The sequence below is a fragment of the Dactylosporangium sp. NPDC050588 genome (assembly GCF_040654975.1).
In the GTDB taxonomy this organism is placed as follows: Bacteria; Actinomycetota; Actinomycetes; order Mycobacteriales; family Micromonosporaceae; genus Dactylosporangium; species Dactylosporangium maewongense.
In genome coordinates, this window is the sequence record NZ_JBFAJA010000038.1 from 57,672 (window position 1) to 109,494 (window position 51,823).

The 51,823-nt window shown below is 71.5% G+C and carries 51 protein-coding genes and 2 pseudogenes (1 of these 53 running past the window's edge); 29 read left to right on the top strand and 24 right to left on the bottom strand.

Translation table 11 applies throughout. The features are described 5' to 3' along the window. Nucleotides 1-677, top strand: partial view of a hypothetical protein gene (locus AB0I21_RS26100; RefSeq protein ID WP_360564916.1) — the 3' portion only. The gene continues 61 nt to the left of window position 1, outside the view; only the last 677 of its 738 coding nucleotides appear in the window; the start codon falls outside the window, past its left edge; the stop codon is at nt 675-677. A gap of 9 nt (nt 678-686) precedes the next feature. Here the strand turns inward: AB0I21_RS26100 and AB0I21_RS26105 are convergent, their stop codons facing one another. Beyond that, nucleotides 687-1,166: a peroxiredoxin gene (locus AB0I21_RS26105; RefSeq protein WP_360564918.1), complete on the bottom strand. Its 480-nt coding sequence runs from the start codon at nt 1,164-1,166 to the stop codon at nt 687-689. Nucleotides 1,167-1,285: 119 nt separating this feature from the next. Between AB0I21_RS26105 and AB0I21_RS26110 the strand changes: the two genes are divergently transcribed. Both AB0I21_RS26110 and AB0I21_RS26115 read left to right on the top strand, forming a co-directional pair. Then, on the top strand, nt 1,286-2,551 hold the full coding sequence (locus AB0I21_RS26110) for a hypothetical protein (RefSeq protein ID WP_360564920.1): 1,266 nt from the start codon (nt 1,286-1,288) through the stop codon (nt 2,549-2,551). 12 nt (nt 2,552-2,563) lie between these two features. Then, nucleotides 2,564-3,130, top strand: a complete 567-nt coding sequence (locus AB0I21_RS26115) for a hypothetical protein (RefSeq protein ID WP_360564922.1) — start codon at nt 2,564-2,566, stop codon at nt 3,128-3,130. 25 nt (nt 3,131-3,155) lie between these two features. Here the strand turns inward: AB0I21_RS26115 and AB0I21_RS26120 are convergent, their stop codons facing one another. Genes AB0I21_RS26120 through AB0I21_RS26150 form a run of 7 tightly spaced genes read right to left on the bottom strand, consistent with a single transcriptional unit; the run spans nt 3,156 to nt 10,129 of the window. Further along, on the bottom strand, nt 3,156-4,130 hold the full coding sequence (locus AB0I21_RS26120) for a zinc-binding dehydrogenase (protein ID WP_360564924.1): 975 nt from the start codon (nt 4,128-4,130) through the stop codon (nt 3,156-3,158). Nucleotides 4,131-4,148: 18 nt separating this feature from the next. After that, on the bottom strand, nt 4,149-4,517 hold the full coding sequence (locus AB0I21_RS26125; protein WP_360564925.1) for a MerR family transcriptional regulator: 369 nt from the start codon (nt 4,515-4,517) through the stop codon (nt 4,149-4,151). Next, on the bottom strand, nt 4,514-5,371 hold the full coding sequence (locus AB0I21_RS26130; protein ID WP_360564927.1) for a sugar phosphate isomerase/epimerase family protein: 858 nt from the start codon (nt 5,369-5,371) through the stop codon (nt 4,514-4,516). Before AB0I21_RS26130 ends, AB0I21_RS26125 begins: the two co-directional genes overlap by 4 nt. Before the next feature lie 12 nt (nt 5,372-5,383). Then, on the bottom strand, nt 5,384-6,580 hold the full coding sequence (locus AB0I21_RS26135; RefSeq protein WP_360564929.1) for an ABC transporter substrate-binding protein: 1,197 nt from the start codon (nt 6,578-6,580) through the stop codon (nt 5,384-5,386). Between the two features lie 35 nt (nt 6,581-6,615). Beyond that, on the bottom strand, nt 6,616-7,587 hold the full coding sequence (locus tag AB0I21_RS26140) for an ABC transporter permease (protein WP_360564931.1): 972 nt from the start codon (nt 7,585-7,587) through the stop codon (nt 6,616-6,618). After that, a complete protein-coding gene (locus AB0I21_RS26145; RefSeq protein WP_344509419.1) occupies nt 7,584-8,609 on the bottom strand; it encodes an ABC transporter permease in 1,026 nt (341 codons plus the stop codon). The genes AB0I21_RS26140 and AB0I21_RS26145 overlap by 4 nt, the downstream gene beginning before the upstream one ends. Then, nucleotides 8,606-10,129, bottom strand: a complete 1,524-nt coding sequence (locus AB0I21_RS26150; protein WP_360564934.1) for a sugar ABC transporter ATP-binding protein — start codon at nt 10,127-10,129, stop codon at nt 8,606-8,608. The genes AB0I21_RS26145 and AB0I21_RS26150 overlap by 4 nt, the downstream gene beginning before the upstream one ends. A gap of 515 nt (nt 10,130-10,644) precedes the next feature. Here AB0I21_RS26150 and AB0I21_RS26155 point away from each other — a divergent pair. After that, nucleotides 10,645-12,315 (top strand): sigma-70 family RNA polymerase sigma factor, encoded by a 1,671-nt coding sequence (locus tag AB0I21_RS26155; protein ID WP_360564936.1) that lies wholly within the window; start codon nt 10,645-10,647, stop codon nt 12,313-12,315. A gap of 18 nt (nt 12,316-12,333) precedes the next feature. Here the strand turns inward: AB0I21_RS26155 and AB0I21_RS26160 are convergent, their stop codons facing one another. Beyond that, nucleotides 12,334-13,596, bottom strand: a complete 1,263-nt coding sequence (locus tag AB0I21_RS26160; RefSeq protein WP_360564938.1) for an ABC transporter substrate-binding protein — start codon at nt 13,594-13,596, stop codon at nt 12,334-12,336. A 524-nt stretch (nt 13,597-14,120) separates the two neighbouring features. Between AB0I21_RS26160 and AB0I21_RS26165 the strand changes: the two genes are divergently transcribed. Further along, nucleotides 14,121-17,666, top strand: a complete 3,546-nt coding sequence (locus AB0I21_RS26165; RefSeq protein WP_360564940.1) for a ThuA domain-containing protein — start codon at nt 14,121-14,123, stop codon at nt 17,664-17,666. Between the two features lie 154 nt (nt 17,667-17,820). Then, nucleotides 17,821-18,252, top strand: a complete 432-nt coding sequence (locus tag AB0I21_RS26170) for a Rieske (2Fe-2S) protein (protein ID WP_344509748.1) — start codon at nt 17,821-17,823, stop codon at nt 18,250-18,252. A 57-nt stretch (nt 18,253-18,309) separates the two neighbouring features. Here the strand turns inward: AB0I21_RS26170 and AB0I21_RS26175 are convergent, their stop codons facing one another. Next, entirely contained in the window at nt 18,310-18,753 is a 444-nt protein-coding gene (locus AB0I21_RS26175) for a GNAT family N-acetyltransferase (RefSeq protein ID WP_360564941.1), read from the bottom strand. Between the two features lie 82 nt (nt 18,754-18,835). On the opposite strand from AB0I21_RS26175, the gene AB0I21_RS26180 reads away from it, so the two are divergent. The 3 genes from AB0I21_RS26180 (at nt 18,836) to AB0I21_RS26190 (ending at nt 21,659) form a co-directional block, all read left to right on the top strand. Then, the gene (locus AB0I21_RS26180) at nt 18,836-19,984 is read left to right on the top strand and encodes an MFS transporter (protein WP_360564943.1); all 1,149 of its coding nucleotides are present in this window, start codon (nt 18,836-18,838) and stop codon (nt 19,982-19,984) included. Between the two features lie 83 nt (nt 19,985-20,067). Then, nucleotides 20,068-20,592, top strand: coding sequence for a SigE family RNA polymerase sigma factor (locus tag AB0I21_RS26185; protein WP_344509406.1), 525 nt, complete (start codon nt 20,068-20,070; stop codon nt 20,590-20,592). Then, nucleotides 20,589-21,659, top strand: coding sequence for a hypothetical protein (locus AB0I21_RS26190; RefSeq protein WP_360564945.1), 1,071 nt, complete (start codon nt 20,589-20,591; stop codon nt 21,657-21,659). The genes AB0I21_RS26185 and AB0I21_RS26190 overlap by 4 nt, the downstream gene beginning before the upstream one ends. A 55-nt stretch (nt 21,660-21,714) precedes the next feature. Here AB0I21_RS26190 and AB0I21_RS26195 read toward each other — a convergent pair whose 3' ends face one another. From AB0I21_RS26195 to AB0I21_RS26215, 5 genes are all read right to left on the bottom strand, one after another. Further along, nucleotides 21,715-22,077: a hypothetical protein gene (locus AB0I21_RS26195; RefSeq protein WP_360564947.1), complete on the bottom strand. Its 363-nt coding sequence runs from the start codon at nt 22,075-22,077 to the stop codon at nt 21,715-21,717. 80 nt (nt 22,078-22,157) lie between these two features. After that, entirely contained in the window at nt 22,158-24,362 is a 2,205-nt protein-coding gene (locus tag AB0I21_RS26200; protein ID WP_360564949.1) for a hypothetical protein, read from the bottom strand. Between the two features lie 29 nt (nt 24,363-24,391). Then, nucleotides 24,392-24,814 carry a hypothetical protein gene (locus AB0I21_RS26205; protein ID WP_360564951.1) on the bottom strand — a complete coding sequence of 141 codons (423 nt, stop codon included), beginning with the start codon at nt 24,812-24,814 and terminating at the stop codon, nt 24,392-24,394. A 194-nt stretch (nt 24,815-25,008) separates the two neighbouring features. Continuing rightward, on the bottom strand, nt 25,009-25,371 hold the full coding sequence (locus tag AB0I21_RS26210; protein ID WP_360565003.1) for a VOC family protein: 363 nt from the start codon (nt 25,369-25,371) through the stop codon (nt 25,009-25,011). Nucleotides 25,372-25,466: 95 nt separating this feature from the next. Further along, complete coding sequence (locus AB0I21_RS26215) at nt 25,467-26,852, bottom strand: MFS transporter (RefSeq protein WP_360564953.1); 1,386 nt, start codon at nt 26,850-26,852, stop codon at nt 25,467-25,469. A gap of 98 nt (nt 26,853-26,950) precedes the next feature. Between AB0I21_RS26215 and AB0I21_RS26220 the strand changes: the two genes are divergently transcribed. Continuing rightward, on the top strand, nt 26,951-27,559 hold the full coding sequence (locus AB0I21_RS26220; protein WP_360564955.1) for a helix-turn-helix domain-containing protein: 609 nt from the start codon (nt 26,951-26,953) through the stop codon (nt 27,557-27,559). 65 nt (nt 27,560-27,624) lie between these two features. Here AB0I21_RS26220 and AB0I21_RS26225 read toward each other — a convergent pair whose 3' ends face one another. Next, nucleotides 27,625-28,038, bottom strand: coding sequence for a hypothetical protein (locus tag AB0I21_RS26225; protein ID WP_360565005.1), 414 nt, complete (start codon nt 28,036-28,038; stop codon nt 27,625-27,627). Nucleotides 28,039-28,194: 156 nt separating this feature from the next. Between AB0I21_RS26225 and AB0I21_RS26230 the strand changes: the two genes are divergently transcribed. Next, the gene (locus AB0I21_RS26230; RefSeq protein ID WP_360565007.1) at nt 28,195-28,326 is read left to right on the top strand and encodes a hypothetical protein; all 132 of its coding nucleotides are present in this window, start codon (nt 28,195-28,197) and stop codon (nt 28,324-28,326) included. Nucleotides 28,327-28,898: 572 nt separating this feature from the next. Here the strand turns inward: AB0I21_RS26230 and AB0I21_RS26235 are convergent. Next, a pseudogene (locus AB0I21_RS26235) lies at nt 28,899-29,285 on the bottom strand (histidine kinase dimerization/phosphoacceptor domain-containing protein); the annotation flags it as partial. A gap of 430 nt (nt 29,286-29,715) precedes the next feature. On the opposite strand from AB0I21_RS26235, the gene AB0I21_RS26240 reads away from it, so the two are divergent. Then, nucleotides 29,716-30,237 (top strand): MarR family transcriptional regulator, encoded by a 522-nt coding sequence (locus AB0I21_RS26240; protein WP_360564956.1) that lies wholly within the window; start codon nt 29,716-29,718, stop codon nt 30,235-30,237. After that, nucleotides 30,234-30,596 (top strand): hypothetical protein, encoded by a 363-nt coding sequence (locus AB0I21_RS26245; protein WP_360564958.1) that lies wholly within the window; start codon nt 30,234-30,236, stop codon nt 30,594-30,596. Before AB0I21_RS26240 ends, AB0I21_RS26245 begins: the two co-directional genes overlap by 4 nt. Here AB0I21_RS26245 and AB0I21_RS26250 read toward each other — a convergent pair whose 3' ends face one another. The 4 genes from AB0I21_RS26250 to AB0I21_RS26265 form a co-directional block, all read right to left on the bottom strand. Then, on the bottom strand, nt 30,597-31,835 hold the full coding sequence (locus tag AB0I21_RS26250) for a condensation domain-containing protein (RefSeq protein ID WP_360564960.1): 1,239 nt from the start codon (nt 31,833-31,835) through the stop codon (nt 30,597-30,599). It lies immediately after the preceding gene. A gap of 54 nt (nt 31,836-31,889) precedes the next feature. Beyond that, nucleotides 31,890-32,522 carry an acVLRF1 family peptidyl-tRNA hydrolase gene (locus AB0I21_RS26255; protein WP_360564961.1) on the bottom strand — a complete coding sequence of 211 codons (633 nt, stop codon included), beginning with the start codon at nt 32,520-32,522 and terminating at the stop codon, nt 31,890-31,892. 82 nt (nt 32,523-32,604) lie between these two features. Continuing rightward, entirely contained in the window at nt 32,605-32,928 is a 324-nt protein-coding gene (locus AB0I21_RS26260; protein WP_360564963.1) for a hypothetical protein, read from the bottom strand. Nucleotides 32,929-32,950: 22 nt separating this feature from the next. Further along, nucleotides 32,951-34,042: a histidine kinase gene (locus AB0I21_RS26265; protein ID WP_360564965.1), complete on the bottom strand. Its 1,092-nt coding sequence runs from the start codon at nt 34,040-34,042 to the stop codon at nt 32,951-32,953. 40 nt (nt 34,043-34,082) lie between these two features. Here AB0I21_RS26265 and AB0I21_RS26270 point away from each other — a divergent pair, with 40 nt between their 5' ends. From AB0I21_RS26270 to AB0I21_RS26285, 4 genes are all read left to right on the top strand, one after another. Further along, nucleotides 34,083-34,718: a response regulator transcription factor gene (locus tag AB0I21_RS26270; protein ID WP_360564967.1), complete on the top strand. Its 636-nt coding sequence runs from the start codon at nt 34,083-34,085 to the stop codon at nt 34,716-34,718. 71 nt (nt 34,719-34,789) lie between these two features. Then, on the top strand, nt 34,790-35,788 hold the full coding sequence (locus AB0I21_RS26275; RefSeq protein ID WP_360564968.1) for a glycerophosphodiester phosphodiesterase family protein: 999 nt from the start codon (nt 34,790-34,792) through the stop codon (nt 35,786-35,788). A gap of 296 nt (nt 35,789-36,084) precedes the next feature. After that, on the top strand, nt 36,085-36,984 hold the full coding sequence (locus tag AB0I21_RS26280; protein WP_360564970.1) for an AraC family transcriptional regulator: 900 nt from the start codon (nt 36,085-36,087) through the stop codon (nt 36,982-36,984). Between the two features lie 174 nt (nt 36,985-37,158). Next, the gene (locus tag AB0I21_RS26285; protein WP_360564972.1) at nt 37,159-39,921 is read left to right on the top strand and encodes an AAA family ATPase; all 2,763 of its coding nucleotides are present in this window, start codon (nt 37,159-37,161) and stop codon (nt 39,919-39,921) included. Here AB0I21_RS26285 and AB0I21_RS26290 read toward each other — a convergent pair. After that, the gene (locus AB0I21_RS26290; RefSeq protein WP_360564973.1) at nt 39,875-40,462 is read right to left on the bottom strand and encodes a ferritin-like domain-containing protein; all 588 of its coding nucleotides are present in this window, start codon (nt 40,460-40,462) and stop codon (nt 39,875-39,877) included. The two genes, AB0I21_RS26285 and AB0I21_RS26290, sit on opposite strands and share 47 nt — an antisense overlap. A 303-nt stretch (nt 40,463-40,765) precedes the next feature. Here AB0I21_RS26290 and AB0I21_RS26295 point away from each other — a divergent pair, with 303 nt between their 5' ends. From AB0I21_RS26295 to AB0I21_RS26335, 9 genes are all read left to right on the top strand, one after another. Further along, on the top strand, nt 40,766-41,071 hold the full coding sequence (locus AB0I21_RS26295) for an antibiotic biosynthesis monooxygenase (RefSeq protein WP_360564975.1): 306 nt from the start codon (nt 40,766-40,768) through the stop codon (nt 41,069-41,071). A gap of 45 nt (nt 41,072-41,116) precedes the next feature. Then, entirely contained in the window at nt 41,117-42,121 is a 1,005-nt protein-coding gene (locus tag AB0I21_RS26300) for an alpha/beta hydrolase (protein WP_360564977.1), read from the top strand. Then, nucleotides 42,118-42,741 carry an SAM-dependent methyltransferase gene (locus tag AB0I21_RS26305; protein WP_360564979.1) on the top strand — a complete coding sequence of 208 codons (624 nt, stop codon included), beginning with the start codon at nt 42,118-42,120 and terminating at the stop codon, nt 42,739-42,741. The genes AB0I21_RS26300 and AB0I21_RS26305 overlap by 4 nt, the downstream gene beginning before the upstream one ends. A gap of 138 nt (nt 42,742-42,879) precedes the next feature. After that, on the top strand, nt 42,880-43,422 hold the full coding sequence (locus AB0I21_RS26310) for a 2Fe-2S iron-sulfur cluster-binding protein (RefSeq protein ID WP_360564981.1): 543 nt from the start codon (nt 42,880-42,882) through the stop codon (nt 43,420-43,422). Beyond that, nucleotides 43,419-44,414, top strand: coding sequence for a xanthine dehydrogenase family protein subunit M (locus AB0I21_RS26315; RefSeq protein ID WP_360564983.1), 996 nt, complete (start codon nt 43,419-43,421; stop codon nt 44,412-44,414). Before AB0I21_RS26310 ends, AB0I21_RS26315 begins: the two co-directional genes overlap by 4 nt. Further along, complete coding sequence (locus AB0I21_RS26320; RefSeq protein ID WP_360564984.1) at nt 44,411-46,537, top strand: xanthine dehydrogenase family protein molybdopterin-binding subunit; 2,127 nt, start codon at nt 44,411-44,413, stop codon at nt 46,535-46,537. Before AB0I21_RS26315 ends, AB0I21_RS26320 begins: the two co-directional genes overlap by 4 nt. A 210-nt stretch (nt 46,538-46,747) precedes the next feature. Further along, a complete protein-coding gene (locus AB0I21_RS26325; protein ID WP_360564986.1) occupies nt 46,748-47,329 on the top strand; it encodes a GNAT family N-acetyltransferase in 582 nt (193 codons plus the stop codon). 182 nt (nt 47,330-47,511) lie between these two features. Continuing rightward, a complete protein-coding gene (locus AB0I21_RS26330) occupies nt 47,512-48,138 on the top strand; it encodes a hypothetical protein (protein ID WP_360564988.1) in 627 nt (208 codons plus the stop codon). Nucleotides 48,139-48,491: 353 nt separating this feature from the next. Further along, complete coding sequence (locus AB0I21_RS26335; RefSeq protein ID WP_360564990.1) at nt 48,492-48,731, top strand: CPCC family cysteine-rich protein; 240 nt, start codon at nt 48,492-48,494, stop codon at nt 48,729-48,731. 216 nt (nt 48,732-48,947) lie between these two features. On the opposite strand, the gene AB0I21_RS26340 is transcribed toward AB0I21_RS26335, so the two are convergent. Next, the gene (locus AB0I21_RS26340) at nt 48,948-49,145 is read right to left on the bottom strand and encodes a hypothetical protein (RefSeq protein ID WP_360564992.1); all 198 of its coding nucleotides are present in this window, start codon (nt 49,143-49,145) and stop codon (nt 48,948-48,950) included. A 14-nt stretch (nt 49,146-49,159) separates the two neighbouring features. Further along, nucleotides 49,160-49,468 (bottom strand): hypothetical protein, encoded by a 309-nt coding sequence (locus AB0I21_RS26345; protein WP_360564994.1) that lies wholly within the window; start codon nt 49,466-49,468, stop codon nt 49,160-49,162. Between the two features lie 238 nt (nt 49,469-49,706). Here AB0I21_RS26345 and AB0I21_RS26350 point away from each other — a divergent pair, with 238 nt between their 5' ends. From AB0I21_RS26350 to AB0I21_RS26360, 3 genes and pseudogenes are all read left to right on the top strand, one after another. Next, nucleotides 49,707-49,859 carry a hypothetical protein gene (locus AB0I21_RS26350; protein ID WP_360564996.1) on the top strand — a complete coding sequence of 51 codons (153 nt, stop codon included), beginning with the start codon at nt 49,707-49,709 and terminating at the stop codon, nt 49,857-49,859. Nucleotides 49,860-49,873: 14 nt separating this feature from the next. Beyond that, the gene (locus AB0I21_RS26355) at nt 49,874-50,263 is read left to right on the top strand and encodes a helix-turn-helix transcriptional regulator (RefSeq protein ID WP_360564997.1); all 390 of its coding nucleotides are present in this window, start codon (nt 49,874-49,876) and stop codon (nt 50,261-50,263) included. Nucleotides 50,264-50,996: 733 nt separating this feature from the next. Continuing rightward, a pseudogene (locus AB0I21_RS26360) lies at nt 50,997-51,329 on the top strand (ISNCY family transposase); the annotation flags it as partial. Between the last annotated feature and the right edge of the window lie 494 nt (nt 51,330-51,823).

Below are 51,823 nucleotides of genomic sequence, written 5' to 3' on the forward strand. Positions count from 1 at the left end.
CGAGCAGCGGCAGCGGCGCCAGCAGGCGCTCGGGCGGGGTGAGCCGGCCGCCGCCGGTGCGCGGCGGCGCGGGCGTCGGTCAGGTGCCGCAGCGCGACCGTGACCACCCACGCGCGCAGCCGGGCCGGCTCACGCGCCACCACCGGCCCCGCCGCCAGGCCGGTCATCGCGTCCCGGACGATGTCGTCGACGTCCAGGTCCCGGTCGGCGGCCCGGCCCACCACGCAGTACACCAGCGGCAGGAACCGTGCGGCCAGCTCCCGCATCGCAGCCCGGTCCCCGTCACGGGCCGCCGCCGCGAGCTCGTCGTCGTGTCGTGCCGCTGTGTCCACCGCCTGCTCCCGGTCCGTCGCGCGCTGCCACGGGCGCCCGCGGACGCCCCCTTCGCGGAGTTGGTGACGTTCGCCCACACGTACAACAGCTATGACCTGCACGGTGGCTCCGAAGGCCTGGCCGAGGTGGTCGCCCCGGCGCGCCGCGACTGGGAGCGCACCGGCGGCCTGCCCGGCGACCTCGACGTGCTGCGCGCGTGCCTGTTCTTCCAGCAGCGGTCGCACTACTGGGATGGCGGCTCGTGGGACTTCGGGACCGACCGGTTCGTCGTCGCGCTCCTCGCCCGCATCCGCGAGCTGTCCGGCGGCACCGTGCCGCACCGTTCCGTGAAAGACCCGGGCTGAGCGACGGCCTTACGCGGCCTGCCGCTTGCGGAGCGCGGCGACGGCCTTGTCGGCGTGCACGTCCATCCGGATCTCGCTCTTGATGACCTCGAGGATCGTGCGGTCGGTGTCGATGACGAAGGTGATGCGCTTCGTCGCGGTGAGGCCGAGCGGGCCGCGTCCGACGCCGAACAGGGCCCGCACGACGCCGTCGCGGTCCGACAGCAGCGGATAGCCGAGGCTGTGCTTCTTCGCGAACTCCGCCTGCCGCTCGACCTCGTCGCCGCTGATCCCGACCGGGTGCCCGCCGACGGCCTTGAGCTCGGTGTACACGTCGCGGAAGTGGCACGCCTCGGCGGTGCAGCCGGCGGTCAGCGCCGCCGGGTAGAAGAACAGCACCACCGGCCCGTCCGCGAGCAGGCCAGTGAGCGACCGGGTCACCCCCTGCTCGTCCGCGAGCTCGAAGTCCTCGACGACGTCCCCGACGTTCATGCCGACCATTCCCCTCATTCAAGATCCTCGCTCATCCTGTTCGCCGCGCGAGGCGGGCGCAACCGGCGGCTCCCGGAAAGATGCCACACCCGCGGCGGCGGGCCGGCGGGCGGCCACCGCGCGGCTACGGTCCGGACGTGACCCGATCCCAGTGGACGCGACGGATACGGCAGGCCGACCCGCGCCACGGCGCGCTGCTCGTCCTGTCCGTCGCCGCCGTGACCGCGTTCGCTGTGCTCATCACGTTACTGGTGCCGCCGGCGCCCACTGCGTACGGTGCCGGAATCGCCCTCACCGGGCCGGCCGTCCGGCCCGACGAGAACCCGCTGTTCGCGATCCAGGAGGTCCTGGCCCAGCAGTCGGCGGCGCTGCTGCGCGGCGACCGCGACGGCTACCTGCGGGCGATCGCCGCCGACGACGCGCCGCTTCGGGAGCAGGCCGGCCGGCGGTTCGACTCGCTCACGGCGCTGCGCGTGCGGCGCTGGACGATGGAGACCGCCGACCTGCCGTCCCGCAACGACGACACGTGGCGGGTGCCGGTCGACGTCGGCTACTGCTTCGCCGACGACGACTGCACGCCCGTGCGGCTGCGCGTCGCCACGAAGTGGTCGGTGGCGCACGGCCGGCTGCGGCTCTCCGGGTACGAGCAGACCCACCGCCCCTGGGACGCGACGGCCCTCGCAGTCAAGGAGGGCGGCCGGGTCACCGTCGCCGGACCGGCCGGCGACGCCGCGGGTGACCCGGTGGTGCTGGACCGGGTGCTGCGCGCGGCGGAGGCGGCCACCGTCACCGACGACCGCTTCGCCGCCTCGTTCGACGGCCCGCCGAAGCGGTATTTCGTCTACGTCGCGGGCGAGGAGCAGTGGAAGGACTGGTACGCGGGCGGCGCCGCCAACGCCGGTGCCTACACGATCCCGCTGCAGCCCGGCGCGGCCGACGTCGTCGTCGACCACAAGACGATGACCGACTCGTGGCTGCCCACCCTGATCACCCATGAGTTCGCCCATGTCGTGACCCTCGGCGGGACCGCACCGCCCGGCCCCGCGTGGTGGCTGACCGAGGGCGTCGCCGCGTACATCGCCAACGGTGAGGGCGGCGAGCTGCGCAACGACCTGCCGTCGGTCCGCCGGTACCTGGCGGACGGCAAGTGGGACGGCTCGCTGGTCCTCACCCGCCCGCCGGCGGACGCCACGTTCGACGAGACCGCCGCCCGCTACGGCATCGCCCTGCTCGCCGTCACCTACCTCGCCCAGCGCTATGGCGAGGCGAAGATGCTGGCCTTCTTCACGGAGGTCGTCCGCAAGCGCCGCACCGTCGACACCGCCGCCCAGTCGGTGTTCGGCACCCCCTGGCAGACCGTGTCCACCGACGCCACCGCCTCCGTCCGCGCCGCAGCGAACTGAAGGGACATCGCCATGCGACCCGTCGCACCCGCGCTCCTGCTCACCGTGACCGCGCTCGCCGCCTGCTCAGGCACCGCCACCCCCGCACCAGCCCCATCGCGGACGACCGCCGCCGCCACCTCCAGCGCGACGGCAGCGGCGGTGGCGTCGCCCGTCGCCGGCTGCGAGTTCTATCAGGCGGCCGACGCGAAGGCCGTGCTCGGCGACGAGCTCAAGCCCGCGCCGAAGTTCACCGACAACGAGCCCGGCAAGACCGACACGAAGTTCACGTCGTGCGTGTACTGGACGGCCGACGACCAGCGTTACGCCAACGTCGGCTACCGCCGCGCCCTCACGCCGACCGGCGCCGCCGACAACCGCTCCCAGTTCACCCGGCAGCGCACCGCCGACGCCGTCACCGTCGCGGGCGTCGGCGGCGACGCGTACTGGGACACCCCCAACGGCCAGATCCTCGTCCTGGCTGCCGGCGACGCCCTGCTCGTCATCTCCACCGGCGTCAAGGACGCACCGAAGGCCGGCCGGAGCCGGTCCGACACGGAGAAGCTCGCCAGGCTCGTCGTCGCCCACCTGCCCGGGTAGCTGTCAGGGGCCTGTCAGGGGCCTGTCAGGGGCACAGGGCGAGCTTCCCGGTCGTGGCGCGGGACTGGAGGGCCGCGAGGACCTCCGGGCCGTCGGCCAGCGGGTGCACGGCCGGGGTGCCGGGGGTCAGGACGCCTGCCGCGCGGAGTGCGGTGAGCTCGGTGAGCAGCGCCGCGTACAGGTCGGGTGCGGTGTCGATGAGGACGCCGAGGTGCAGGCCGATGACGTGGACGGGGTGGGTGAAGTTCAGCTCGCGGTTGCTGACCGTGGCGTCGCCGCCGGCCACGCCGTAGACGACGACCCGGCCGGTGACCCGGCGGGCCGCGGCGAGGGCGGCGCGGAACGACGCGCCGCCGGCCGACTCCAGCACCAGGTCGGCGCCGCGGCCGGCGGTGAGCCGCAGCGTGCCGGCGGCGACGTCGGCGGTCCGGGCGTCGAGGACGTGCGCCGCGCCCAGCCCCCGCACCAGGTCGTGCTTGCCGGCGGAGGCGGCGGCGATGACCGTCGCGCCGTAGTGGACGGCGAGACGCGTCGCTGCCTGGCCGACGGCGCCCGCGGCGGCCGTGATCAGCACGGTCTCGCCCGCGGTGACGCGGCCGAGGGGGCGCAGCGCGGCGAGGGCGGTGGCCCAGTTGAGCACGAGCCCGAGGGCCTGCTCGTCGGTCCAGCCGGCCGGCACGGGCGTCAGCGCGGCCGCGTTCAGCAGCATGTACTCGGCGAAGGCGCCGGCGCCCGTACCGGCGACGCGATCGCCGACATGGACGGCGGTGACGTGCGGTCCGACGGCGACGACCTCACCAGCCGCCTCGAGCCCGGCGACGAACGGTGCCGCCGGGCCGCCCTCGTAGGTGCCGTGGGACCGCATGACGTCGGCGTAGTTGACGCCCGCCGCGCCGACGCGGATCAGGACCTCGCCGGGGCCCGGGACGGGCACGGGGGCGTCGGTGACGAGCCGGAGGCCGGCCGGGCCGTGCAGGGAGGTCTGGAGAAGCGCTCGCATGGCGCGACCGTAGAACCCTCACGGTTGCGTGAGGGTCAAGCCCGCCCGCAGGTATGCGACGAGCGCGTCGTGGTTGCGGGTCAGGCTGTGGATGCGGCGTTCGAGCAGGTCGGCCTGCCGGGCGACCTCCTTCAGGAGGTACGCGCACGGGCGGGTGGGCATGGTCTCGGACGGCCCATCGAGGTAGGGCAGCACCTCGCGGATGATCCGCACCGGCAGGCCGCTGTCGATGAGCGCCCTGATCTGCAGCACGGCGTCGACGGCGTCCTCGGCGAAGTCGCGGTAGCCGTTGCTGCGGCGGTCGGGCCGCAGCAGGCCCTCGTCCTCGTAGTGCCGCAGCGCGCGGACGCTCACCCCGGTCCGCCGCGACAGCTCCCCGATCTTCATTCCTCGAACATAACGCTCCGCAGGTAGGCCAGGCCGTCGAGCGCCAGGCGGTCCTGGGTCTCGGCGAGGGGGCGCCAGATCGAGGCGGCGGTCGCGATCGTCGCGTTCTGCGCGGTGAACGACTCGATGCACAGCGCGCCTGTGTAGCCGGCCTTGTCCAGCGCCGCCAGGAAGCGCGGCCAGTCGAGGTGGTCGCTGCCCGGCGCGCCCCGGTCGGTGCCGCTGACCTGGACGTGCTTGATGTGCGGGCCGGCGACCGCCACGGCCGCATAGGGATCACGTTCTTCGATGTTCATGTGGTACGTGTCGAGCATGATCCCCACGTTGGCCGGCAGGCCTTCGATCAGCTCGACGGTCTGCTCCATCGTGTTGACGACGCTCGTCTCGTAGCGGTTCAGGGCCTCGACGCCGATGGTGACGCCGAGCTCCCCTGCGTGCTCGGCGACGGGCGCGAGTCCTTCCCGGAAGTCCCGGTAGCAGGCCTGCCGCTCCGGCGGGGTCATCCGCCAGGTGCGGCCGACGGCGGCGTAGACGGGCCCGCCGACGCAGGGCGCGCCGACGGCCGCCGCCGCGTCGACGCAGGCCCGCAGGTAGGCCCGGGTCGACGCGACGGTGGCGTCGTCGGTGCAGACCAGGTCGCGGCCGGGCGGCGTGACCGCGCAGACCCCGGCGGCGCGCAGGCCGTGCGCGGCGAGAAGGTCGCTCGTGCGCGCCGGGTCCCAGTCACCGACCTGCTCGATCGGCAGCTCGACCGCGTCGAAGCCCCATTCGGCGAGGCGTGGCACGAGCGCCGCGAGGGCGGCGTCGTCGACGGGCGAGGACCAGATCCAGGGGTTGGCACCGATGGCGCGCACGAGCGGCTCCTTCTACTTCCAGCGTTGGGGGTAGCCGGGCAGGTCGGTGCAGCCGCACATGGCGTAGTGCAGCGGCGGCATGTTGGCGTCGACGTACTTGTCGAGGTTGTCCTGCGTGATCGTCGGCTGCGGCAGCTTCCACGGGCTGGACACCTGCTCGCCGTTGAGAATCTTCAGTGCGGCGATGATCGGGGTGCGCCACTGGTAGGTCGGGTAGGTCGGCGCGATCGCGGTCAGCTTCTTGTCCTTCCACAGCTTCAGGAAGTCCAGCTGGTCCTCACCGTTGATCGGCGGGACGGGCTTACCGGCATCCTGGAACGCCTCGACCGCGGCGACAGCGGTCGCGCCGGCGTCCATCCAGATACCGTCGATCGTGCCGTACCGCTGAATGTAGTCGTTGACGATCTTCTTCGTCTTCGCCGGGTCACCATCGGTGAACTCCACACCGACCACGTTGACCTTCGCCTTGTCGAACTGCACCTTCGCCGCCGACCAGCGAGTCTCCAGGACATCGACACCAGGCAGGATCCGCAACGCGAGAACCTTACCGCCGGGCTTGACCTTCTCCGACAGGAACGACGCACCGACGTGACCGAACCCGTACCCGCCGATCGGGTTGATGAACGTGACCGGACACTTCGTGTCCACACCACGGTCGAACACGATGACCGGCAGACCCTTCGCGCACGCCGCCTCCACCGCCGGAGTCAGCGTCGCGGTGGTGTTCGGCGACACGATCAGCGCGTCACAGCCCTTGCCCAGCAGGTCGTTGATATCCGCGATCTGCTTGCTGTCCTTACCCTCCGCGTCGACGTGCACAAACTCCTTGATCAGGCTCTTCTGCTTCTCGACCTCGGCCTGCATCACCTTGAACCCGACCTGCCGCCACGGATTGTTCAACGCAGCATTGGAGAAGCACACCTTGTACGGGCCGGCCTTCTTGTACTTGGCCGTGTCGACCAGCTTCGGGTTCAGCACCTGCTCCCACGGCTTGTCAGCGGGGCCAGTCGCAGTCGCCTGCAACAACGACAACTCATTGTCATAGTCAGCCTGGACGAAGAACTTCGACTGCTCACCAGTCCCCGACCCGGCAGCCGCGGTCGACGACGCGGCGCCGGACGCGGACGTGGTGGGCTCGTCAGTGGCACAACCGGTCAGAATCAGCAACGCAGCGCTCATCGCCGCGACGACGGACGTGGATCGTCTCACGTGTTCTCCTATGGATGGGGTGTGGGGTGTGTGCCTCAGCGGCGGCGCAGTGATCCGACTGCGACGGCGATGAGGATGATCAGGCCCTGGACGGTTGACCTGAGGGCGCCGGAGACGCCGTAGAAGTTGAGCAGCGCGAAGAGCGTCTCGAGGGTCAGTGCGCCGAGCATGGCGCCGGTCACGGACCCGCGGCCGCCGCCGAGGACGACCCCGCCGAGGACGACGGCGGTGATCGCGCCGAACTCGAGGCCGGCGCCGGCCTGGAACGACACGCCGCTGTAGCCGCCGAGCAGGATCGCGGCGACGGTGGCGAAGACGCCGCTGAGCACGAACGCGATGGTCTTGGTGCGCCACACCCGGACGCCGGTGAGCTCGGCGGTGCGCGGGTTGCCGCCGACGGCGACGAGGGTGCGGCCGAAGTCGGAGCGGGTGACGGCGACCGCGACGGCGGCCACGCCGAGGAGGATGAGCAGCGCGTAGGGCACCCGGCCGAGCAGCGGCACGTCCTCGAACGCACGCCGGCCGAAGCGCCGGAACTCCTCGGACAGGCCGCCCTTGGGTGCGCCGTCGGACCACAGGTAGACGGCGCCGACGAGGATCAGGTACATGCCGAGGGTCGTGATGAACGACGGGACCTTCAGCAGCGTGGTGACGAGACCGTTGACGAGCCCGACCACGACGCCGAAGGCGAGCACGACGAGCACCACCGGCCACGTCCGGGACGGGTCGCTGTCGATGAGCCGGGCCGCGACGACGACCTGAGCGGTGACGAGCGAGCCGACGGACAGGTCGAACTCGCCGGAGACGATGACGAAGTACTGCCCGGCGGCGAGCAGGATGATGGGCGCGGACCGGCCGATGAACGACAGCAGCGACGCCGGGGCGAAGAAGTCGGGCTGCCGGATGGCGACGAGCACCAGCAGGATCGCGAGGATCCCGATGATCGGCGCGATCCCGCCGGGGCGCAGCAGGTTGGCCTTCTGCTTCTCCAACACGGTGGCCGTCATGCTGCCGCCTTCCGGGACGTGGTGCGGCGGCGGTGCATCCGCCGGGCGTAGACGGCCACCGCCGCGATGATGATCACGCCGCGGATGACCTGCTTGAAGAACGCGTCGACCTCGAGCTGGTTGAAGATGCTGTCGATGCTGGCCAGCAGCAGCACGCCGCCGACGGTGCCGAGGACCCCGCCGCGGCCGCCGGCGAGGGCGGTGCCGCCGAGCACGACGGCGGCGATCGACTCCAGGTCGTAGAGGCCCTCGACGCCGACGCGGGGCGCGCCGGAGCCGAGCCGACTGGCGAGGTAGATCCCGGCGAGGCCGGAGCACAGCGCGCACAGCACGTGGGCGACGATGAGGATGCGGTCGTTGCGGACGCCGGAGAGCCGGGCCACGTCGGGGTCGCCGCCGACGGCGATGAGGTGGTGGCCGAAGCGGGTGTTGCGCACCGCGAACCAGGCCGCGGCGGCGACGGCGAGCAGCAGCAGGAACGCGACCGGCACGGGCCCGATCCGCTGGTAGCCGAGGCTCTGCACGAACGCGGGCGCGGTCTTGCCCGCCGGGCCGTCGTAGCCGTTGTCGAGGTACCCCTTGAGCAGCAGCCCGACGCCGACGGTGGCGATGAACGCGTTGATCCGCAGCTTCGTCACCAGCAGCCCGTTGAGCAGCCCGATGGCGGCGGCGACGAGCAGCACGAGGCCGAGCGCCGGCAGGATGTTGCCGTCGCTTCCCGCCATCGTCTCGGCCGCGACGAGCGTGCTGATGCTGATCACGTACGCGACGGACAGGTCGAGCGAGCCGGCCAGGATCACGATGGTCTGGCCGACGGCGACGAGCCCGAGGCCGGTCGCGACGTGCAGCAGACTGACCACTGTGGACTGGTTGAACAGCGACCCGCCGTCGATCGCGACGACGATCCAGCCGATCACGAGCGTCAGCGCGAGGGCGATGTAGACCCCGCGGGCGGGGCCGGCGGCGGACACCTTGAGTTTGATCGTGGGGGCTTTCGCCGGTACCGGCGGAGCGACGGTCACGCAGTCACCTCTTCAACGGTCAACGCGCCGGTGGCGAGCCCGACGACGTCCTCTTCACTGGCGCCGGCGGGCAGCTCCCCGGCGATGGCGCCGTCGCGCATGACGACGATCCGGTCGCTCATGCCGAGCAGCTCGGGCAGCTCGGAGGAGATCATCAGCACGGCGGCGCCGTCGCGGGCGAGCTGGCGGACGAGATCGTGGATGGCGGACTTGGCACCGACGTCGATGCCGCGGGTCGGCTCGTCGAAGAGCAGGATCTTCGGCCCGAGCGCGAGCCAGCGGGCGAGGACGACCTTCTGCTGGTTGCCGCCGGACAGGAAGCGGATCTCCTGATCCTCGCCGGCGGCGTGGACCTCGACGGCGGCGAGCAGGTCGCGCACCTTGACGGTGCGGTCGGTCCGGCCGCGCCAGCTGGGGAAGACGGCGCGGCCGGCGAGCAGGGCGTTGTCGAGCACCGACTGGCCGGCGACGATGCCTTCGCCCTTGCGGTCCTCGGTCACGTACGCGATGCCGGCCCGGATCGCCGCGCGGGGCGAGCGCAGCTGGACCCGCGTGCCGTCGAGCTCGACGGTGCCGGCGGTGAACGGGTCGGCGCCGAAGATCGCGCGGGCGAGCGCGGACCGGCCGGAGCCCTGCAGCCCGCCGATGCCGAGGATCTCCCCCGCGCGCAGCTCGACGTCGACGCCGCGCAGCTTGTGGTTAGCTCCACTGTGGACGGCGAGACGGACCGCGCCGAGGTCGCCGGGCTCGGCCCGCGGCGGGTAGTAGCTGGCCAGGTCCCGGCCGACCATGTGCTTGACGAGCTGGTCGCCGGTCGTGTCGCGGGTGGCGAGGGTGGTGACCCGGCGGCCGTCCTTGAGGACGGTGATCCGGTCGGACAGGTCGAAGACCTCGGTGAGGCGGTGCGACACGTACAGCAGGCCGATGCCGCGCTCCTGCAGCCGGCGGACGAGGGCGTAGAGCAGCTCGACCTCGTGGTCGGCGAGGGCGGCGGTCGGCTCGTCCATGATGAGCAGGCGCGCGTCGAGGGCGAGCGCCTTGACGATCTCGACGACCTGCTGCTGGGCGACGCCGAGCCGGCCGACCTTCACGCCCGGGTCGAAGGACGTCTCGCCGGCGGCGGCGAGCAGCTCCGCGGTCCGCGCGTGCATGGCCTTGCGGTCGACCAGGCCCAACAGTCGACCAGGCCGGACCGGCTCGTGGCCGAGGAAGACGTTCTCGGCGACGGTGCGCTCGGGCAGCAGGTTGAACTCCTGGTGGATGATCCCGATGCCGGCGGCCTGCGCGTCGCGTGGCCCGCGGAAGGTCACGGCGCGGCCGTCGAGCTCGATCGTGCCGCCGTCGGGCGTGTACACCCCGGAGATGATCTTCATGAGGGTCGACTTGCCGGCGCCGTTCTCACCGACGACGGCGTGCACCTCGCCCGCGCGCACGTCGATGTCCACATCGGACAGCACGCGGACGCCGAGGAAGGACTTGCCGATCCCGCCGAGCCGGAGCAGCGGGGGACTTTCGGACATCGCAAACCCCTAACTGACCGTAACCATCGAAGACGGCCGTGATTGCGGTCGAGCATCGGTGGAGCACGTAGCGTGGGGACTTTCGCCTTTGAAGTCCAGAACTTTTGCTGGTTTCGACTAAAGGTCGCGAAGAGCAGACTAAATGTTTCGATGTTCGGCCGCAACGGCGCAACGCCACCGAAACAAACCCGTTGCCTCACCTCCACCGATCGACCGATGTCGGCCTGCCCAACGGAGGAGGGTGCAGAGAGCGCTTCCCCGCCCGCCGGCTCACGATACGGCGCTTGAGCTGCTGGTACGGGCCAAAATATCGGACTTCCGAGGATGACTCCAGCCCACTCGGTGTCGCAGCCACAGCTCGGGAACCCCCAGCGTGACTGTCCGTCGCGATGTCACCGAATCGCTGCCGGAAAACTTGTTATGCCCATTCGCGCAATGGACCGCTCTGCGACGGGATCTTGACACCATCGCCTTCCGTCGCCACTGTGATGGGCCGATGCACGATCTGCGCATTCATGACAGCGATTGTGGGACCTGACATGCACGGCGGACCGGCGCCCCGGCTGCGGAAGCCGTCATCTGTACCGCCCCTGACCTTCCGGGGCGACTATGCGCCGCTGGTCATCGCCGCGCAGGCCGGCAGCAGGGACGCGCGTGACGAGTTGATCTCGGCGTGCCTGCCGCTGCTGTACAACATCGTCGGCCGGGCCGTGAGCAGCCCCGCCGACGTGGACGATGTCGTGCAGGAGACATTGTTGCTGGTGCTGCGAGACCTGCCGGGCCTGCGCAGTCCTGAGAGCTTCCGGCCGTGGCTGGCCGCCGTGGCGATGCATCAGATCGGCCGGCACAGGGACCGCTGGCAGTCCGCGGCAGCGCGGACCACTGCGATCGAGGAGGCGGCCGACGTCGCGGACAGCGCGGCGGACATCGAGCGCACGACAGTGCTGCACATGCAGCTCGCCGAGCAGCGACGCCGGTTGTCCGAGGCGAGCCGATGGCTGGATCCGGACGACCGGACACTGCTGTCGTTGTGGTGGCAGGAGACGGCGGAACTCATGAGCCGCGCCGAGGTGGCCGAAGCCATGGGGGTGAACGTCGCGCACGCCGGTGTCCGTCTGCAGCGGATGCGCGAGCAGCTGGAGCGGTGCCGGGGAATCGTCAGCGCCCTGTCCGCCGAGCCTCGCTGCGCCCGCCTGGACACCGTCGTGTCCGAATGGGACGGGCAGCCGTCGACCGTCTGGCGCAAACGGATCGCCCGGCACATCCGCGACTGCGCCGTCTGCACCGCGACCACGGCAGACCTGATCAGGATCGACAAGATCATCACGGCCCTCGCCGTGCTTCCCGTCCCGGCCACGCTCATCGCCGCTCTCATGGCCAAAGGCCTGCTTCCGGCGGCCGCCACGGGCGCGGCGGGCTCGTTCGCGCACGCCGCCTCCGGCGCCGCGCACTTCTCACTGACCGGCAAGGTCGCGGCTGCCGTAGCGGCACATCCCATCGTCTCCCTCGTCGCGGGCACGGTCATCGTGGCCGGTGTCGTCATCACGCCGATCGCGGTGTCCACGCCACCGGCGGAACCCGCGCCCACCCGCGTCGCGGTGCCACCGCCCACACCGCCGCGACCACCGGCCACCACCGGATCCACGACCAAAGGACCGGCACCGGTCACCCGCGAGCCCACCGCATCCTCGACACCGGGGCCAAGCCCTTCGGGAACCACGCCGATCACCGGGCGGACGTGGACGCTGACCGCGGAGCACAGCGGCAAGCTCATGGACGTCGAGGCGCATTCCGACACCGATCGGACCCCGGTCATTCAATGGCCCGGGACCGGCGCCGACAACCAGCGGTGGCAGGTCATCGACGCCGGCGGTGGCACCGTCACGATCAAAGCCGTCCACTCCGGCAAGTGCCTGGACGTCGCCGCCCGCTCCACCACCGCAGGGGCGTACCTGCAGCAGTACCGGTGCAACGACGACGACAACCAGCGATTCACCATCACACCGGTGCCTGTCGCGACGCCGGCACCGTCCCCGACGGCGACCGCGGGCGTCTACATCATCAGGAACGTCCTGAGTGGACTGTGCGTCGACGTCTTCGGCAACGCGGCGACCGACGGCACGCGGCTGGTCCAATGGACCTGTCAGGGCAGCACCAACCAGCAGTGGCGATTCACGCAGGTGTGATCGGCGTCCCGGCTCCTTCTACTTCCAGCGCTGGGGGTAGCCGGGCAGGTCGGTGCAGCCGCACATGGCGTAGTGCAGCGGCGGCATGTTGGCGTCGACGTACTTGTCGAGGTTGTCCTGCGTGATCGTCGGCTGCGGCAGCTTCCACGGGCTGGACACCTGCTCGCCGTTGAGAATCTTCAGTGCGGCGATGATCGGGGTGCGCCACTGGTAGGTCGGGTAGGTCGGCGCGATCGCGGTCAGCTTCTTGTCCTTCCACAGCTTCAGGAAGTCCAGCTGGTCCTCACCGTTGATCGGCGGGACGGGCTTACCGGCATCCTGGAACGCCTCGACCGCGGCGACAGCGGTCGCGCCGGCGTCCATCCAGATACCGTCGATCGTGCCGTACCGCTGAATGTAGTCGTTGACGATCTTCTTCGTCTTCGCCGGGTCACCATCGGTGAACTCCACACCGACCACGTTGACCTTCGCCTTGTCGAACTGCACCTTCGCCGCCGACCAGCGAGTCTCCAGGACATCGACACCAGGCAGGATCCGCAACGCGAGAACCTTACCGCCGGGCTTGACCTTCTCCGACAGGAACGACGCACCGACGTGACCGAACCCGTACCCGCCGATCGGGTTGATGAACGTGACCGGACACTTCGTGTCCACACCACGGTCGAACACGATGACCGGCAGACCCTTCGCGCACGCCGCCTCCACCGCCGGAGTCAGCGTCGCGGTGGTGTTCGGCGACACGATCAGCGCGTCACAGCCCTTGCCCAGCAGGTCGTTGATATCCGCGATCTGCTTGCTGTCCTTACCCTCCGCGTCGACGTGCACAAACTCCTTGATCAGGCTCTTCTGCTTCTCGACCTCGGCCTGCATCACCTTGAACCCGACCTGCCGCCACGGATTGTTCAACGCAGCATTGGAGAAGCACACCTTGTACGGGCCGGCCTTCTTGTACTTGGCCGTGTCGACCAGCTTCGGGTTCAGCACCTGCTCCCACGGCTTGTCAGCGGGGCCAGTCGCAGTGGCCTGCAACAACGACAACTCATTGTCATAGTCAGCCTGGACGAAGAACTTCGACTGCTCACCAGTCCCCGACCCGGCAGCCGCGGTCGACGACGCGGCGCCGGACGCGGACGTGGTGGGCTCATCGGTGGCACAACCGGTCAGAATCAGCAACGCAGCGCTCATCGCCGCGACGACGGACGTGGATCGTCTCACGTGTTCTCCAATGGAATGGGGTGCCTCGACAACACTTCGGAGCGTGAGCAGCGAGGTCGATGCCATGGCGATTTCTCCTAACGGTGTGTCACCTTCGGGCGCGACCGCGCCGGCGATCGCAACCCGAGCAGCACTCAAAGTAGGCACCAGACTTCACATCGCTAGATCTTCCGATGCCACACGCAGCACTTCTGCTGAGCGAGACAAAAGATCGTGTCCGCCACGTTAAAGGTCGGGGCGGCGGCTGGCAATGACGTAACACGATCAAGATGAAACAGCTACAAAACCGTGCCCCGGGCGCCGAAACGATCTGCGGAAAAAGCGTTATGAGCTGCCCACTTGTTGTCCGTATTGACTTCAAAAGGCTCGCCAGAGCAGGCTTGGCGCCGCGAGCCATGACAGAAGAGCCCCATCGATGTGACTCCTCGTCACGGCAGCTGACGCGTCTCCATCCAGTCGATGTCACTCTCCGTCGCGGCGGACGGCAGCCGACTCGACCGGATCACTCACACGTCACTCAACCCTGTCCACGGGTGGTGCTGTCGTGCGCCCATGGCCCGCATCGCGTTGTCCCGCCGAGAGGAAACGGCATGCGAAGAAGCACGTTGATCCTGGGCACCATCGTCGGCATGCTGCTGTCGATGGCGCTCGTCCAGCCCGCGTCGGCGGCGCCCGCCTTCCGCGCGCTGGTGTTCACCAAGACCGTCGGGTATCGACACGACTCGATCCCGGCCGGCATCCAGATGATCCAGCAGCAGGCCGCCGCCAACAACTTCGAGGCGGTGTTCAGCGAGGACTCCGCCGTCTTCACCCCGGCCAACCTCGCCACCTACGACGTCCTCGTCATGCTGCAGACGTCGGGCATGGTGTTCACGACCACGGCCCAGCGCTCGGCCGTCGAGGGCTACCTGGCCAGCGGCAAGGGCATCGTCGCCATCCACAACGCCACCGACATGGGCATCGACACCGAGTACCCGTGGTGGGACCAGACGGTCAACGCGGGCGCGCACATGCCCGAGCACTCCCCCGGCGTCCTGGCCGGCCAGGCCATCGTCGCCGACAAGTTCCACCCGTCCACGGCGGGCCTGCCGGACCGGTGGAACCGCAGCGAGGAGTGGTACAACTTCGACAAGAACCCGCGCGGCGACGTCCACGTGCTCGTCACCGCCGACGAGCGCACGTACAACCCGGGCTCCCGCGCCATGGGCAGCGACCACCCGATCTCCTGGTGCCGCAACACCTCCGGCGGCCGGGTGTGGACCACCGCCATGGGCCACGCCATCGAGTCCTACAGCGAGACGTTCTTCCGCAACCACGTCCTGGGCGGGATCCGGTGGGCGGCGGGCAACCTCGCGGGCGACTGCGGCGGCACCGTCTGGGGCAACTTCGAGAAGCGCACCCTCGACGACAACACCGCCGACCCGATGGCGCTCGCCGTCGCGCCCGACGGGCGGGTGCTCTACATCCAGCGCGCCGGGCAGGTGAAGATCTTCAAGCCCAGCACCAACAGCACCGTCACCGCCGGCACGCTGAGCGTCTACACCGGCGGCGAGGACGGCCTCACCGGCCTGGCGCTCGACCCGAACTTCGCCACCAACGGCTACGTGTACCTGTACCACTCGCCGGCCAGCAGCACCACGGACATCAACCGGGTCTCGCGGTACACGCTGAGCGGGGACACGCTGAACATGTCCAGCGGGGTCACGATCATCGACATCCCGGCCTACCGGGACCGCACGTTCCCCGAGCCCGGCCACACCGGCGGTTACATCGCCTTCGGCCCCGACGGGAACCTGTACATCGGTACCGGCGACGACACCCCGCCGAACCTGGACCCCAACTGGCAGGGCTACGCCCCGCTGGACTGGCGGTCCGGCAAGGCCAACCTGGACGCGGCCCGCACCGCCGGCAACACCAACGACCTGCGCGGCAAGCTGCTGCGCATCCGGCCCGCGGCGGCCGGCGGCTACACGATCCCGTCGGGCAACCTCTACCCGCAGGGCACCGCCCAGACCCGGGCCGAGGTCTACGCGATGGGCTTCCGCAACCCGTTCCGGTTCTCGATCGACCCGGCCAACGGCTGGGTCTACCTGGCCGACTACGGACCGGACCGCAACCCGCCCACCACCAACCGCGGCCCGGAAGGCCTGGTCGAGCTCAACGTCATCAAGGCGGCCGGCAACTACGGCTGGCCGTTCTGCCACGGTGACAACCAGCCCTACGCGCCGTACAACCCCGACACCGGCGTCGTCGGCGCCAAGTTCAACTGCGCCGCGCCGGTCAACAACTCGCCCAACAACACCGGCCTGGTCAACCTGAAGCCGATCGTCGCACCGAACATGTGGTACGGCTACCCGGCCTCGACCAACTTCCCGGAGCTCGGTGCCGGCGGCTCGGCGCCGATGGGCGGACCGGTCTACCGGTACAACGCCTCGAACCCGTCCACGACGAAGTTCCCGCAGTACTACGACGGCGTCCACTTCTTCTACGAGTGGGCCCGCAACTTCGTCAAGGAGGTCCACTTCGACGGCAACACGGCCGTCACCCGGACCAACACGTTCCTGCCCGGCGGCAACTTCAACAAGCCGATGGACATGGAGTTCGGCCCCGACGGCTCGCTGTACCTGCTCGAGTGGGGCTCCAACTTCGGCGGCGGCAACAACGACTCCGGCCTGTACCGCATCGACTACGTCCAAGGTGGACGGTCGCCGATCGCCAAGGCCTCCGCCAACGTGACCAACGGCAATGCCCCGCTGAGCGTGCAGTTCTCCAGCGCCGGCTCGATCGACCCCGACCCGGGCAACACGATCAGCTACCTGTGGACGTTCGGTGACGGCACCACGTCGACGGCGGCGAACCCCGCCAAGACGTACACCGCCAACGGCAACTACACCGCGCAGCTGAAGGTCACCGACAACACCGGCAAGACCGGCTTCGCCAACGTGCAGATCACCGTCGGCAACACCGCGCCGACCGTCACGGTCAGCACCCCGGTGAACGGCGGCATGCTCAACTTCGGCGACCAGGTGGCCTACACGGTGACCGTCACCGACCCCGGCGGCGCGGCGATCGACTGCTCCAAGGTGTACGTCAACCCGGCCCTCGGCCACGACGACCACCTGCACGAGACCACCGAGTACCCGGGCTGCTCCGGGACCATCTCCACCGACCTGCTCGGCGGGCACCCCGACGGCGCGAACCTGTTCTACGCCCTCATCGCCAAGTACACCGACAACGGCGGCGCGGGCGGCGCGGCCCCGCTGACCGGCTACGGCCAGGCCATCCTGCAACCGAAGCACAAGCAGGCGGAGTACTTCACCGCACAGTCCGGCATCCGGGTCATCGACCAGGCCGGCGCGGAGAGCACGAAGCGCATCGGCGACATTTCCAACAACGACTGGATTTCGTTCAACCCGATGAGCCTGCAGGGCATCACCAACGTCACCTACCGGGTCTCCTCGCCGACCGGCGGCGGCTCCATCGAGCTGCGCGCCGACTCGCCGACCGGCACCCTGCTGGCGACGACGACGGTCCCGAACACCACCGGGTGGGACAACTACCAGAACACCGCGACGGTCAACACCGCCGCGCTGTCCGGCACCCACACGCTCTACATGGTGTTCAAGAACAGCGCGAACAACGGCTTCGACCTCGACTCGTTCACCTTCGGCGGGGCCGGCGTGGGCACGCCCGGCACCGGCGGCGTGGCCGGGAAGACGTGGACGATGACGGCTCAGCACAGCGGCAAGAACGTCGACGTCAACGGCGTCTCCACCGCCGACGAGGCCCAGATCATCCAGTGGGCCCCGACCGGCGGCAACAACCAGAAGTGGCAGGCGGTCGACGCCGGTGGCGGCGCCGTCTACCTCAAGGCGGTGCACAGCGGCAAGTGCCTCGACGTGGTCGGGGGCTCCACCGCCGCGGGCGCCTTCCTGCAGCAGTTCACCTGCAACAACAGCAACAACCAGAAGTTCATCGTGACCCCGACCGGCACCTCCGGCGTGTACACGGTGAAGAACGTCCAAAGTGGACTCTGTGTGGACGTGAACGGCAACTCCGTCGACGACGGCGCCCGCCTGCTCCAGTGGACCTGCCACGGCGCAACCAACCAGCAGTGGAGGTTCACCCTGGCCTGACCCCTTCCGGTCCCGGCGCCGGCCCCCGCGATGACGCGGGGGCCGGCGTCGTGCCTTAACGGGGCATGAAAGAACCATGCAATTTATTGCGGTCGATGAAGTTGATGCGTACCGTGCGGGATCGGTAACCCACGGAAGGAGCTCAACTGTGTCGATGCGATGGTGTGCGGGCCGCCGGGCGCTGCTCGCCGGGGCGGGCGCCACGGCCCTGCTCGCGGCCTGCGGCTCCGAGCCTGCTTCCTCAGGGGCGGCGGCCGCCCCGGCAACGTCCGCCCCTCCCGCCGAGAGCACGGCGCCCGCGCCCGCGGCCAGCCTGGCGAGCACCGCCGAGATCCCGGTCGGCGGCGGGGAGGTCGTCGGCGACGTCCTGATCGTCCAGCCGGTCGCCGGCACGTTCAAGGCGTACAACGCGGCCTGCCCGCACAAGGGCGTGAAGGTCACGGCGCCGAAGGACGGCGTCGCCACCTGCCCCGCGCACAACTCGACGTTCGCGATCGCCGACGGCGCCCGGATGAGCGGGCCGGCGACCACCGGACTGAAGGAGATCGCCATCAAGGTCGACGCCGGCCGGATCACCCAGGCCTGACCGGCGGGACCCCAGTGATGTCGTTCTGGTCGTCGTCGGCGCCGGCCAGCACGGCAGTTACAGGTCCCGTTTCATGCCCTCGTGGCTGGCGACGAAGCCGAGCCGCTCGTAGAACCGGCGCGCGTCGGTGCGCCGCTTGTCGGTGGTCAGCTGCACCAGCGCACAGCCACGCTCACCGGCCCGCGTCACGACCCACGTCATGAGCTCCGCACCGAGCCCCTGCCCCCGCCGGTCGGCGCGGACCCGGACCGACTCGACGAGCGCCCGCTCCGCACCGTGCCTGCCCAGCCCCGGGATGTACGTCACCTGCAGCGCCGCCACGATCTCGCCGCCGTCGTCGGCGACGACCAGCTCGTTGCGCGGGTCGTCGGTCACGGCCGCGAACGCCCGCTCGTACACCTCGTCGACCGCCGCCGCCTCCCGGTCCTTGCCCAACACGTCGTCGCCCAGCAGCGCGACGATGGCGGGCAGGTCGTCGTGGACGGCTTCGCGGAACTGCACCCCGAAATCCTAGACGGGCGCCGGTACGATCCGTGCGGCAGAATCGGCAAGATCCTCCCTTCTCGCCCGCTGGAGCGGCCCCGTGTCTTCCCTCCTCGTCCGGGCGCGGGTCGCGACCGCCCTGCTGTTCCTGCTCTTCGGCGTCACGCTCGGCGTGTGGACGGTCCGCATCCCGGCGATCAAGCGGGACCTGGGGCTGGACGACGGGGCGCTGAGCGTGGCGCTGCTCGCGTTCGCCGCGGGGGCCATCACCGGCATGCAGGCCACGGGGCGGCTGGTGGACCGGTTCGGCAGCCGGCGGGTGATGCTGCCGGTCGCGGTCGCCGAGGGCCTGGTGCTCATCCTCCCCGCGTACGCGCCGGGGCTGGTGACCCTCGCCGCCGCGCTGTTCGTGTTCGGGGCGGTGCACGGCACGCTGAACATCGCCATGAACGCCAACGCGATCGACGTGCAACGGGCCTGGGGCACACCCATCATGTCCTCGTTCCACGCCGTGTACAGCATCGGCGGCTTCATCGGCGCGAGCGCCGGCGGGCTCTTCGCCCACGCCGGCGTCGGGCCGCGGACGACGTTCACCGCCGTCGCGGGCGTGACGGTGGCCCTCGCCGCCTGGTCCGCGTGGTGGGCGCTGCCCGACGGTTCTTGGACCTCGTCCCGCAGTTCGCCGGAAGAGGCTCGCGGGCCGGTCCGGGGCGTGCTGTTCCTCGGCGTCCTCGTCTGCTGCGCACTCGTCGGTGAGGGCGCCGCCGCCGACTGGAGCGCCGTCTACCTCCGCGACGACCTGCGCAGCTCGGCCGGGTTCGCGGCGGCCGCCTTCGCCGCGTTCTCCGTCGCGATGACGCTCACCCGCCTCGTCGGCGACCGGCTCACCGCCCGCTTCGGCCCCGTCACCGTGGTCCGCGCCAGCGGGCTGCTCGCGGCGGTCGGGCTCGGCGCGGCGCTGCTGATCGCCGAGCCGGTCGCGGGCGTCGCCGGGTTCGCCTGTCTGGGAGCGGGGATGGCGCTCATCGCGCCGCAGGTGTACTCGGCCGCGGGCGACCGCAACCCCGACGCCGCCGGCCGTGCCCTGGCCCGGGTCGTGGGCCTTGGCTACCTCGGCTTCCTGCTCGGCCCGGTGCTCATCGGCGCGGCCAGCACCGTCACGGGCCTGCCGGGCGCGCTCGCGATCCCGGTCGTGCTGTCGCTCTTCGTCGCCGCCACCGCGACCGCCCTCCGCCCCGCCTCCCGCTGACCTTCCTGGCGTCGTCTGGCATCGCATCCGCCCACGGCGGTGTCTGAGTGGGTGAGGCACTGCCACGACGGAGAGGAAACTGGATGAGCCCGGAGGACGAGCGGGAATTCCGCGAGTTCGTGGCCACCCGGTCGGCCGCGCTGCTGCGCACGGCGTACCTGCTGACCGGCGACACCCATCTCGCGCAGGACCTGCTGCAGACGGCCCTGCTGGGCACCGTCCGGCGGTGGGCCGCGATCCGCCGGCGGGAGCATCCCGAGGCGTATGTGCGCACGGCGATGTACCGCCATCAGATCAACCGCTGGCGGCTGCGCTCCCGGCGGCCCGAGACGCTGGTGCCGGCCACGCCGGACCGCGCCGCGGGCGACGACCACGCCGCCGAGACCGTGGTCCGGCACGGCGTCTTCGACGCGCTGCGCACGCTGCCGGCGCGGCAACGGGCGGTCGTGGTGCTGCGGTACTACGAGGACCGCTCCGAGGCCGAGGTCGCCCAGCTGCTCGACATCTCCCTCGGCACCGTGCGCAGCCAGGCGTCCAAGGCCCTGGCGAAGCTGCGGGCCGCATACCCCGACCTCGCGACCACCCCGATGGTGAGGACCGCGCCATGATGCACCTGCGAGACGTTCCGTTCCCCGCCGACCTCGTGCCGCCGCCGGGCCTGGCGGACACCGTCCTCGACACCGACCGCCGGCGCCGCCGCACCCGCACCGTGGCGATCGCGGCCGCCGTCGCGGTCACCGCTGCCCTGGCGGTCCCCGCGCTGCTGCCGCGCGGGCCGGGCACGCGGATGGACCCCGGCGCACCCGCGCCCGCCGCGCCCGGCGGCGGCCCTCAGGTGGCGCACGTCTACACCCGCGAGGAGCGCTCCAGCATCCTCGACCCGGCCCTCGGCAAGTACCGCGAGCTGCCGTTCACCGTGGTCCTGTCCCCTGACCTGACCCGCGCGGCGGTGAACGACAACGGCCGGCTGGGCCTCGCCGACCGGGCCGCGTTGCTGGACCGCGGCCGCGATGCCGTCGAATGGGTCGACGTCCCCGCCGGCAACGGCCCGTCGTGGTCGCCGGACGGCACCGCGGTGCTGTGGACCTCGATCGAGAAGGACCCAACGGTGCACTTCACCGCCCACCGCGTCGACGTGGCCGACCGGCACGTCACGAACACCCCGGTCCCGCTGGACCTCCTCGGCGCGACGGTCGGCTGGGCCGCCGACTCGCGGCGCTACCTGGTCCTCGTGCGCGGCACGCAGACCGACAACACGGTCGAGCCGGGCCCGCTGCAGTACCTGTCGCCCGACGGCACCCCCGGCGCGCGCCTCGACGGCAACGGCGGGTCGGTCGAGGGCGCCACGTGCTATTCGCCGTCTCGCCGGTACGTGCTGACGGACGCCTCGACCATCATGTCGGCGCAGCCCCACGCGTCGCCGGTGTACGACGCGACGTCCGGGAAGGTCGTCGCGACCGTGCCGGCCCGCTCGACGCCCGTCGGCTGGTACGACGAGACCACCGTCGCCGTGCTCGGCCGCGGGGCGGACCGCAACGCCGTCATCGAACTGCTGGACATCACCACCGGCGCGGTCAGCCGCAGCGTGCGCCTGCCCGGCTCCGCCGACGTGACCGCCGTGCAGCTCGGCCCGTCGGCCGGCCTCACCGGCGCGGCGGCCGAACTCAGTTTCTGACGCCGCCGCGGGCCGGCCCGTGCTGCGGGCCGGCCCGTCCCGGACGGGGCGGACGTCATTGGACCCGGTAGCCGCCCGTGGTGGCGGCCGACTCGTTGAAGCCGGCGAACTCCTCGACCCAGTCACGCAGCTGCGTCGGCTGCTCGGAGTAGAAGAGGGCCATGTCGCCGATCAGGTCGGCGTCGAGGGCGGCCCGCAGCCGGCCGGCGATGAACGCGCACTGGCCCGGGGTCACCTGCCAGCCGCCCGGGGAGCTGAAGTGCGCGACCGGCAGCGACTCGGGCGACGGCGCGAACCGCTCGTTGCCGAACAACCGCTCCTGACCGCCGCCGGCGATCGCACCGGCTTCCAGCATGACCAGCCGGACAGATTCCATCTGCCAGTCGTCGAGCGCATAGCCGCCGAAGTCGTAGCCCACCACGCCACCCTAGTGGCACCTCGAGTCGGCGGGACGGCGAAGACGATGCTTCGAATTCCCGAGCGATGACGGTCGCCCGGCTAATCGATCGGGAGTCGGTGCGGCTGTCGGTCCTGCTGGCGGGCCAAGAGGTGGGCGGAGGTTGCCAGGACGAAGACGGCCAGCGTCAGGAAGCTCACGAACCGCACGGTCCACAGTGGACCATGTGCACTCCCGGCGAGCGGGTAGGCGGCGCCGGTGGTCAGTAGCGCGGCGGCGAGCCAGCCGAGGGCGGTGGTGGCCAGCGGGGCGCGGGCGTGGCGCAGCAGGGTCGCGGCGGCGGCGGCGAACACCGCCGCGGGGAGGCCGATGAGGGCGATGCCGGCGCTGTTGGCGTACAGGAGGGCGGTGTGTGACTTTGCGCGATAGTTGGCGGCGATTTTGCACGCTAGTTGGCGGAGATCTGTTGGTTGTCGATCGTGGTGGCGAGCTCGTTGAGGTGTGGCAGGAGGGCGGCGCGGAGTTCCCAGTAGTGGCTTCGGCCGCCGGGTAGGCCACGCGGTGACCGGGGTGCGGGCGGCGATCAGCTGCAGCAGTACTGGCAGCAGCTCAAGGTCGTCGCGGGGTTTCAACCCGCACCGGGCTGCCTCGCGCAGCAGGTCCTGGACCCGGGCGTCGGAGAACGCCGGGACCTCGCCGTCGGGTGGCAACCCGGTCCACCGCAGTCGATGCCACGTCATCGCGCTGGGACCGAACTGGCCGGGCTGGCCAGTTGGGTCGGACCGGTCGGTGGGTGCGGGGCCAGCGAAGTAGACGTGCCGGCAGTCGCGGGGGTCGCGGTGGATCGCCCAGGTGCCGCGGTGGCGGCCGCCGCGGCTGGACAGCGTCCCGCGGAAACCGTCGAGGCCGGGCCCGTCGTACCAGAGGCCGCGTATCTTCACGCCGCGCCGGCCGTGGATCTTCACATAGTGGACGGGCAGCAGCTGGTAGTACAACTGCGGGTCCGGGACCTGCAGCGCGAACCCGTGCTGGGCGAGGGACGCAGCGAACAGGGTGTTCGGGCTGTGCCTGCCGCCGGGGTCCCAGGCCGGGGCGTGCTCGCCGAGCTCGCGGCGCTGCCACACCCCGACGATCCACGTCGCGAGCAGGTGCTCCATCTCGTCCATCGTGTAGACGGCGTCGGCCTGCGGGTCGGCGCCGCGGTCGGCGACGTCGACGCCGGTGTAGCCGAGCAGCAGCTCCAGCAGCAGGCTGCGGATCGCGCCGAACGCCCGCTCGACGGTCTGCTTGTCGGTCGGGCGCAGCACCCGGGCGGGCAGGATGTTGCAGCCCAGCACCCGCTGCACCTCGACCAGATGAAGGTTCTTGTAGACCGCGCCGTGGTCGGTCGTCACCGTCTCCGGCGCGAAGAACGGCATGCCGGCCACCGGATACCCGGCCAGCTGCTCCACGACCTCCGCCGGGATCCCCGGGTAGGCCCAGCCGAGCTCCGGGCCCCAGACGGGACGCATCGGGGTCGGGGTCATCACCTCCTGCAGCAGCATCGCCACGTCCATGCCGGTGTCGCTGACCAGCGTGAGCCGGAACCCGACCAACGACCGGGTGTAGACGTCCATGGCGAGGGTCAGGTGCACCGATACCGGATCACCGAACACGCCGTCACGGACCTGCACCGGCAGCACCGTCGTATCGAGGGCCACCACCTGGCCCGGCCGGTGCATCACCACCCGCGCCACAGCAGGGTCGGTGACGGCGGCGGAGCGGACATACCGCTGCCGGGCGCGGCCGGCACCGAACCAGTCGAACCACACCTGCCGCAACGTCGTGTGATGCGGCACCGCAACGTCCGGACCGAACCGTTCCGTTACGTAGTGGCGGATCAGCCGCTCCCGCGTCGTCATCGAGATCCGGGACCGGTGCACGGTCTCGGCGTGCACCGCCCGGATCGCCTCCGCCACCCGCTCGTCGACGCTCGGGTGCCCGCCACTGACCCGGACCAGCCGCCGGTCGATCAACCCCGCGGTCCCGTCCCGGCGCCACGCCGCCGCCATCCGCTCCAGCGTCCGCTCGCTGACCTGCCCCAACCCGAGCAGCGCGACCTGCGCACCGAGCGCCCGCAGCTCCGCGACCTTTGCACGGCGCCGTTCGCCCAGCGTCGTGGCCGCCGGGTCATAGCCCGGCCGAGGCTCGCCCGGCCCAGCAACCAGCGAATTCCCGGCCCTGAAGCCGGTCTCGACCTCCAGCAGATGCGCCTCGCGCAGCCGCACCAGCTCCCGCTGCGCCGGGTCCAGATCCGCCAGGCTCACCGGCTGACGACCTGCCGCGCCCACCTGGCTCACCCGGTCGCCACAACAGGGCCGGTGGGCGCCGCGACCCGAACGAGTGTCGCATCGCCGAGTGGCCGGCTCAGATCGCACTCCAACCACCGGCGCCACAACAGATGCAGCACATGCGCACGGCCGATCGCCGGGACCGACGTCGCCGCCGCCAGCGCACCGAACGGCATCGACCCGCCCGCGGCGGCGGCGAGCAGCTGCGCCTGCACGCCGAGCGGATCGGCCAGCGGCCGCCGCTGCGCTGAGAACCCCTCCACCCCGGCCAGTACGTTCGGCCGCCAGCCGGTCACCACCGCATACCGCCACCCGACCTCAGCCGCGACCCGCGCCGCCGCCGCGAAACCGGCCAGATCCTTCTCCCGCACCCGGTCCGCAGGGCGCACGTCGAACAACCACACCCCCTGCCGGGTCACCGCGAGCACGTCCGGCACATGATCCCGGCGCTGCCCGCCCACGGTGAACCGCAGCCGGAACGGCAGAGCCCCGTAGCCAGCCCACGCTCACCGCCGACCCGCTGCGCTGATCAGCCGCCCCAGCCGGGCCACACCGCATGATGTCCGAGCGTCTGCCGCCCCGACGCTCGACTTCAGACGTGCCCCGCGGCGGACTCCAGCGGTCAGCCAGCGGTCAGGCAAAACGGGTGACCGGCCGGGTCCAGCAGCACCTGCCACCGGTCGCCGCCCGGCTGGTGGTCCGGCCTGACTGCGCCAAGCCTCAGAGCCAGTTTCTCCGCGGCGCCGAGGTCCTCCACCCGGAGGTCCAGGTGGAACTGCTGCGGCACCTCCTGACCGGGCCACTGCGGAGCCCGGTATCCGTGAACCCGCTGGAAGCCCAGGTCGTAGCCCGAACCGGCGGTCAGGGCGACGAACTCGTCGGCGTCGTAGCTCAACTCCATGCCTGTCAGCTCTTGGTAGAACCGAGCCAGAGCCCGGGGATCGGCGCAGTCCATAGTCACACCTCGCACCGTGGCGATCGGCATCGTCACACTCCGTCTCATTCAGGTCCGCGGGCCACACGGTGGCCGCAGGTAGTGATCCAACCGAACTGTCGTGGCCCGGCTCCGCTCGTCACCGGTCACGCCGCCGGAGTCGGGCGCCGGTGGACCAGCGCCAGCACGACGGCCGTGGCTGTGAAGGCGCTGGCGACCCAAAACGCTCGCGACATCCCGTCGATCGGCACGATCGCCGGCGTCGCGACGGTGACCAGCACGGCCAGCCCGAGTGCACCGCCCACCTGCTGCATCGCGTTGAGCAGGCTGGACGCCGCGCCGGACTCGGCCGGCTCGACCCCGGAAAGGATCGACATGGTCAGCGGCGTGAAGACGAGTCCCGCGCCAGCACCGAAGAGCAGTACCGGGCCGAGGATGCCTTCGGCGTATCCGGAGTCCGACGAGATCTGCGCGAGCCAGACCATGCCAGCGGTGACCACTACACCGCCCGCGGCCGCCAGCCTCGGAACACCGACACGGGGCAGGAGCCTGACCGCAACCGCGGATGAGGCGAGAAGCAGGATCGTCATCGGCAGGAATGCCAACCCGGTCCGCAGTGCGCCGTAGCCATGCGTCTGCTGCAGGAACTGGGTCAGGAAGAAGAACATGCCGAACATGGCCGCCGGGAAGAGCACCAGCGTCAGGAACGCGCTGGCGCGCGCCTTATCGGCGAACAGCCGCAGCGGGACGATCGGCTGCTGGACGCGGACCTCCGCAACGAGAAACAGCCCGAGCAGCGCGACCGCGCCCGCCAGAGCGGTCACGACGACCGGATCACCCCAGCCGTCGATGGCGGCACGGGTCAGCCCGTAGACCAGGGCGATCATGCCGGCGGTCGAGGCGAGCGCGCCCGCGATGTCGAAGTGACCGCTCCGGCGCGGCGTTTCCTGGACGACCATCGGTGCAATGACCACCACCGCGACCGCGATCGGCACGTTGATGAGAAGAATCCACCGCCACGATGCCCAGTCGCTCAGCACACCGCCGAGAATCAGCCCCAGCGCCGCCCCTGACGCGGCCACCGCCGTGTAGACCCCGACCGCCCGGGTACGGGCGGGGCCCTCCCCGAAGTTCGCCGGGATGAGGGCGAGCGCGCTGGGCGCGGCGAGCGCGGCGCCGACACCCTGCACCGTACGGGCGGCCAGCAGGGACCAGTCCGCGGTGGCGATGCCGCCAACGAGTGAGGCGAGGCCGAAGACGGCGATGCCGGTGACGAAGACTCGGCGCTGGCCGAGGATGTCGCCGGCCCGCCCGCCCAGGAGCAGCAGACCACCGAAGGCCAGCGTGTACGAGTTCACCACCCACGACAGGCCGCTTGCCGTGAAGCCGACGTCGGCCTGGATCTTCGGGAGCGCCACGTACACGACGGTGCTGTCCAGCACCATCATCAACTGGCAGGCGGCGATGATCGCCAGGACGGCACCGCGCCGGGATGCGGATGCGCCCGGCACCGGTGCCGCGCCGTCAGGCACGGTGGCCCTGCTCGACATGGCAGTCCCTTCACGGTCAGCTAAGCTGAGGCTGCCTCGACAATATATTGAGGCTACCTCGACTTAGCAAGAGGGTTACCGTGAACGCTGCGAACACGCCCCAACGCCGGATGCGTGCCGACGCCCGCCGCAACTACGAACGGCTGCTCGCCGAAGCGGAGGTCGCCTTCCGGGAACGGGGCACGGAGGCATCGCTGGAGGAGATCGCGCGACGCGCCGGGGTGTCGATCGGCACACTGTATGGGCACTTTCCAACCCGGCAGGCGCTGCTCGAAGCGACGCTCCACGAGAGCATCGACCGGCTCGTCGCCACCGCCGAGGAGCTGCTCACGCACCCGTCACCCGGCGAGGCACTTGCCCGGTGGGCCCGCGCGACCGCGGCGCACATGTCCGCCTATCGAGGACTGGCCACCTCACTACTGAACTCCTTAAAGGACGAGAACAATCCGCTGTACCGGGCGTGCCAGCAGATGACCGCCGCCGGTGAGCGGTTGCTCGATCGAGCGCGCCGTGTAGGTCTCGTGCGTACCGAGGCCAGCGCCGCGGATATGTTCGCGCTCATCAACGCGGCTGCCTGGGCCCGCGAGCAGGTCCCCGACGAGCAGGGCGACCGTCTGCTGGCGTTCATGATTGACGGACTGCGCCCAGTGCCAGCCGAGATTCGCAGTCCCGCCGCCCCCGGTCCGTGAGGTCAGGGGCAGCCCTCTAACCTCCGCCAACTAGCGTGCAAAGGGCCGCCATCTATCGCGCAAAGTCACACGGTGACCGTCGAATCGTCGAGGCGGGCGTCGCCGTGGGCCATCGCGACCGCGTCCAGGAACGAGGTGGCCGTGCCGCCGACCGTGACGAGGGCGGCGACGGCGCCGGTGGTGACGTATGAGCACAGTGGACGGTCGGGCAGGTGCAGGGCGCGGGGCAGGAGGGCGCCGCACGGCAGGAGGAGCAGCATGAAGGCGCAGCCCGCGACGTAGTCGCCGGCCAGGTAGCGGGTGCCGTGGGCGTGGAAGAAGGCGCGGACCTCGGCGACGGTGGCGCCGGCCGGGGGTGGCTCGCCCTGCAGGACGGCGGCGCCGAGCAGGAACAGGACGAACCAGCCGATGCCGAGCAGACCGACCCAGCGGCCGTTGTTGAGCAGGCCGGCCCAGCGGCCGTTGGCGAGACGATGCATGCGACCCATGCTGGAGGCCGGGACCGTCGGGCGCGTCGTGCCGTGGTCCACACCGGACGGTCGTGCGCTGGTCGTACACCTGCCGCCGCCGACTCAATCGCGCGGTGGACGCGGCCGGTGACGGCTGCGACCGTGGTGGCAGCGGGTGGACGGTCCATGAGCACGACGTGCGGCACCAGCTCGGTGGCCTTCTCGACCGCGACCCGGCCGTCGCCCGCCTCCGCGACGACGTCGATGCCCCCGCCGTCCTGCAGCAGCGCCCGGAGCCCGGCCCGCATCAACGCCTGATCGTCGGCGAGCACCACCCTGATCACGCGGTCCCCCGAACAGACCGGCGTCTCAAGGCGGGACGGGAGCCGTGCCCATGTACAGCGCTTCGCCGTCCGGCCCGGGTCATGACGGCGTCCGGTACGGCAGCTCGGCGTACACGCGGAAACCACCGCTCGGCGTCGGGCCGGACTCGAACGTGCCGGCGAGGCCCACGGCGCGCTCGCGCATGCCGGTGATGCCGTCGCCGTCGGGGTTGGGCAGGGTGGCGGCGGGCCGTGGTCGTGGACGGTGACCGTCACGGCGTCGGCGGTGAACGCGATCCGCAGCGTCGCGGCGCCGGCGGCGCTGTGCCGGCGGACGTTGGTCACGGCCTCCTGGACGATGCGGAACGCCGCCAGGTCCACCGCCGTCGCCAGGTGCCGCGGCTCGCCCTCGACGGTCTTCGTGACGCGCAGGCCCGCCTCGCCGGAGCGGGCCAGCAGCTCGTCGACCTGGGAGAGGCCGGCGCCCGGCCGGCGCGGCGCGTCGGTGTCGCGGCGCAGGACGGCGAGGGCGGCCCGCAGGTCGTCGAGGGTCTCCCGGCTGACCTCCTTGATCGCCGTGACCGACGCCCGCGCCTGTTCGGGGTCGCGGTCGAAGAGCCGCAGCGCCACGTTGGCCTGCATGTTGACCAGCGACACGTGGTGGGCGAGGACGTCGTGCAGGTCCCGCGCCACCCGCAGCCGCTCGTCGCTGACCCGCCGCCGCTGCTCGGCGACCCTGGCCCGCTCGGCGTCGGCCCGGCGCTCCCCCGCGACCCGGACGGCCTCGCCGACGGCGAGCACGAGTCCCAGCACGGCGGCGATCGCCACGACCGCGACCGGCCCCGGCGCGGCCTGCCGCCCGACGGCGGCGCTCACCAGCAGATACGTGGGTAACCCGGCCGCCGTCACCACCCACGCCGCGCGCCGCCGGCCGGTCGCGACGGCGACGACCATCGCGACCGCGAGGCTCAGCGCGGCCGGCCCGAAGCGGTAGCCGAGCGTGTAGTAGGCGGCGGTGGCCGCGAAGTTGCCGGCGAGGACGAGGACCGGCGCGGTGCCACAGCCACAGCAGCGCCGGCCCTACCGCGAGCAGCGCGATCGCGAGTGCGTCGACGGGCCGCCGCTCGGTGACCCGCTGTGCCGCCGCGACGGTCGTGGCGATCTGCAGGGCCCCGACCAGCACGGGCATCCTCGGCCGCCGGCACCACCGCTCCCACGCCGCGCTGCTCCCGCCCCCGTCCACGGCTCCACGCTATGGGCACCCAGCGGGCCGGTCGTCATCCTCGGGTCTTCTCGTCACCTACGACCCCAGGAGTACCAGGAGTCGCCCGGCTACGACTCAAGTCGCATTGCCTGCCGGACCTGATTCGTGTAGTACTTCATTATGCAGTACGGAACTGATGGCGACGGCCTACTGTACGACGAGGGCGCCCGGGCCGCACTCACCGCGTTCGCGGGCGAGGAGGCACTGCCGCTGCTCGAGGCGGCCGCGGCGGTGCGGTCGGCGGCGGGGGCGATCGAGCACCTCCGCTCGGCCGGGGCGGAGGGGCGCGGGCTCAGCGCCGGCGCGTTCGACCTGCTGGTGCGGCTGAGCCTGAGCGGCGAGGCCGGCCTGCCACTCGGCGAGCTGGCGCAGGCGCTCGGCGTCACCCCGCGCAACGTCACCGGCCTCGTCGACACCCTCGAACACAAGGGCCTGCTGCGGCGCGTGCCGGACCCGGCGGACCGGCGGTCGGTGCGGGCCGTCGCGACCGAGGACGGGCGGGCGTGGCTGGCGACGTTCCGGGCGCCGACGCGCATGGCGATGGAGGCCGTGTTCGCCGGGTTCAGCGCCGCCGAGGCCGATCAGTTGCGCGACCTGTGTCTCCGGCTCGTCCAAGGCGTTCGAAGGGTGCGATCACGATGAACACTGTCGATGTGGTGCGGGCGTATCACGAGGCCCGGTTCCGCGGGGACGTCGCGGCGGCCATCGCGCTGACCGGCACGCCGTTCCGGTTCGAGAGCCCGATGCTGCGGTTCGACGACCCCGCCGCGCACCTGGCCGGCCTGCCGGACTTCCTGCGGATCGTCACCGGCGTCGACCTGCTCAGCGAGCTGTACGGCGCGGACGAGGCCACCCTCGTCTACGACGTCCACACGGCGACGCCGGTCGGCACGCAGCGCACGGCCGAGCACTTCCGCCTCACCGGCGGCCGGATCACGTCGATCAGGCTGATCTTCGACGCGACCCCGTGGCAGGCGCTGCACGCGGCGGTCGCGGGATGATCATCCCGCGACGATGACCGACTCCATGGTGCGGGCGATCGCCTCCGCGTCCGCGCGGGACAGGAACGCGGTGTCCACGTCGACGGTGAGCACCAGCGCGCCCGGCTCGTCGTCGATGTGCAGGAACAGCGGCTCGGTCGGCCCGCTCGACGCGCCGACCCACTCCAGCACGCCGTCGGCGGTCGTCGCCTCCACTGTGGAGGCCCGCTGCATGCGGCGGTCGTTGTAGCAGACGGTGCGGGTGACGTCGGTGTCCGCGCCGGCGAGCACCTCGGCGAGCCGCATCGGGTCGTAGTAGGCGTGCTTGTGCGCGGCGAGCGACGCCCGCGCGACCCGGCCGAGGGCCTCGCCGAACGGCACGGACACGTCCGCGACGCACAGCCCCAGCTGCGCCAGCGGCGTGACGACCTCGGCCAGCCCCGAGCGGAACCGGTTGCCCACCAGGTGGCGCACCGCGACCTGGTCGGTGCCGGCGACCCGGCCGACGGCCATCATGAACGCGGTCGACAGGATCGTCGCCGGGTCGACCCCGGTGCGCGCGGCGACCAGCGGCAGCGCGGCCGCCATCGCCGGCGAGGTGAACCGCGCCTTCGGATACCGCACCGGCTCCGGCGTCCGTCCCTGCGGCAGCACCGTCACCGACGGCAGGTGCCGCTCCCAGTGGCGGACCGCGGCGGCGCTCTGCCGCACCCCGGACGGCGAGCGCTGCCACTCGGCCAGCTCGAGCGGCTGCGGGCCGGTGACGGGCGTGGCGACGCGGGCGCTCGCCTCGGCCACCATCACCCCGGCGCCGATCGCATCGGTCACCAGGTGCGGCATGATCGCGACGAGCCGCTCCGGCCGCCCGTCGCGGCACACGATCGCGGCGCGCAGCGGCCAGTCCGCCGCCAGGTCCGGCGCCGCGACCCGGTAGCCGTGCTCGACCTCGGCGGCGAGCCCGAGAGGGTCGGCCGTCTCGTACACCTCGACGGTCAGCATCCCCTCGGCGTGGACCTCCTGCAGGGTGCCCGCGCGCAGCCGCGTCCGGAAGGACTGGTAGCGCTCCAGGGAGTAGCGCAGCTCGTCGAGCACGTCCGCGACGGTCGCGCCGGGCGCCACCGGCTGGTGCCCGCCCATCGGCAGCCACGACCGCTCGCGGTCCATCGTCAGCAGCATCGACTGCTGGCCCCAGGTCAGCTCGGCCACGCCACTGCCCTCGCCGCGGAACGCGACGTCGACCCGATCCACCACGTCAACCATCGACGGATCCATTCTCGTCCGGCTCGCGACCACAGACAGCGTAGCGCCCCGCGCTCACGGCACCAGATGGATGCGGATCTTTCTCGCGGTGACCGCCGCGTCCTCCAGGACGTTGAGCCGCGGCTCCGGGACCTCCAGCAGGTGGGGGTGGCGCAGCGCGGCGACGGGCGCCAGCCGCGGATCCTCCAGGACGTGGTCGATCATCGCGCGGTCGCCGCCGCAGACGACCGAGGCGAGGCCCTCACCGCCGGACAGGACGCGCACCGCGATGTCCGCGGTCTCCTCGATCGCCGCGTCCGTCTGGTTGCCGCGGCGTCTGGCGTACCGCTGCTGCGACCATCCACCGGCGGCGGTGCGCCCCTGCACGTAGAACCGCTCGACCTTCGACGTCTCCAGCGTCGTGCCCTCGGCGACCCCGACGGCCGCGGCGCCCCTGCGCACGAGCAGCAGCCCGATCCTCGGCGGCCGGGCGATCCCCTGCAGCAGCGCGTCGATGTCGGCGACCCCGTCCAGGCCCGGCGGCGGGTGCAGCGTCGCGGTGTCGCCGTTGCTGGCGCCGGTCAGGGTGAGCGCGTCCTCGGTCGCGCCGTCGTGCCGGCCGTAGAACCCGTCCAGCCAGCCCTTGAGCCGCTCCGGGGAGATCTCGACCCAGCGTCCCCCGCCGGCGGCGGGCCTTGCCTTCACCATGTTCTCAGTTTGCCGTTGTGTCGCATGTACGAAACAGCAGCGGGCCGCCCCGGTCTGTCCCGCGCCTCTGGTGGCGGCGCTGTCAGGTGCCGTGCACGAACAGCAGCGGGACCAGCACGACGACGCTGACGATCGCGACGGAGGACAGCACGCCGCGCCAGGTGCGCAGGAACCGCCGGATCCGCCGCCGCAGGCCGCCCCGGCGTGGCCGTGGGCTGGGGTGGTCGCCGGTGACCGCGAAGATCTCCAGCCAGAGCCCGCCGAGCAGCGCGATCGGCGACGCGACCGCCACGACGGCCAGGCGGACCCCGGTCAGCGGCGGCATGTGGTTGACGGCGACGGCGGTCACCGCGGCGACCAGCACGGCGACGGCGAGCTGCGCGACGGCACGCAACCGTCCCTGCACCGCCACCTCCTCGTGTCGGTCCTCAGCCTAGGTCCTGCCGCTCCACGCGGGCAGGTGCTTCACCCGCCGGCGTGAACTCGGCCGTCACCCGCCAGCCGGTCGCGGTCGGGCCGTAGGTCAGCGTCCCGCCGGCGGCGCGGACGTCGGTGTCGAGGCTGCGCAGGCCGTACCCGCCGCCGCCCGCTTCCTCGGAGGGACCTGCTCCGGGTGGGCGCCGGGTCGTGACCCGCACGGCCGCCCCGTCGGCGGTGACGGTCAGCGTGGTGCCCGGACCGTCGTGGCGCAGCGCGTTGGTGGCGGCCTCCGCGACCAGCCGGGCGGCCACGTCGCGGACGGCGACCGGCAGGCGGGTCAGGCCGGCGGACGGGTCTCCCGGCACCGACAGGCCGGCCTCGCGCAGCGCGGCGAGCCGCCCGGTCAGCGTCGCCCCCTCAGCCTCCCCAGCCTCCTCCGCCAGGGCCTGCCGCACCTCGGCGAGGGCGTCCCGGCCCGCCTGCAGCACGGTGTCGAGGCGCCGCCGGTCGGCGGGGGCGAGCTCGGCGGTCGCCCGCAGCGCCTCGCCCTGCACCAGCATGACCGTCATCGTGTGGGCGAGGCTGTCGTGCAGCCGGCGGGCGAGCCGCTCCCGCGCGCGGGCCGTCTCCGCCGCCTGCTCGGCGAGGCGCCGCTCGCCGCGTTCGCGCAGGTGCTCGGCCCGCTCCCGCAGATGCTCGCCGCGCTCGACACCGGCCAGCCAGGTGACGGTCAGCGCGACGGCCGCGAGCAGCCCGCCCTCGACCGGGCCGCGCCGGGCCGCGCCGGCGACCGTGACGAGCACCGTGGCGGCGGCGCAGACGCCCCACCGCACCACCGGTGACCGTTGCGTCGCCGCCGTGTACATGGCGAGGGACACCGGCAGGTACCCGACGGCGCGCCCCATCCCGAGCAGCGAGTGCGCCGCCGTCGCCACGCTGATCACCGCGAGCACCGTCCCGGGTGCCCTGTTCCGCCACACGAGCGGCACCAGCTGCGCCACCGCGAGCGGCACCGAGATCACCGTGCCCGACAGGGCGTAAAGCACGATGAGGGTGGCGTACAGCGTCAGGTCGATCGCGATCCGCCAGTGCCGGCTCATCGGTGCCTCCCTGCCAGATCACTGGCATATCATCGGCCGGGTGATCCGGCTCGCCATCGTCGACGACCAGGCGCTCGTCCGCGAAGGGCTGGCCCTCATCCTCGGCGCCGAGCCCGGCATCGAGGTGGTCGCCGAGTTCCCGGACGGCGCGGCGCTGCTGCGCGACTTCGTCCCCGCCGACCTCATCCTGCTGGACCTGTACCTGCCGGGCGCCGACGGGGTCGCGACGATGCTGCGGCTGCGGGCCGAGCGGCCCTCGGTGAAGGTGCTGATGCTGACGACCGTCGGCAGCGCCGCGGACATCCAGCGCGCCCTGGCCGCCGGCGCCGACGGGTTCGTGCTCAAGGACGCCACCGGCGCCGAGCTGGCCGCGGCGGTGCGGGGCGCGCACGCCGGGGTGCGGCCGTTGAGCGCGTCGGCCGCCGACCTGCTGTGGCCGCGGGCCGCGCCGTCCCGTCCGTCGTCTCCGGCCGCCGCCGATCTCAGCTCGCTCACGCCGCGCGAGCGGGAGGTGCTGGAGCTGCTCGGCCAGGGCCTGGGCAACCGCGAGATCGCCGGCGCCCTCTCCCTCGCCGAGCGGACCGTCAAGGCCCACGTCAGCAACGTCCTGGCGAAGCTCGACGTGGCGAGCCGCACCCAGGCCGCGCTGCTGGCCCGGGGGCTGCGCGGGTCGTAGGACCAAAGTCGCGGTCGGACCACGTACTTTTGCCCGTTCCGGCCGGCGGTGGGGTGCGCGAGGCTGCTGTGGTGCTGACCGTTCCGCGCCGATGGCGTCGCCGCATCACCATCACCCTCGCGGTGCTGCTCGTCGTCGCCTGCGGCCTGTTCCTGCGCAACAGCTCGACGCTCGCCGGCCCGTCGAAGGGCGAGCGGCCGTTCCTGCTCGCCCACCGCGGGATCGCGCAGACCTTCGACCTCGCCGGCGTCACCGCCGACACCTGCACCGCGCGGATCATCCACCCGCCGCAGGTGCCGCTGCTGGAGAACACGCTGCCGTCGCTGCGGGCCGCGTTCGAGGCGGGCGCCGACCAGGCCGAGATCGACGTGCAGGTGACGCGCGACGGCCAGCTCGCGGTGTTCCACGACGCCACCCTCGACTGCCGCACCGACGGCCACGGCACCGTCGGCGAGCACACGCTGGCCGAGCTCCGGAAGTTGGACGTCGGGTATGGGTACACCGCCGACAACGGCACCACGTTCCCGCTGCGCGGCACCGGCGTCGGCCTGCTGCCCACGGTCCCGGAGGTGTTCGCCGCGCTGCCGGACCGCGCGTTCAAGCTCGACCTGAAGCGCGACGACCGGGCCGACGGCGACGCCCTCGCCGACTTCCTCGCCACGCTCCCCGCCACCCGCCTCGCCACGGTCACCGTCACCGGCGGCGACACCGCGGTCGCCGCCGTCGTGCGCCGCCTGCCCCAGGTGCGCGCCTCCTCCCGCGCCATCATCAAGGACTGCCTGCTCGACTACGCCGCCACCGGCTGGACCGGCCACGTCCCGGCCAGCTGCCACCACCGCGAGCTCCCCCTCCCCGCCCACTACGGCCAATGGTTATGGGGCTGGCCCCACCTCTTCGTCGCCCGCATGCGCTCCGCCGACACCCGCGTCGTCCTGGTCCGCTCGGTGGGCGACTGGTCCGCCGGCTTCGACACCCAGGCCGACCTCACCGACCTCCCCGACGACTGGTCCGGCGGCATCTGGACCAACCGCGCCGACGTCATCGCCCCACTCGTCACACCAGCCCGCTGACCGTCTCTCAAGCCCCCCGGCTCCGTGCCCACGCCGCACTCCCTGCTCACCCTCGTTCCGAACGCGACCCGGCTCGCCTAACGCGTTGATGAGGGCGGTGCTCCTCCGCGATGTCAGCGAACTCGGCCGTAAGGAGCCGACCGACGCTGGGGAGCAGGAGACCGAGGTCAGGCAGTAAACCGCAAGTACCAGGGACGCGGCCGCCACCGACCGACGCAGCACGGTCGATGGCTTCGGACGGACCGTGACCGGCTCCGCACCAGTGCCGGCCGCGATCGAGTGCTTCAATCGGGACCATGGCCCTCGACGAGTTGCGCGAACTCCTTGCCCGCCATGCTCGGACCGACCTGAGCACCCGTATCGGGGATGTCCGCATCTTCCGGGCGGACCGGCCGCACCCGCCGGTGCCGACCACGTACGGCAAGGTCGTGGCCCTCGTCGGTCAAGGCACGAAGCGCTTCGCGCTGGGCGACCGCGTGTACGACTACCACGCTGGGCAGTACCTTGTCGCATCGGTCGACATGCCCGTGACCGCCTACTTCGCGAAGGCCAGTCCGGAGCTGCCCGGGCTCGGTGTCGGGTTGGACCTGCACCCGTCCGCCATCGCCGAGCTGCTGTTGCAGGCAGCTCCGGGTGACCTGCCGGACCTGGGTCGCGGCGTCCCGTCCGGGCTGGCCGTCAGCACCGCCTCCGCCGAGCTGGTCGAGGCTTTCGTCCGGCTGCTGCGCCTGCTCGACCGGCCGCGCGACATCAGCGTGCTCGCACCCCTGATCAAGCGTGAGATCCTCTGGCGGCTGATCACCGGTGAACACGGCGCCATCGTGCGTCAGTTCGGCCTGCCCGACAGCAGCCTCAGCCACATCGCCCGGGCCGTACAGTGGATTCGCGACCACTATGCGCAACCCTTCCGGGTGGAGGAGGTGGCTCAGCAGGCGGGCATGAGCGTCTCCGCCTTCCACCGCAACTTCCATGCCGTCACCGCGATGAGCCCCATCCAGTTCCAGAAGCAGATCCGGCTGCAGCATGCCCGGCTGCTGCTGGTCGCGGGCCCCGGCGACATCGCTGCGATCAGCCGGCGCGTCGGTTACGAGAGCCCCGCACAGTTCAGCCGCGAGTACCGCCGGCAGTTCGGCGAGCCACCGAGCCGGGACGCCGCCCTGCTGCACTCGCCTTCCCGGACCGCCACACCTGCCTGACCGGACGACTGTTGATCAAAGCTCGCGAAGTCTTGCCTGATCCTGCCTGCGGCCCGACCGGAGTTTCCGGATCATCGACAGGCCGATATAGCGTGCCGGCACATGCTTGCGGTCGCCTGCGCAGCATGGGCCGGCCGATCGGGTAATCGACAACGACAGGCGCGTGAGGTGCGTGTGGCCACCATCGGACTCTTCGGACGCCATGCCGAACTCGAGCGGCTCGCCGGCTTCCTCGAAGGCGTACGGCAGCACGGCGACGCGCGCCTGATCTGCGGCGAACCGGGGGTCGGCAAGTCCGCACTGATGACCGCCGCGGCCGAGCTCGCCGCCGCCCGGGGGATGCGGGTGCTGCGCGCTTCCGGATCCGAGTTCGAGGCCGACGTCAGCTACGCCTGTCTCAACCAGTTGCTTCTGCCTGTGCACGCTGACCTCGAGCGCCTTCCGCTCGGTCCGCGGGAGGCGCTGTCGGTGGCGCTCGGCTTCGGCGCCGGCACGCCGCCGGACGTCCTGCTGGTCTGCAATGCCGCGCTGCTGCTCATCACCGAGTTGGCCGCCGACGTGCCGATCGTCCTGCTGGTCGACGACGTGCACTGGATCGACCGGGCGAGCGCCGTGGTCCTGGGCTTCATCACCCGGCGGCTGGAGGACCGTCGCGCCGGCCTGCTGGCGTCGGCCAGGGTGGGGACGGCGAGCTTCCTCGACCGGCGCGGCCTGTCCGAGCAGGTCGTCGAGCCACTGGACAGCCAGGCGGCCGGGCAGCTGGTCGCTGCCAACCATCCGGAGATGCCGGCGCGGGTTCGGCACCGGCTGCTGGACCTCGCGCAGGGTAACCCGCTCGCCCTGATCGAGCTACCCGCCACGTTGCTGGGCGCCGCGCGGCGCTCGGCGACGCAACCGGAGGTGATCCCGCTCAGTGACCGGCTTCAAGAAATCTTCGCCGCGCGCCTCGTGGGCCTGCCGGAACTCACCCGACAGCTGCTGCTCCTCGCCACCTTCGAGAGTACCGGCGACGTCCAGGTGCTCAGGGCCGCCCTACCCGACGGGGTAAGCCTGGCCGACCTGGCCCCGGCGGAACGGGAGCAGTTGGTTCGCGTGGACGACGCCACGGCGCGGATCGCGTTCCGGCATCCGCTGATCCGGTCGGCCATCGTGGCGGCGTCCACCCACGAGGAGCGCCGCAAGGCGCACGCCGCCCTCGCCGGTGCCCTGACCGACGACCAGGAACGCCGCGCGTGGCACCTGGCGGCGGCCGCTGCCGGCCCGGACGAGATGGTGGCGGAGCTGTTGGAGGACGCAGCGCACCGGGTGATGCTGCGCGGGGACGCGCTCGCCGCGATCACCGCCCTGATCCGCGCCGCGGAGCTGAGCACGACGAGCGTGGGACGGGGGCGGCGGCTCGGTGAGGCCGCGTACATCGGCGCGGAGGCCAGCGGCGCCGACGACGCCGAGTCGTTGCTCCGCAATGCCCGACGGGCGGCCCCGGACGCCGCCGGCTCCCTGCACGTGGCCAACGCGGCTGCCTTCCTCATGCTCAACGGCGACGGCGACGTCAACACCGCGCACCGGCTCCTGGTCGGGGCCATCGAGGCCGGCGACCACGGCTACCGGGCCGACGATCCGGCGCTGATCGAGGCCGTCCACACCCTGCTGCTGGTGAGCTGGTACGGCAGCACGACGGAGTACTGGGACTCCTACTTCCGGGTGCTGCGCAGACTGCGGCCTGGGCCGCCGGAGGTCCTCGCGCTGGTCAGCGAGACCTTCCCCGATCCGGTACGCACCGGTGCGGCGGCGCTGCCGCGGATCGACGCGATCCTGCGGTCGCTCGCCGACGAGGCCGATCCCACCCGGATCATGCGGATCGGCACGGCCTCGGTCTATCTGGACCGGCTGGGCGACTGCCGCGAGTCCTCCTGGCGCCTCGTCCGGCAGGGACGCGACGGTGGGCCGCCCCGCCGGCACCTCGGCGCCCTGATGCATCTGTGCCTGGACGACTTCCTGGTCGGCCGGTGGGACGAGGACGAGGAACTCGCCCTGGAAGGGCAACGGATCTGTGACACCAGCGGCTTCCCGTTCTTCGCGTGGTACTTCCGGTACAACCGGGCGCTCGTCGCCGCCGGCCGGGGCCGTTTCGACGAGGCGTACGCGCTCGCCGACGAGATCACTCACTGGGCGTTGCCTCGCGGCGTGTCCGCCGCGGCCCTGTTCGCTCATCAACCGCGCGCACTGGCCGCGCTGGGACAGGGAGACTACGAAGCCGCCTTCCGGCACGCCGTCGCCATGAGCCCGCCCGGCGTCCTGGCCGCGCACGTGCCGCACTGCACCTGGGTCATGTTCGACCTGGTCGAGGCGGCGGTGCGGACCGGGCGCACGGTTGAGGCCAGGGCACACGTCGAGGCGATGCGGGCCGCGGACGTGGGGGCGTTGTCGGGGCGGATGGCCCTGATCCAGGCGGGCGCCGAGGCACTGGTCCTCGACGGTGACGAGCCGATGAGCCGCCTGGAGGCGCTGCTGGCCGGGCCTGCCGCAGAGCGCTGGTTGTTCGACGTCTCCCGGGTCCGGCTGTCGTTCGGCGAGAGGCTGCGCCGCACCAGGTTGTCAGCGCAGGCTCGCCGACACCTGCTCGCCGCGCACGACGGCTTCGCCGCCATGGCGGCCGAGCCGTGGCTCGCGCGCACCCAGGCCGAGTTGCGCGCCGCCGGGCACCGGACGGCCCGGCAGCCGGCGGGTGAGCTGACCGCCCTGACGGCACAGGAGCGCCAGATCGCCCAGCTGGCGGCGGGCGGCCTGACCAACAAGCAGATCGCCGAACGGCTGTACCTCTCGCACCGCACGATCGGTGCCCACCTGTACCGGATCTTTCCCAAGCTCGGCGTCACGTCACGCGCCGGGCTCAGGGACGCTCTCTCGCCTGTTGCTGATGGGAAGACTGGGCGCTGAGCTGGCCCGCCTGGCTCTCCTTGTCCTCCAGCAGCCGCTCCAGCAACCGCCTGGTGGTGGGATCGTCGTCGCCCACCCAGCGCACTGCCTCTTGCAGTGTTTGGACGAGGATCCGCACGCCGACGAGGTTCTGCGTCACGATGCCGGTGAGGTCGCCGTCGGGGAATGCGCGGAAGGCGATTCGGGACCGGGCGCTCAGGTGCTGCGGTTCGTAGTCGCCGATGGCGCCGAGGTGCCCGATCCGCGCCGCGACCAGTCGGGCGCTGCCGCGGTCCCGGTCGGCGCAGGTGCAGAGGAAGTCCGCGAGGGGGCGCGCCGAGGGCGCGGGGACGGCCTGAGCGTGCTGCTCGTACTGCAACGAGGACACGATCAGACTGGCCAGCAGCCCGTTGAGCAGCCGCGTGGTCGCCGTCAGGTCGGCGCGGTTCGACGGCGTCACCGGCCCGTCGTCCAGATCGAACAACGCGCGGTCGCGGACCTCACGCGTGCGCAGCACGGCCGGCTGCGATGCGGGGTGTTCCCGTCCTGAAGGCACTGTCACGGCTTCGATTGTTCGAGTACGGCACGCCGCGGTGCATCTGTCAGATGACCTAAGACCCGGGGTTCACCGGCCTGTCCACCCCTGCTGTGCGGCCCCGGCAACCGCGAATCCGGGGTTGCCGGGGCCGCTCTCGCCGCACCCCGCGGTCCCACGGCGGAAAGTCGGCGGTCGGCTGCGCAGCCGGACTTGTTAGGTCACCGGCCGGGTGCGCCGGATTCCTCGAAGTCAGATGACTGAGGAAGGTCCGCCCGGGCGCTCCGAGAGTGGAGCTACGACAAGCGGAACCAATCGAGGAGATGCCCGATGACCATCGACCACGGCTTCCACGCCACCATGACCGCGCAGCCCGGCCGGGGCGACGAACTGGTCAACTTGCTGCTCGACGCACCGTCGCTGGACAACGACGACTGCGTCGTCTTCCTGGTCGGCCGCTCGGCCGGCAACCCCGACGTCGTCCACGTCACCGAAGGCTGGACCACTCCGGAGGCACACAGCAGGTTCTTCGCCACTGCACAGGCCCAGGACCTGGTGGCGAAGCTCCAGCCGCTGCTGGCCGGCGAGTCGCAGTACACCGACGAGGTACCAGTCGGCGGCAAGGCCGCGATCTGAGCACCCGCTCCTCCTTCGACGAACCCATAGCGACAGGACTCCACCATGAATCAGCAACGTCCCCCCTTCGATCCCGAGCTGGGCAGGCTCCTGGCCGACATACCGCTCCTAGCGGAACTCGACACCGAGGTTCTCGCCCAGATCCGCCCGTTCTCGTCGGCTCCCGTCGAACCCGCCCTCGCGGGCCGCGCCGTCGACCGGCACGAGGTCAGCATCACCGATACGGGCGGCACCCCACTCGCACTGTCGATCTTCAGCCCGGCCGGTACCGGTCGTCCGGCTGGCGCACCCTGCGTGTACTGGATGCACGGTGGTGGCATGGTCATGGGTGACCGCTTCTCCCAGATCGACATCCCGCTGGACTGGCTCGAAGCGTTCGGCGCCGTCGTGGTCTCCGTGGAATACCGGCTGGCACCCGAAGCCACTGGCACGAGCCTGGTCGACGACTGCTACCGCGGCCTGCTCTGGGTCGCCGAGCACGCCGACGAGCTCGGCATCGATCCGGCCCGCATCGTCGTGGCCGGGGCCAGCGCCGGCGGTGGCCTCACCGCCGGAGTCACCCTGATGGCACGCGACCGCGGCACCCCGGCATTGGTCGCCCAGGTGCTGATCTGCCCCATGCTCGACCACCGCAACAACACCGTCTCCAGTCGGCAGTACGCCGGCGGGCCGGGCGTCTGGACCCGCGAGATGAACGAGTTCGGCTGGCGGTCGGTGCTGGGCGACCTCGATCCTGACGCCGTGCCCGGCTACGTTTCCCCGGCACTCGCCGACGACCTGTCCGGCTTGCCCGCCACCTACGTCGACGTCGGTACGGCGGAGGTCTTCCGCGACGAGGACGTCGCCTACGCCACCCGCATCTGGGCCGCCGGGGGCCGAGCCGAGCTGCACGTCTGGGCCGGCGGCTGGCACGGTTTCGACGCGCTGTACCCGCACGCGCGGCTCTCGGTGGCGGCGCGCCGTACCCGCACCGAATGGCTCTCCCGGATCCTGGTGCCGGCCGACGCGGCGTCGGTTGCGCACGACGCCGGGCAAGGGGCCGTGCGATGACGTCCGAGCACCGTGCCACGTTCCTGCGCGAGTTTCTGCGTGACCCGTTCACCGTCGCCGCCGTCGCCCCGAGTGGCGTGCCGCTGGCCGACCTCATCACCTCGCCCGTGCCGCGCACCGGCGACCCGGTGGTCGTCGAGCTCGGCCCCGGCACCGGCGCGTTCACCGGCGCCGTCCAGCGGCGGCTCGCCGGTCGCGGGCAGCACATTGCCGTCGAGGTCAACGAACGGTTCGCGGGCCTGCTGGCAGCCCGGTACCCGCAGATCGACGTCGCCGTCGCCGACGCCCGTAATCTCCGCGAAGTGCTGGCCGAACGCGGTCACCGGCACGCGGACGTGATCGTGAGTGGGCTGCCGTGGGCGGCGTTCGCCGGTGGCCAGCAGGACGAACTGCTGGGCGCGGTCACCGACACCCTCGCCCCCGACGGCGCGTTCACCACCTTCGCCTACACGCTCGCCCGCTGGGCCCCGCCCGCCCGGCGGCTGCGCCGGTCCCTGGGCACCCGGTTCGAGGAGGTCGTGGCCGGCCGGACGGTGTGGGCCAACGTGCCCCCGGCCTTCGTCTACTTCTGCCGACGGCCCCGGATACCAGCACAGCGGCATGCCCTGATCCCCGCCTAGCAGCGGCGCAGAAAAGGAGGCGGGCGAAGAGGAATAGGCAAGCATCCGCGATCAACGGACAAGATCCTCCCCTCGGTAACTGCTTGAATCAATTGTTCGCGGCAACGCACATTCGCCGCGGACAGCGAGAGGAACGCGATGACCGGAACCTTCAGCAGCGCTATCACGCTGCACGTAAACGGCACCGACCACGAGCTCACTGTGGACAATCGCAGGACACTGCTCGACGCACTACGGGAGAACCTCGGCCGGACCGGGCCGAAGAAAGGCTGCGACCACGGCCAGTGCGGCGCCTGCACGGTGCTGCTCGACGGCCGGCGGGTGGTGTCCTGTCTGACTCTGGCGGTCGCCGCCGAAGGCGCCGCCGTGACCACCGTCGAAGGCATTGCCGGCGACGGTGCCCTGGGCCCGATCCAGCAGGGCTTCGTCCGGCTCGACGGTTTCCAGTGCGGGTACTGCACACCCGGGCAGATCTGCTCGGCTGTCGGGATGCTGGCCGAGCACGCGGCCGGCTGGCCCAGTGCGGTCACCGCCGACGTCTCGCCGGACGGCCCGGCGCACGAGCTGGACACCGCGGAGGTGCGCGAGCGGATGAGCGGCAACCTGTGCCGCTGCGGTGCGTATCCCTCAATCGTGCGCGCGGTGCTCGAGGCCGCCGCCCGCGAGGAGGCAGCCCGATGAGGGAGTTCGCGTACCAGCGTGCGATCCAGGTCCGCGAGGCGCTCACGGCGGTCGCGGAGCACGCCGGCGCCCGCTACCTGGGCGGTGGCACGAACCTCGTCGACCTGATGAAGAACGGGGTCGAGGCGCCGGCCCGGTTGGTGGACGTCCGGCATCTCCCGCTGGACGGGGTCGACGAGACACCGGACGGTGGACTCGTCCTCGGGGCGACCACGACCAACAGCGACGCAGCCGCCCATCCCGAGGTCCGGCGTCGGTATCCGGCGCTGACCCAGGCCGTCCTGGCAGGCGCGTCGGGGCAGCTCCGGAACATGGCTACGGTGGGCGGCAATCTCCTGCAGCGAACCCGGTGTCCCTACTTCGCCGATCTCGCACAGCCGTGCAACAAGCGCGTTCCCGGCAGCGGCTGTCCCGCGATCGCCGGGGAGCACCACAACCACGCGATCCTGGGCCGGTCCGACCACTGTGCGGCGACTCACCCCTCGGACATGGCGGTGGCGCTGGCCGCCTTCGACGCGGTGGTGCGCTACGAGACCCTGAACGGCCCCGGTGAGATCCCCCTTTCACGGTTCTACCTGCCGGTCGGTGACCGCCCGGACCGCGAGACGGCGTTGCCGCCGGGCGCGCTGATCACCGCGGTCGTCCTGCCCGGGCTCGCGGTCGCCCGGCGGTCGCGGTACCGCAAGGTGCGCGAGCGGGCGTCGTACGCCTTCGCGACGGTCTCTGTCGCCGCCGCCCTCGAGGTCCGCGACGGTCTGGTGCGCGACGTGCGGATCGCCCTCGGCGGTGTGGCGTCGCGGCCCTGGCGCGCCCGCGCAGCCGAGGCCTTCCTCCGGGACGGACTTGCCACCGCCGGCCGGTTCCGACTCGCCGCCGAGGTGGAAATGGCTGCCGCGGAACCGCTGCGCGACAACGGATACAAGGTGGCCCTGGCCCGCAACCTCATCGAAGCCGTGCTCAGTGAGCTGGCCGGAACGGAGATCGAGCGATGAACGGCGAACCGATCACCGGTGCCGTCGGTGCGCCGCGCCCACGGATCGAGGGGCCGCTCAAGGTCACCGGCACCGCCCGCTATGCCGCGGACGTTCCCATGCCGGGCCTGGCCCACGGCTGGATCGTGACGGCCACCGTGTCCCGGGGGCGCTTGCGCGCCATCGACACGTCCGCCGCGCTCGGCATGCCAGGCGTGCTGGGTGTACTCGACCACCGCGATGCACCCCGCCTCAACCCTGCGGCCGGCAACTACTTCGGTCCCGACGGCAGCCTGCAGCTTCTGCAGGACGACGTGATCCCATACGCGGGCCGACCGATCGCCCTCGTGCTGGCGGAGACCCTGGAGCAGGCCCGGGCGGCGGCAGGGGCCATCCGTGTCGACTACGACGTGCAGCCGCACGACGTGGGCTTCCACCTCGACCATCCGGCTTCCCGTCCGGCGTCGACCGCGTTCGGGCCGGAGGCGGACACCGGCGACGTGGACGCGGAACTGGCCGCCTCCGCGGTGGTGATCGACGAGCGTTACCGCACGCCGGAGGAGTGCCACAGCGCCATGGAACCCCACGCCGCGACAGCGTGGTGGGAGAACGGTCATCTGTACGCCGTGGACTCCAACCAGGGTGCGTTCAGTGTGTCCCAAGTGCTGGCCGCGCTGTGGTCCATCGACCGGGACCGGGTGCATGTCCGCTCCGAGCACGTCGGCGGCGGCTTCGGCGGCAAGGGACTGTGCGGCCCGCAGGTGATCCTCGCCGCGATGGCCGGCGAGCGCTTCGAGCGTCCTGTGCGGGTCACCCTGACCCGGGAACAGGTCTTCGAGGCGACCGCGTCGCGGCCGCCGACCGACCAGCAGGTCCGCATCGGCGCCGACGCCGACGGCCGCCTGCGCGCCGTCCACCACCGGGCGGCGTACGCCCTCTCGCCTCTCGCGGAGTACATCGAGTGGTGCACCGAGCAGGCCAAGATCCTGTACGCGGCACCGGCGATCCGCACGCAGCTCACCGCGGTCCCCCTCGACGTCCTGCCGCCGGCCTCGATGCGGGGACCCGGTGCGACGCCCGGCTCGTTCGCCCTGGAGTCCGCCATGGACGAGGTTGCCGAACGGCTGGGCCTCGACCCGCTCGAACTGCGCCTGCGCAACCAGCCCACCGCGGCCCCCGTCTCGGGGCGCCCGTTCAGCAGCCGGCGTCTGATCTCCTGCCTGCAGGAGGGCGCGCGCCGGTTCGGCTGGGCGGCGCGTGACCGGCACCCCCGGACCCGGCGTGAAGGTCCGCTGCTGATCGGCAGCGGCATGGCCGCAACCTCGTTCAGCGCCGGGGTCTTCCCGTCGACCGCCTCGATCACCGCCGAGACCGACGGCACGTTCACGGTCGGAATCGACGCGAGTGACATCGGCACCGGCGCCCGTACCGCCCTGACCGCGGTCGCCGCCGACGCGCTCGGGGTCGGCACGGAGCAGATCCGGATCCGGATCGGCGACAGCGACCTCGGCATGGCCTGGGGCGCGGGCGGCTCCCGCGGAACGACCTCCTGGTCGTTCGCCATCATCGAGGCCGCCAAGAAGCTGCGAGAGCGTCTGGACGACCCGGCACGTCCGGTGACCGCGACGATGGACACCTCGGCATTGATCGACTACCAGCCTGCCCGGGAACGGCAGACCTTCAGCGCCGTCTTCGCGGAGGTGACCGTCGACCCGGCCACCGGCGAGGTACGGGTACGCCGGTTGCTCGGGATGTTCGCGGTGGGCCGGGTCATCAACCCGATGCTGGCCCGCAGCCAGGTGGTCGGCGGGATGATCATGGGCTTGTCCATGGCCCTGCACGAGGAGAGTGTCCGGGACCCCGGAACCGGCCGGCAGGTCAACGGCGACTTCGCCGGCTACCACATCGCCGCGCACGCCGACGTGCCCGACATCGAAGCCGATTTCGTGCCCGACTACGAACCGCAGGACCCGTCCGGATTCAACGGCCTCGGCGAGATCGGCACGGCCGGCACCGCGGCGGCGATCGCCAACGCCGTCTGGCACGCCACCGGCAGACGGCAACGGAGCCTGCCCATCCGCCTGGACCGGGTGCTGGAGGCGGTCCCCGCGCAGGCACCGGCGGGAGAGGTCCATGCCGCGTGACGTGTGGCCGTTCACCCACGCCAGTTTCAGCTGCCGAACGGGTTCTCTCCGCCCAGCCGCACCGACGAGGCTCCCAGGGAGCCGTCGACAGCCCTTTCATCTGGGTACCGGCGCGACCGACGCCCGCCCTGACATCGGCGCGCAACTGCAGGCTCGACCACTTAAATTTGAGTCCCTTGCGCTTGTGCGGCGCGCGAGCACAATCCGTGCGTGCAGATCTTGTCGTTTCCAGAAGTGGCCACTCCTGCCGACTTGCGTGTGCAGGTGAGAGAGATCCAGGAGCAGGTATGGCCGTCCGAGCGTGTCTCGGACGTTCCCGTTGACTCGCCCACGCACGATCCGGCGTTGCAGCCGTTGTCGATGCTGCTCGTGGACGAGGGAACGGTCCTGGTCGCGCTGGACATCCTGTTCAAAGAGATCGTCCATGTCGGCCAGCGTTTTTCTGCTGGCGGGCTGAGCACGGTGGTGACGAGCAAACAGGCGCGTGGTCGTGGGTATGGCCGGCAGCTGGTGACAGCAGCGCGGGAGACGATGATCACCCAGGGCCTGGACCTGGGCTTGTTCACGTGCGACCGTCCGCTGCAGGCGTTTTATGAGAGCGCCGGTTGGCGTGTGCTTCCGGGAGCCGTACTCATCGGAGGAACACCGCAGGCTCCCTTCCCCAGCGACCAGCCCGGCTTCGACAAGGTCACGATGGCGGACTTCTTCTCGACCGCGGGCCGTCAAGCGCAAGCGTCATTCCAACACTCCCGCATCCAGCTGTATCCAGGGGAGATCGACAAGCTCTGGTGATGGCCACCAACCGGTCAGCCGGGGCACCGGTGAACGGCCCGCACCCGCCAGCAGACGAAGGTCGGCAACAATCAGCAGTCTCGCTGGGCCTCCCGGGAGGCGGGCCGACCGGCCCGGCGCGACTGACGCCGGGTGATGCGTCTGGTCATGATGGCCTAGCCCGTCGTCTTCCCGGAGCAGCAGTGGAGCTGTGGGGTTGCCGCCGTCGCATCGATCGACCAGCATTCGACGTCTACCGTCAGGTCATGTCTCGTGGGCGTTGGCTACTCCACCTACTGGCCGCCGGTCTGGTGCTGATCGGGGCGACTGTTTCCGCCGGGCCGGCAGCGGCCGCGACCTGCACCGGCGTCAACTGCTACCGCTACTGGGTCGACATGTCGTTCACGGGGCTGTGGATGACCCCGTCGGCAGGTCCGGTCGCCCCCGGCAGCACGTACTCCTTCACAGCGCTGGTGACGAACACGGGCTGGCGCACCGGCGGAAACACCGCGCCCAGGCCGTGGGAGGGCCCGACCTCGGGCGTGGTGTACGTGGACTTCCAGCCCGGCACGACGGCGGGCGCACCGGTCGGCTGCTTCACCGAGGCCCCGGCGACGGCATGCTACGCATGCTACAACGGCGGCCTCGTGATCGACTGCCAGAACATCCCGACGAACACGACCTACCAGCTCACGACCTCCTTCCGGGCCCCGCAAACACCGGGAACCTACACCGCGCTGATCTATATCCACGACTTCCAGTCGCCCCGGCCCTGGAGCGAGTACGACCCGAACAACAATCGCGTCACGCTGACCTACCAAGTGGGCTGACCGGCGTCAGTGGGTCTTCCGTCCCGCGTCGCCGGGATCGACGTGCCGGCCACCGCGACCTCGACGGACGGGCTGCCTTGACGTAGGTCAACCGCTCCGGCACCGCCTCGAGCCCGGCGGACGGTCGAGGCGGTGGTCGCGGTCACGGCGACCATGGTGCCCGCTCACCTGCCCAACCCGCCAGCCCGCCCGGTACATCAAGACTGGTGTTGTCTGTGGCAGGTTGTCCAGCAGGACGTCACGGCAGACGGTGTCCGCGAGCAGGTCCGGTTTGACCGGGCGCGCAACCGCTGAACATACCGAACGGCCTCCGCTATTCCCGGCGCTGCCGGGCGTGTGGAAGGCTTGTCGCCGTGGGTCAGCCAACCTTGCCCCGGTGCGCGTGTTGTGGTTTCCGAACCGGGTGCAGCACCTGCCCGATCTGCTTTTGGACCGATGACGGCCGCAGCGACGTGCACGACGATGTGGGGACCGGCAGCCGCAACGGCGATCTGAGCCTCGCCGACGCTCGGCTGAACTTCAGCATCTACGGGGCCAGTACGCCCCGCTACAAGGACCTGGTCCGCGCGCCCCGCGCCGACGAACGACCCTAGGACCGGCGGCGCTGCCGACCACGAACGCGCCTGCGGCGGGGGTTTGGAGTGACGCGCCTTCGGCGAGTTCGTCGGGCCGCGCGGTGAGCTCGCGTCGTACGCCTTCGGCTGGACGACCGGGTCGGAGCACCACGTCGCACGGCTCACTGTTGGGATCGGGGCCGGGAATCCGGGCGGCGCCAGCTTTCACGCGATCGTCTTCAACAACGATGACAGCTACGCCTGCTCGCTCGTCGACGATGCGTAGGCGCCCGAGCCTGCGAGTCGCCGGCTGCCGAGGTCGTGGGTCCACAGCCGGTGGCCGATGGTGTCGTAGCCGCGCAGTTCGGTGCCGTTGGCGGTCGGTCTCGCCGCGACGAACCCGCGGCCGTCGGGGCGAACGCCGCTGCCCAGGCCGAGAGGGAGTTGTCCCATGAACGGGTCACTGATCAGCCCCAGACTGTCGCCGCCGAACAGCACTGTGGCCGGCCCCGCGGCGCCATGTCGACCGTCGCCTGCCACAAGTAGGGAAGCCCGACGCTGCGGGGGATGGCCGTGCTGCCGTCGGCCGGCTGCGGTTCAGCATGCAGGCCGGGCACCACGGCCACGGTCGCGCAGAGCAGCGCCGCGGCGACGACGGCGATGGTCCTGCCCCGGTGCCGCTGCCGTCTCCCGCGCCGCCACAGGTCCTCGGGCAGCCGCGCAGGTGACATAGGTTCTCCCAGCTCACGCATCGCGTCACGCAACGGGACGGTCATGACGGCACCTCCGCCGGTTGGGCCAGGTCGGCCAGCTCGGGCACTCTGACGCGTAACGCGGCCAGCGCGTCGCGGGTCTGGCTCTTCACCAATGCCAGCAACTCCTCGACGCGCATCCCCCGACCCTATCCGCGGCTGGTTCCGGCCTGGCTGGACGGGGAGGCATCCACCTTGCTCAGTGACTGGTGGCGGGTTGATATCCTGCGGCCTCAACATGCTGATCCCGTAGGGAGTCAAGGTGTCGGCACGCAGATCCATACTTTTTGTTGTCGTCGGCCTGTTACTCGGCGCGGTCGCGGTGCTCCAGCCGGCAGCGCCGGATGTCCACCGGGAGCCGCCGGAGATCTCCAACTACCGCCTGATGGACGTGGACCCACCCTGGCAGAACTGACCGCGCCGTCCATCGTGGACAGTGACAGCGCGGTGGTCGTCGCGACCGCGGCCACCGTCTCCAGCGCCGATGACCTCGCCGAGCTGCTGTGGCACCTGCGCCGCCGACAGGCGCGGCGCCGCGGCGACCCGCCGCTGACCTACCGGGAGCTCGCCGCGCGCACCGGCTGGTCCCACAGCAGCATCGGCGGCTACCTCACAGGCAAGATCCTGCCGCCGACGGACCGCTTCGACACCCTCGTCCAGCTCCTGGACGCGTCACCGGACGAGCTCGACGCGCTCGCCGACGCCCGCGACCGGATCGAGGAACGCAGCCGGGCCGAGGACCGGGGCCGGGCCGGGCAGGAACACGATGAAGGGAGCTGCCTCCCGTCCTCGCGGCACCGATACCACCAGGTGCCCTAGTCGTAACAGCCACGCCCGCACCATGACCGAGGGGTTAGACCGGCCATCACGCGCAGCAGCAGCCGACGTCGGCGTGGACCATGGTTGCGAGGCGGTCAGGTGCGCGACTCACGCAGCAGCGTGACCGTCAACGCGACGAACTCGGCGCTGCACTGCGCCGGCACGCCGGCCGCGGCGGCGCGGCGGCCCAGCTCGTCGAGGAACCCGTCGAGGCCGGTGTGGCCGGACGGCGGTATGAGCAGCCACAGCCGACCGCCTGGGCCCTGCTGACCTACCTGCCCTCACCGCTGCCGCAGCACATCCCCACCTGGCCGAACGGCTTGACGCCTGGTACCGCCGCCACGCCGAGCCCGGCGACAGCGTCTCTGGAGACGAGGAGCGCCCTGTCTCCGGCATGCTCGTCGACGAGCTGCCCGCGCCGGCGCCGCAGCCCCGCCGCCGACGGCGCTGCGCATGAGCCCGTCCCCACCCGCCCGGACCAGGCGATGACTGGCAACCGCACCAACCGCCACCAGCGAGAGGAATAGCTGATGACCGAACCCGAGGCCGACGCCATCCACCAGGCCGAGCACCAGGCAGCACTCCACCGACCGAGGAGCGCACCGTGGCTGAACCCGTTCGACCCACATACTCACCCGACACGCCGCACCTGAAAGGGCACGGTCGAGACGCTCAACGCCGCGGTGAAAGTCGATGTTCTTCGCCGGGCTGCCCCGGGTACACGGCGGTGCCGCGGCTGGCCAACGGCAAGACGGCGGACCCGGACGCGCCCGCGCTGCGGTTCGACGTGTTCGTCGACGAGCTGCTTGCCTGGGTGGCGTGGTGGAACGGCCAGCACGGGATAGACGTGCTCGTCGGCAGGACGCCGCTGCAGGCGTGGCTGGACGACCCCACCCCGCTGACCACTGTGCCGGGCGAGGACCTGCGGCTGTTCACGCTGGAAGACGACGGGCGGGTGCGCACGATCACCGGCAAGGGCGTGCAGTGGCGCACCCGCTTCTACGTGGGGGCGTGGATGAACGGCAGCGCCAACGCCGGCCGGCAGGTCCGGGTGCGGTGGATGCCCAAACCGCGGCTACTCCCGGCCGATGCTTACCGTCGCCGCGGCGTGTCGGCTGGGCGGCAGCGCCGATCCCAAGCCGGCTTGAACGCACATTCCACGGAATCACCGATGACGGTGGATGCCGGGTGTCGGCCTGCGCTGAGGAAGTGGGTGCGCGAGTGCGGAACCGCGGACGCCGGATCGAACGGATCAAAACGGCGCCGCGTCGGCGTAGTCCTCGGCGGGCGGCGCGGTCAGCCGCAGGAGGCGGAAGCGCCACCCGGTGCGGTCGACAGCGACGCCGGGGATCTTCCGGCACCTACGAGCGACTGCAGAGGCGTGGCATTGCGGGAAGACGCGGTGTCCACGCGTGAGCTGCCGCAACCCGGCGTTGCGGGTCTCGGACGGCCGGCGCGCTGCCCGGCGTGGACCATCGTCGCGTCCCGGATACCCCGGTCCAGGCGGGCCGCGCACGAGTCGTCGGGGCCGGTGACGGCGTACCCGCCGATCGCCTTGTC

Bases quoted from the DNA above. Each gene is read 5' to 3' on its own strand.
- AB0I21_RS26105 (WP_360564918.1), bottom strand. From the start codon at position 1,166: ATGAGGGGAATGGTCGGCATGAACGTCGGGGACGTCGTCGAGGACTTC.
- AB0I21_RS26115 (WP_360564922.1), top strand. From the start codon at position 2,564: ATGCGACCCGTCGCACCCGCGCTCCTGCTCACCGTGACCGCGCTCGCC.
- AB0I21_RS26120 (WP_360564924.1), bottom strand. From the start codon at position 4,130: ATGCGAGCGCTTCTCCAGACCTCCCTGCACGGCCCGGCCGGCCTCCGG.
- AB0I21_RS26125 (WP_360564925.1), bottom strand. From the start codon at position 4,517: ATGAAGATCGGGGAGCTGTCGCGGCGGACCGGGGTGAGCGTCCGCGCG.
- AB0I21_RS26140 (WP_360564931.1), bottom strand. From the start codon at position 7,587: ATGACGGCCACCGTGTTGGAGAAGCAGAAGGCCAACCTGCTGCGCCCC.
- AB0I21_RS26150 (WP_360564934.1), bottom strand. From the start codon at position 10,129: ATGTCCGAAAGTCCCCCGCTGCTCCGGCTCGGCGGGATCGGCAAGTCC.
- AB0I21_RS26155 (WP_360564936.1), top strand. From the start codon at position 10,645: ATGACAGCGATTGTGGGACCTGACATGCACGGCGGACCGGCGCCCCGG.
- AB0I21_RS26160 (WP_360564938.1), bottom strand. From the start codon at position 13,596: ATGGCATCGACCTCGCTGCTCACGCTCCGAAGTGTTGTCGAGGCACCC.
- AB0I21_RS26165 (WP_360564940.1), top strand. From the start codon at position 14,121: ATGCGAAGAAGCACGTTGATCCTGGGCACCATCGTCGGCATGCTGCTG.
- AB0I21_RS26170 (WP_344509748.1), top strand. From the start codon at position 17,821: ATGCGATGGTGTGCGGGCCGCCGGGCGCTGCTCGCCGGGGCGGGCGCC.
- AB0I21_RS26185 (WP_344509406.1), top strand. From the start codon at position 20,068: ATGAGCCCGGAGGACGAGCGGGAATTCCGCGAGTTCGTGGCCACCCGG.
- AB0I21_RS26190 (WP_360564945.1), top strand. From the start codon at position 20,589: ATGATGCACCTGCGAGACGTTCCGTTCCCCGCCGACCTCGTGCCGCCG.
- AB0I21_RS26210 (WP_360565003.1), bottom strand. From the start codon at position 25,371: ATGCCGATCGCCACGGTGCGAGGTGTGACTATGGACTGCGCCGATCCC.
- AB0I21_RS26225 (WP_360565005.1), bottom strand. From the start codon at position 28,038: ATGCATCGTCTCGCCAACGGCCGCTGGGCCGGCCTGCTCAACAACGGC.
- AB0I21_RS26230 (WP_360565007.1), top strand. From the start codon at position 28,195: ATGAGCACGACGTGCGGCACCAGCTCGGTGGCCTTCTCGACCGCGACC.
- AB0I21_RS26240 (WP_360564956.1), top strand. From the start codon at position 29,716: ATGCAGTACGGAACTGATGGCGACGGCCTACTGTACGACGAGGGCGCC.
- AB0I21_RS26245 (WP_360564958.1), top strand. From the start codon at position 30,234: ATGAACACTGTCGATGTGGTGCGGGCGTATCACGAGGCCCGGTTCCGC.
- AB0I21_RS26250 (WP_360564960.1), bottom strand. From the start codon at position 31,835: ATGGTTGACGTGGTGGATCGGGTCGACGTCGCGTTCCGCGGCGAGGGC.
- AB0I21_RS26255 (WP_360564961.1), bottom strand. From the start codon at position 32,522: ATGGTGAAGGCAAGGCCCGCCGCCGGCGGGGGACGCTGGGTCGAGATC.
- AB0I21_RS26265 (WP_360564965.1), bottom strand. From the start codon at position 34,042: ATGAGCCGGCACTGGCGGATCGCGATCGACCTGACGCTGTACGCCACC.
- AB0I21_RS26280 (WP_360564970.1), top strand. From the start codon at position 36,085: ATGGCCCTCGACGAGTTGCGCGAACTCCTTGCCCGCCATGCTCGGACC.
- AB0I21_RS26295 (WP_360564975.1), top strand. From the start codon at position 40,766: ATGACCATCGACCACGGCTTCCACGCCACCATGACCGCGCAGCCCGGC.
- AB0I21_RS26300 (WP_360564977.1), top strand. From the start codon at position 41,117: ATGAATCAGCAACGTCCCCCCTTCGATCCCGAGCTGGGCAGGCTCCTG.
- AB0I21_RS26305 (WP_360564979.1), top strand. From the start codon at position 42,118: ATGACGTCCGAGCACCGTGCCACGTTCCTGCGCGAGTTTCTGCGTGAC.
- AB0I21_RS26310 (WP_360564981.1), top strand. From the start codon at position 42,880: ATGACCGGAACCTTCAGCAGCGCTATCACGCTGCACGTAAACGGCACC.
- AB0I21_RS26315 (WP_360564983.1), top strand. From the start codon at position 43,419: ATGAGGGAGTTCGCGTACCAGCGTGCGATCCAGGTCCGCGAGGCGCTC.
- AB0I21_RS26320 (WP_360564984.1), top strand. From the start codon at position 44,411: ATGAACGGCGAACCGATCACCGGTGCCGTCGGTGCGCCGCGCCCACGG.
- AB0I21_RS26340 (WP_360564992.1), bottom strand. From the start codon at position 49,145: ATGGGACAACTCCCTCTCGGCCTGGGCAGCGGCGTTCGCCCCGACGGC.
- AB0I21_RS26345 (WP_360564994.1), bottom strand. From the start codon at position 49,468: ATGACCGTCCCGTTGCGTGACGCGATGCGTGAGCTGGGAGAACCTATG.